Raw genomic sequence first — 57,671 nt, 5'->3', positions numbered from 1 at the left:
TGGCCATTGTGGACGGACCGGTGTGGCCACTGTGGACAGATCGCCGGAAAAGTGGGACCGTGTGTGGGTGTCTGAACTGAATGCGACAGCAGCGGCATTGCTTGGTCTGCTCCAGGACGGTCCGGCGACGGGTGGTCAACTCGTCGCCAGCGCTGAGGAACGGTTCGGGACCTTCTTCAGCGTCACGCGCAGCCAGGTTTACCGGGAATTGCCCGCCCTCGCCAAGGAAGGGCTGGTACGACTCGGCAAACAGGGACCGCGATCCAGCCAGCAGTACGCAATCACGGCGGCCGGAAAGAAGGCATTCAAGGCCTGGCTCACCAGTGACTCCGGTCCGGACCACTTGCGGAGCCCCTTGATCCTGCGGCTCGTGAACGCGGGTTCGCTCACGGCGAAACAGCGGTCGGCGCTGATCGATACCGCGCGTGCGACCTACAGCCAGGAGCTCGACGAGGCCAGGGCCGCGGTCAAGGCCGCCGACGACCCGTATGTCAAGGCCGTGGCGGAGTTCGGCCAGGCGCACGCGAGGGCTGCGCTCAAACTGGTGGACGCCATCCCCCAGTCCTGAACAGGAGCTGACGACTCGGTGCCGTAACCTTGATGGTTGTGAGTGCTGAGTTCGAAGCAGACCTGAAGGACCTCGCCGGCAAGCTGACGCAGGTCGAGGCCGTGATGGATCTGGACGGCCTGCGCGCCCAGGTCGCCGACCTGGAGCAGCAGGCCTCCCAGCCCAACCTCTGGGACGATCCGGAGGCGGCGCAGAAGGTCACCAGCCAGCTCTCGCACCGGCAGAGTGAACTGCGCCGGGTCACCGACCTGCGTCAGCGCGTCGACGACCTCGGAGTGCTCTACGAGCTCGCCGAGGCCGAGGGCGACACGGCCAGCCGGACCGAAGCCGAGTCCGAGCTGGCCCAGCTGGCGAAGGACATCGACGCGCTCGAGGTCCGTACGCTCCTTTCGGGCGAGTACGACGACCGCAACGCCGTCGTCACCATCCGGTCCGAGGCCGGCGGTGTGGACGCCGCCGACTGGGCCGAGATGCTCATGCGCATGTACCTGCGGTGGGCCGAGCGGCACGGATACCCGACCGACGTCTACGACATCTCCTACGCCGAAGAGGCCGGCATCAAGTCGGCGACGTTCAAGGTGACGGCGCCGTACGTGTACGGCACGCTGTCGGTCGAGCAGGGTACACACCGGCTGGTACGGATCTCGCCGTTCGACAACCAGAGCCGTCGTCAGACGTCGTTCGCGCACGTCGAGGTGCTGCCCGAGGTGGAGGAGGTCGACCACGTCGACATCCCGGAGAAGGACATCCGTGTCGACGTGTACCGTTCGTCGGGGCCCGGTGGACAGAGCGTGAACACGACCGACTCGGCCGTGCGCATCACGCACCTGCCGAGTGGCATCGTCGTCTCCTGTCAGAACGAGAAGTCGCAGCTGCAGAACAAGGCGGCCGCGATGAAGGTGCTGCAGGCAAAGCTGTTGCAGCGCAAGAAGGAGGAGGAGCGCGCCGAACTGGACGCGCTCAAGGACGGCGGGTCGAGCTGGGGCAACCAGATGCGCTCGTACGTGTTGCACCCGTATCAGATGGTCAAGGACCTGCGGACCGAGTTCGAGGTGGGCAACCCTTCGGCGGTTCTCGACGGCGAGATCGACGGGTTCCTCGAAGCCGGTATCCGATGGCGCAAGCAGGCGAGCGCGGCTTAGGGCGTTCGGCCTGGTAGGGGAGGAAGGTGGGTTTGCTACGGACTATCCGTAGTAAACATTCCTTCCTTCCGAACAGCGCAAGGTGCGACGGTGCCCACCTGGCTTTCACGGTCGCCATGAGTAGGATGGCCCACCGTGATCCGGCTCGATAATGTCTTCAAGGTCTACAAGACTTCGGCACGCCCCGCGCTCGAGGGCGTGTCCGTCGAAGTGGACAAGGGCGAGTTCGTGTTCCTCATCGGTCCCTCGGGGTCGGGGAAGTCCACGTTCCTCCGGTTGCTCCTGCGGGAGGAAACGCCCACCAAGGGCCGGGTGTTCGTCTCCAACTTCGACGTCGCGAAGATGGCACGGCGCAGGATCCCCCGCCTCCGCCAGACCATCGGCTGCGTCTTCCAGGACTTCCGGCTGCTCGGCAACAAGACGGTGGCCGAGAACGTCGCGTTCGCCCTGGAAGTGATCGGCAAGCCCAAGCACATCATCCGCAAAGTCGTGCCCGAGGTGCTGGAACTTGTCGGCCTCGACGGCAAGGCCAACCGGATGCCCAACGAGCTCTCGGGTGGCGAGCAGCAGCGTGTCGCCATCGCGCGCGCGTTCGTCAACCGGCCGCTGGTACTGCTGGCCGACGAACCCACCGGGAACCTCGACCCGGACACCAGCCAGGACATCATGCTGTTGCTGGAGCGGATCAACCGCACCGGCACCACCGTGCTGATGGCCACGCACGACCATTCCATCGTGGACTCCATGCGCAGGCGAGTGGTCGAGTTGCAGTACGGCAGGGTGATCCGGGACGACGCCCGAGGTGTCTACGGCGTGGGCCGCTAGCGTCCCGGCCCGCTCCCCGCCCACCCCCGACCCAAAGGTAAGTGCCCTCCGATGCGTGCAAGCTTTGTGTTCAGCGAGGTCTTCACCGGCCTGCGCCGGAACGTCACGATGACCATCGCCATGATCATCACCACCGCTGTGTCACTCGGCATGCTCGGTGGCGGCCTGCTGATCGTGCGGACGATCGACAAGATGAGCGCGGCCTATCGCGCCGATGTCGAGGTGTCGATCTTCCTGACCCAGGACGTGAGCACCAACGACAAGGACTGCTCGCAGGACCCGTGCCGCGGCCTGTTCCAGGAGCTGCGGAGCAACGCCGCCGTCCAGACGGTCGTGTTCGAAAACCGCGAACAGGCCTACGAGCGGTTCAAGAAGATCTTCCAGGACAACCCCATCCTGTTGCAGTCCGCGAGGCCCGAAGCGCTGCCCGCCTCGCTCCAGATCAAGCTGCACGACCCGTCGCGCAGCCCGATCATCAACCAGGAGTACGGCAAGCGCCCCGGGGTGGACCGCATCGAGGACCAGCAGCAGTTCCTCAACCGTTTCTTCGGCTTGCTGGGTGCGGTCCGCGACAGTACGTTCGTCATCGCGCTGATCCAGGCGCTCGCCGCGTTGCTGCTCATCTCGAACACGGTGCAGATCTCGGCCTTCACCCGTCGCACCGAGGTCGGCATCATGCGGCTGGTCGGCGCGACGCGGTGGTACACCCAGCTGCCGTTCCTGCTCGAAGCCGTGATGACCGGCATCGTCGGCTGGGTGTGCGCGGTGGGCGGCTTGGTCGCGCTCAAGTACCTGTTCATCGACAAGATCCTGTCGGTGGCGGGCGGCATCATCCCGCCGATCGAGGTGCTCGACGTGATCGTCACGTCGCCGTGGCTGCTGCTGGCGTCGATCGTGATCTCGGCGACGACGGGGTACCTCACGCTGCGGATGTACGTCCGGCACTGAGGCGCACACGGTCGGATAGCCTGGATACATGCCCAAGGAACGTGGCCACAAGGTGATCGTGTCGAACCGCAAGGCGCGGCACGACTATTCGATCATGGACACCTACGAAGCGGGTCTCGTTCTGGTGGGCACCGAGGTGAAGAGCCTGCGCGCGGGGCGCGCGTCTCTGGCCGACGCGTTCGCCACTGTCGACGACGGCGAGGTTTGGCTGCGTAACCTGCACATTCCCGAGTACGAACACGGCACGTGGACCAACCACGAGGCTCGTCGGCACCGCAAGCTGCTGCTCCACCGCGGCGAGATCGAGAAGCTGATCGGCAAGACCAAGGAGAGCGGGCTCAGCCTGGTGCCACTGTCGCTGTACTTCAAGGATGGCAAGGTCAAGGTCGAACTCGCGCTGGCGAAGGGTAAGAAGGCCTACGACAAGCGGCAGGACCTGGCCAAGCGGGACGCGCAGCGTGAAATGAGCCGCGCGATGGGCCGGGCCTTGAAGGGCCGCCGCTGACGTGGCGTCCGGGCCGGACCGCGACGAAGACATCGCTCCGTGGGTACGTGGGCTCGGCTTGGACGGGCTCGTCGACCTGCATGTGCATTTTCTTCCCGAGCGCATGCTGAACAAGGTGTGGGCCTACTTCGACGGCATGGCCGAGCGCCTCGGCTATTCGTGGCCGGTGTGGTACCGGAAGCCGGAACGTGAGCGGGTCGAGACGCTGCGTTCGTTCGGTGTCCTCGACTTCGCTCCACTGGTCTACCCGCACAAACCGGGAATGGCCGAGTGGCTCAACGGGTGGACCCGGGAGTTCGCCGACCGGGTGCCCGGTGCCGTGCCCACCGCGACGCTGTATCCGGAACCGTCCGCTGTGTCCTATGTGGACGCCGCAGTGCGGGCGGGTGTCCGGTGCTTCAAGGCGCACATCCAGGTCGGCGCCTACGATCCACGGGACCGTGAGCTGGATCCGGCGTGGGGCATCCTCGCCGAGGCGGGTGTCCCGGTCGTCGTCCATGCCGGACACGGCCCCGAGCGCGGTCCGTTCACCGGGCTCGATGTGTTCGGCGAGGTACTCGCCCGCCATCCGCAACTGGTCACGGTGCTGGCGCACGCCGGCATGCCCGAATACGAAACGGCGCTCGCGCTGGTGAAGCGGTTTCCCAGGGTGTATCTGGACACCACGATGGTCGGGGTCCCGTTCACCGAGAAGCTGATGCCGTTGCCCCCGGACTGGACGGACCAGCTGGTCACCATCGCCGACCGGGTCGCGCTGGGCACCGATTTCCCGAACATTCCCTATCCCTACGCGACTCAGTTGCGGGCGATCGCCGGCTGGGCCGACGACGACCGTCTCGGCGACGAGTTCCTGCGGGCGGTGCTGCACGACACACCGGCGAAGCTGCTCAACCTTTGAGCCTCGTAGTCACGGTGCTGCCCGCCAGCACCACGCTCCCGATGACCAGCGCGCACCACGGCAGTGGACTGGCCAGCGGTTCGGCGTTCAAGGGCCACGCGAATCCCCGTGCGGCGAGGCCCACCATGCCCGTCGCGCCGATGAGCGCGGCGACAGCCAGTACAGGCAGGGGTATGGCGACGCCCGTGGCCTGCGGTCGCCTCTCGAATCGGCCGAAAGCCCGCAACAGGACGGCAAGGACGGTTCCCGCCGCGGCCAGCCACAACGGTGCCATCGCGAGCCAGCGGAGAGTGCCCGGTTCCGGAGTGGCATAACCCAACCCGACGACGAAGACGCCGGAGACCACGACCAGTGCCGGCATGTGCCACAGGTAGACGCTCATGAACCGGGCCCCGAGCCAGCGCAACCCGGCGGCGGCGGTGGGACGGGCAGCGAGGCGGGCAAACTGGGGGCGCAACGCGAGCATGAGACCGATCTGGCCGATCGCCAGGCTCACCAGCACCGCGCTGGGCGGGCTCATGTTGGACACCGGCGCGCCCGGCATTCCGATCATGCTCGCGGGATAAGGGCCGAAGGCGACGAGCAACGCGGTGACGCCGAAGCCGGCGGCGGACATGACCAGGGCGCGGCGCGGCCTGAGTGTGCCGAGTTTTCCCTCGGTGTAGAGGAAACCGAGTTGGTGCACGGCGGCCCAGACGAACACGGCGTTGAGATAGCCCGCGAGTCCGAAGCCGTGGAACCTCAGGACATCGACGATCAGCGCGAAACCGGTCAGGACCACGGGTACCGCCACTCCCCACCGGCGGTGGGCAACCGCCATGACCGGAGTCGTCAGCACTACGAGCAGGTAGACGGCGAGGAACCACAGCAACTGCCCGGCGATCGCGCTCGCGACCGCCAACGGTTGTTCGGGCACCCCGAAGTCGCGGAGCAGATGCGGGACAACCAGCCACACGCCGATCAGGGGCAGCGTCGGGAGCAGGAGGCGGCCGATTCGGCCGGCCAGCCACTCGCGCGGTGACGGAGCGCGGCGCAAAGACATCAGGTTCGCCGCTCCGCCCGCGAAGAACACGAGGGGCATGACCTGGGAAAGCCAGGTGAAGGCCCACCAGCCCGGCGTGGTGAGGGCGTTGCCCGTGGCGAGACGACCATGCGAGTAGCTCAGCACCGGCATCAGCCAGTGCTGGCCGATCACGGCCAGGATCGAGCCTGCGCGAATGACGTCGAGGAAGGTGTCACGGTGCAGGACAGAGGGCGGCGGCGCGCTGGTTGACATGGCATAAAGCCTCGTCGCGAGCGCTGTCCCGCACAGCGGTGTGGACTACCGTCCTGGATTCCGGTTTCCGGAGGACGGAGGGTAGGGCGTGCCCTACTCCAGAAGCTCGTCGACCTCCGGCGCCTTCAACTCGCACATGCGGTACTCCCAGCCACCTTTGTCGGTGTAGCCGAGCTGGTAGTGGGTTTCGATCTTGGGTCCGTCGTGGAGGTGGACGTGGCGCATCACCGTCCCGCTGACCGGCCCTTCGAGGGTCTGGACCCGGCCGTCCAAGGGGCCGCCGAAGAAGCGGACGCTCACCTCGGTCATGCTGCCCCTTTCCGTTACGGGCTCGATGGCGACGCCCGCCATGCTATGTGAGCGTCGGTGTGCTCGCCGCCGCCGAATCGGGTGACAAAGCTCCCGTCACCGCTGTGTTTAATTCAACGGGTGTAGGGCAGGAAGGTGGCTTTACTACGGATCATCCGTAGTAAAGCCACCTTCCTGCCCAAAAACCCCGGGTCAGGAGCGGCCCAGGTAGGTGAGGACGGCGCGTACACGGCGATGTTCCTCCGTGCTGGCCTCCAGGCCGAGTTTGGCGAAGATGTTGCCGATGTGCTTCTCGACCGCTCCGTGCGAGACGACGAGTGTGTTCGCGATCGCGGTGTTCGAGAGGCCCTGCGCCATGAGGCCGAGCACCTCCGACTCACGCGGCGTCAGGGCGTCGAGCGGGTTCTTACGGCCGCGGGCCATCAGTTGCGCGATGACCTCGGGGTCGATCGCCGTGCCGCCGCGGGCGACTCGCCGTACGGCGTCGAGGAAGTCCGACACGTCGGCGACGCGCTCCTTGAGCAGATAGCCCACTCCGCCGGCGCCTCCAGAGAGCAACTCGACAGCGTAGGTCTCTTCCACGTATTGCGAGAGCACCAGCACAGGCAAGCCCGGCACCGCACGGCGCGCGTCGAGCGCCGCCCGGAGGCCCTCATCGGTGAATGTCGGAGGCATCCGGACGTCCACGATGGCCAGATCGGGCCGATGGCGGACGACCGCTTCGACCAGAGCTTCGCCGTTGTCCACGGCGGCGGTGGTCTCGATGCCCTCGTCGGCTAGGAGCCGTTCCACGCCCGCGCGTAGCAACACCGCGTCCTCCGCGATGACCACGCGCATACGTTCCTCCCCAGGCCGCGGGATCACCGTACCAGGACGGTCACCAAGTGCACGGGAGGTCGGCGCGGACCACGGTCGGGCCGCCCGGCGGGCTGACCACGGTGATCACGCCGTCGATCGTGGCGGCCCGGTCGGCGAGGCCGGCGAGGCCGCCACCAGGTCGTAGTTCCGCCCCGCCCTGTCCGTCGTCGGTGATTTCGACGACGACCTTCTCGTCGCTCCGCCACACCTTGACTCCGGCCTGGTTGGCACGGGAGTGCTTGGCGATGTTCGTCAGGGTCTCGCCGACGATGAAGTACGCCGTCGTCTCCACCGCGGCGGGCGGACGCGGCTCCACGTCCACTTGGACGTCCACCGGAACCGGGCACTTGACGGCCTGCGCCGAGAGAGCCGCGTCGAGACCGCGGTCGGCGAGTACGGCCGGATAAATGCCCCGCGCGAGGTCGCGTAGTTCGGACACGGCGAGTTTGGCGTCGTTGTGCGCTTCGTCGATCAATTCCCGGGCCGCGGCTGGATCGTCACTCAGCTTGTTCTTGGCGCGCCCAAGGCTCATCGCGACCGACACGAGTCGTTGCTGCGCGCCGTCATGCAGATCGCGCTCGATCCGTCGGCGCTCCGCTTCGGTGGCGTCCACACCGCGCGCTCGTGAGGCCTGGAGATGTTGTGCCTTGACCGCGAGACGTTCCGCGCGATTGGGGCCGAGCAGGGCCAGCGCCAGCGACCCGCTCACCCAGGCAATCCACGGCGCTACCCAGAGGGCCAGCGGCAGGAGCACCACCGAGGCGAGACCGGTGGCGAGTTCGGCGATGCTGAGAGGCACCTTGAGGAGCAGGTAACCGAGGTCTCTCCAGGTGGTCGGGTCGATGAGACGCCGTCGCCAGCGGGTGAGCACGCGGCCTTCGGCAGGAAGCCGTTCGATCTTCACCAACGGTGTGCCCAGCATGGCACGGACCCAACGTCGTTCGAGGTCGCCGAAGCCACGCACGAGTGTCGTCGTCGCGATGAGAATCGGGATGCCGACCCAGACCATGATCGTGGCGATCCCCACCGCGGCCAGGACGATGACCACGATGAATTCGAGCAGGGTCAGCAGCGATCCGAACACCAGGAAGATAATCGCCCGGACCGGTTTCGGGCGCGGATGTTCTCCGGGTACCCGACTGTCGGCCATGTCGGTCATCATGCCGCCGTGACGAACGGTTGTGTACCGGAATCGTCCGCTTCGGCGAAACGGCGCGCGAATGGCCCGGGACCGAGCAGGGCACGGGCGAAGTGCGCGTGGAGCACGCCCAGCACGCGAGTGAGGGCGATGGCCGCGCCAAGACACAGGATGCCGAGCATCGCCCAGGGCAGGGCCGCGACCGGGGAGTCCACCACGAACCAGCGGGCGCCGTCCCACTCGAAGGCGAACGCACCGTCGGGTAGATACCGCACGTAGACCGGTAGCGCCGTCAGCGCCAGTGCCAGTGACCACAAGGTGACGACCAGCACGAACTCGGCGGTGCCGAACGGGAACAACAGCACCAGGTAGGCGAAGTCACGCCAGGTCGCGCCCTCGGCGAGGCGAGCCTTCCAGCGGGCCGGCCACCCGCCCTCGGGGAGGGGGCGGTAGGGCTTCGCTATGTAGGTGCCGAGCAGGGTGTGAACCCGGGCGCGCTCGGCGCTCGCCGCGCCCCGCACAACCACCACGGTCAGCACCAGGACCGGCAGGCCGACCCAGACGAGCACGGTGGCGATACCGACGGTGGTCAGCGTGACCAGGAGCGTGAACGAGACGATGCCCAGGGGCAGGTTCGTCACCAGGTAGACCAGGGATCCGCCCGTCGACGGGCGCGGCCGCCTGCCGTCCCGCTCGGAATATGCCGACGTCATGGGGTGGTTCCTCTCTGATGCGCGACACACCCGAGCATCGCGCCTGGAGCATCCGCTGACCATGCGGTGAGCGGGCATACCGAGGTAGGGCCAGCCCTACTTCTCCGGCGGGGAACAAACCCGCTTGCCTGAGGCGTTATTGTGTAGTGGTTACAGACCACCATCAAGGGGGTGAACGGTTTCGACTCTGGACGTCGAGTCAAGGGAAGCGTGCCGGTGCAGGCGAGAGACCACCGTAAGCGTCATCGCAACAAAATAAGCGCCAAGACTGAACAGAGTCAGGCGAACTACGCCCTCGCCGCCTGAGCGAGCGCGTAGCCTGTCGGTCCGGGAACGCCTCCGTCCCGGGTACCGGCATCAGCTAGGAGGCTCACCGTCCGGACCCGGCCACGGGGTCTGGATGGGACACCCACAGTGGCTGGGCCCGTCACATCGGCTTGTTCGCGTGACCGATGGGGCCGAGTAGAGACGTAGCGAACTGCGCACGGAGAAGCCTTGGTAAGGCGCCGGAGGACCCGGGTTCAATTCCCGGCACCTCCACCCCACGGACGGCGGGTGCTCACGGAGAGCACCCGCCGCTTCTTGTCTCGGTCGCCTTGTCCGTCAAGTCGATCTTGCTGCTCGGCGTGGGCTGTCGGCCGTGGTCTGTGTTGTGGAGGAAGGGCTGTTTACTACGGAACATCCGTAGTAAACAGCCCTTCCTCCACAACCGCCGCACGCGAGCGAACAGCTGGGCGAAAGTCGGCGCTGGTCCCCCGGGGACTGGACTATCCGTCTCGCACCTGGGATGCTGTGCCCCGTCACACGACGGGTTCGCCGCCGTGGGCGCGAAGCCGGAAGAAGGTGCCAGATGGCCCGGGAAAGCCGTGCAAGTACCGCCCCTGAACGAGGTTGGCTCGCGGAGGTCCGTGCGGAGGAGAGAGTCCTCCGTGACGTTCAGGAGCGTAAGGCGATGCGGACCGTCGCCGGTCACTCGACCGACGCGACCGAGTGCGCACAGCTGCTGGAGATGCTCGGTCTGCACCCGGACCAGGCCAGAGAGGTCTGAGTCACCGCCCTCGGCACGCTGAGCTGGACCGCCGGTTCGACGGCGGCTCATACCCTCGCGCTTTTCTTTCGCCAAGTACGCAAATATAAGCGGTGGGCGCGCGGATCCCGGCGCTACTGTTCGACCGCCAATGCCCTGGCACGTGCACTCATCGGGTGACCGCGTCGTGCCGACCGCCCACCTCCGTATAGTCTCCCGAGCTACCGTGACGATGATTCCGTCAAGATCGGATGAGGCCCGCTTTCTCCTGACGCGAGCGACGGCGTTTGCCGTGGAAGTCGCACGCCAGGCTTTTCCGGCCGGATTCCGGTATCCTCGACATGCGCGATCCGGTTTTCTGGCATTTCGGCGATGTTTACCGTCGGCCTGCGGCGGGAAGCCTATGGTGTCTCCCGGCGAGTGAGTACAGACCTGAGGTAAACCTGAGGTTCCGTTGGTACTCAAGGGTGCTTCCGTTCACCGGATGTTCAACCGACGTGGCTACGTTCCGTGGTGTGAACCTTTCTCTGATCGTCATCGTGGTCATCGTGGCCGCGCTGGCCTTCGATTTCACCAATGGTTTCCACGACACGGCCAATGCGATGGCCACGTCGATAGCCACCGGCGCATTGAAACCGAAGGTCGCCGTCGCCATTTCCGCGGTGCTCAACCTGGTAGGCGCGTTTCTCTCGATAGAGGTCGCTAAAACGATATCCGGTGGAATCGTGGATGAGACCAAAATAACTCCGGCGGTGATATTCGCGGGACTGGCCGGAGCCATAATCTGGAACTTGTTGACCTGGCTGTTCGGACTGCCGTCGAGTTCGTCCCACGCGCTCTTCGGCGGGCTGATCGGCGCGACCTGGATCGCCTCCGGTGGAGGTGCCGTGCACTTCGCCCAGGTCGTGCAGAAGGTACTGATCCCGGCCGTGGCCTCTCCGGTGGTCGCCGGAGTCGTCGCGATGGCCGGCACCTTCATCGTGTACAAGATCACCGCGTCGGCACGGCAGGATGTGGTGTCCAAGTCGTTCAAGACCGCCCAGGCGCTTTCGGCGTCACTGGTCTCGCTCGCGCACGGCACGAACGACGCCCAGAAGACCATGGGCGTGATCACTTTGACGCTGGTGTCGTCGGGCGCGCTCGCGGCCGGATCGGCGCCGCCGGTGTGGGTGATCCTCGCCGCGGGCCTCGCCATCGCGGCGGGCACCTACTTCGGTGGCTGGCGGATCATTCACACGATGGGCAAGCGGATCACCGAGATCCAGACCCCGCAGGGGTTTGCCGCGGAGACCTCGGCCGCGGTCACGATCCTGGCGTCGTCGCACCTCGGGTTCGCGTTGTCGACCACGCATGTGTGCTCGGGCGGCATCATCGGTTCGGGTGTCGGCCGGAAACTGGCCGAGGTGCGGTGGGGCGTCGCCGGCCGGATGGTGATCGCCTGGCTGCTGACCCTGCCCGCTGCCGCCGTGGTCGGTGCGCTGGCGTCGAAGGTGTCCGCCGAGGGCACGTTCGGCACGGCGCTCGTCGCCGTGTTCCTGATCGCCGTCGCGGGCGGCATCTTCGGGTGGTCGCGACGGAATCCGGTCACCCCGGACAACGTGACCGAGCCGGCGCCGGTTCCGGTAGCGGCCTGAACGCGAGGGAGTTTTCGTGCATGTCAACTGGGGCGCTCTCGCCAGCGTCTTCTTCATCGCTCTCGTCGCGGTTGTGGTCGTGACCGGCATGTTCGCGATCGGTGTCCGTGGCCTGTCGGCCCGCGTCGCCGCCCGGGACACCGGCGAGTCCGGCTCGGCGGGTCTGACGACCGCCATGCTCTGCTTCGGCGTTTGCGTCGTCGTGGTCGGCTACGGCATCTACCTCATCGTCGCGGCCTAGGGCGGCGGTGTAGGGGAGGAAGGAGTGTTTACTACGGAACATCCGTAGTAAACACTCCTTCCTGCACCAAAACCCTTAGCCGGCCAGGTCGCCGGGGATGGTGTCGAGGCGGTCTTCGGGGAGCAGAGAGACGACATGAGCGATCCGGGCCTGGTCGTCGAGGAGCGGGGCGATACGGACAAGCGCGTCGTCGGTGATGAACCCGAAGCTCGCGACGATCACGGTGTCGGGCAGATGCTCCACGAAGCGGGCCACGGTAAGCCAGTCCTCGCGTCGCGCGAGTTCCTTGGCGACCGCGATCACCAGCTTTTCCGGCAGGCCGACGATGATGCCGGACGCGCGACGCGGATCCAGTTCGGCCGCGACGTCGGCGAGAAACCCGGGGGACAGGCGCCGCGCGATCTCGACCCCGCGTCCCGGGTCGACCAGCCCGGCGATCCGCGCGGACAGCAACGGCCCGAAAACGACCTCGGCCATCTTCGCCAGCAACGGTGCCGGCAACAACCGGCTGGCGGCCGCCATGCGCTGCAGCACGCCGAGATGGGCGTCGAACAACACGTCGGTGACCTGTTCGCGGAACCGCCGGAGGTCCTCCAACGGCACTTGCCGCAGATAGCCGAAGCGTTCGGCGGGAGCGCCGAGCACCCGCGCGAGCTTGAGGATCTCGCCCTCGTGGGGAGTCACAGTCCTACGACCTTGCGGATCGCGGGCCGGAGCAACGCCGGAACATAGCGCAACGATTCGTCACCGGCCCTGGCCAGTGCCGCGGACTGCCGGCGCCGGGCCTCGTGCACGGCTCTACCGAGGTCTCGCTTGTGCTCGTCGGCAAGCGCCTCGATTCCACCGGGCACGCTCCCCAGCTGATCGGCCAGCGTCCGTTCGCTCATCAGCAGCCCTCCATCAGACGATGATCGCATCTGACTACGGTCCGGTGCATGACAATTGAGACGCGGAGCCTCACCGTCGACGGCCTCAACGCCTACCTCGCCCGCCCCACCGGGGGTTCATCGGCGGGAATGCTGCTCATCCCGATGATCACCGGCATCGGCGAACAGGTGCGCGAGTTCGCCGCCGCGATCGCCGAGACCGGCGTGACCACGCTTTCCTGGGACCCGTGGCGGGGACGCGGGACCAGCGAAGACACGCCGATGGAGACGCTGTTCACCTGGATGGGCGAACTGGACGACGATGCCTGTCTGGCCGAGCAGAAGCGCCTGCTCGACTACCTGCTCGATGATCTCGGTTGCACCAGGGCCGGTGTCATCGGATGGTGCCTGGGCGGCCGCTTCGCGCTGATCCTCGGCGGCCAGGACAGCCGGGTCGCCGGCGTTGTGGCCTACCACCCGACGGTGCCCGGCACCCCGGCTCCCAACCACACCGTCGACGTCGTCGACCACACCGCCCGCATTCAGGCGCCGGTGATGATGCTGTATCCGGGTGCCGACGATCTCGTGCCGGTCGAGAGTTTCCACCGGCTGCAAACCGCGTTGAACTCGCGGAACAGCGGCCCGAGCATCGTGCACGTCTATCCCGGTGCGGAGCACGGCTTCAGCGCACGGCACCGGCACGGAAACCCGGTCAACGCGGAGGCATTCGCGATCTCGTGGCCCCAGGTGCTCGAGTTCGTGAAGGTGACCACTCACGCACCCGGTGGCCGCTCCGGCCAGGCATGACGGGGGTAGCGTCCGCGGAGCTCCGCTCGCACGGCCGCGTACCCGTTGTGCCAGAAGGACTTCAGGTCCTGGGTGACTGCCGCGGGCCGGCCGGCCGGTGACAGCAGGTGCAGCACCACTCTTACGCCCGCCACCCGCGGCGTTTCCTGCCAGCCGAAAGCGTCCTGCAGCTTTACCGCCACAACTGGGTCATCGGCGCTGTAGTCGATCTTCACGCGCGGGCCGGAGGGCAGACGAAGCCGTTCGGGAGCGAGTTCGTCGAGCTGGACGGCTTCGGGCCAGGGCAACAGACGGCGCAGCGCGTTCGCCGTGTCCACGTGGAGGAGGTCGGCGCGGCGCCGGGCGGCAGACAACTCCGGTAGCCATTCGTCGACTCTCGAGAGCAGCGATTCGGCGTCGGCCGGGGGCCACGGCGACCCGACAGTCCGGTGAAGAAAGGCAAGCCGCTGCCGTAATCGTTCTGCTTCGGAAGGCCACGGTAGGAGAGACAACCCCTCTTTTCGGAACCCGTCGAGAAACGCGTCACGAACCAGCGAAGGGTCCGGCTCGGCGAGTAGCCGCTCGCCGAGCACGATCGCGCCCAGCCTGCGCACGGAGCGGGCAACGACGTCACCGTCCCACCGCACCTCCTCCACAGTGGACATCAGGCCCGGTGCGGCGGTCAGCGCCAGTCGTTCGTCGGCCCGTGCCGCCAGCCGAATGACCCCGTGAGCGCGACCCGGATCGCGCGTCGCCTCGGCTACGGCCAGCCATTCGGATTCGCCGAGGCCGCTACCTGGCGGCAGTTCCGCGGCGGTTCCTCCGGCCATCAGGTAGACGGCCGAACCTGGTCGTCTCCGTCGTGCGAGCCGCTCGGGATGGGCAAGGGCGATCACCAGGGCGGGGTCGGGAGATCCGGTTCCAGCGACGAGCCGTTCGAGCCGTCGTACCTCGGTACGCCAATGGCGTGCCCGCTCGTCGTGACTGTCGCGAAGCCGGCGGAGTTCGGCCTCGGCGTCGGCGCCGTTCGCTCCCGCGTCGAGCAGCGCCACCACTTCGGCGGCGCACCGGGCTCCCGTTTCCTCTGCGCCGTCGAGCAAGGCACGCGCCAGCCGTGGATGCAATCCGAGCGTCGCCATCCGGCGGCCGCGATCGGTGACCGTTCCGTCCTCGCCGGTGGCACCCAGCGTGCGCAGGAGCATGCGGCCGGCGGCAAGCGGTCCCTCCCCGGGCGGGTCCCACCAGGTCAGCGCGGTTCCGTCCGGTGTGGACCAACAGGCGAGTTCGAGAGCGAGCCGTGAGAGGTCCGCGGCACGGATCTCCGGCTCGGGATAGGCCGGCAGCGGGTCGTGCCGGGCCCAGCACCGGTAGGCGCGGCCGGGCCCTTCGCGGCCTGCCCGTCCGGCGCGTTGCTCGGCGACGGCAGCCGAGACACGGACCGTGGTCAGTCCGGGCAGGCCGCGTCGGTGGTCCATGCGGGGCACCCGTGCCTGGCCCGAATCCACCACCGCGCGGACACCGGGCACCGTCAGGCTCGACTCGGCGACCGCGGTCGCCAGGACCACACGCCGACGTGGTCCTGGGCGTAGTGCCGCGTCCTGCCTCGACGTGGTGAGCCTGCCGTGTAACGGTAGAACGTCTACTTCGGACAGATTGGCGAGTAGTCCCGACACCCTGGAAATCTCGGCGACGCCAGGGAGAAATACCAGAATGTCACCGTCTACTTCAGACAGTGCCAACCGGATGGTACGCGCCACGCAAGCTTCGACCCGTTCGTTTCGGCCTGGGGGCGCGTAGGTCACGTCGACCGGGAAGGTCCGTGCCCGCGCGGTGATCACCGGCGCCGAGCCCAGCAGCCCCGCCAGCCGCTCGGCCGCGACGGTCGCCGAAGTCGCCAGCAGGCGGAGCTCGGCGCGCAGCCCGGCACGGACATCGAGCAGCAAGGCCAGAAGGAGGTCGGCGTCCAGATGCCGTTCGTGGCATTCGTCGAGCAGAACCGTTCCTACCCCGCTCAATTCCGGGTCGCTCTGCAGGCGCCGTACCAGCAATCCGGAGGTGACCACCTCGACCCGTGTGCGTGCCGAGACCTTGCGGTCGCCGCGCACCGAATAGCCGACGGTCTCGCCGACTCGCTCACCGAGCAGACTCGCCATCCGGCTCGCCGCCGCTCGTGCGGCCAGCCTGCGTGGCTCGGCCACGAGAATCCGGTCGTCACTGCGCTCCGAGAGCGCGAGCGGGACGAGAGTCGTCTTTCCGGTGCCAGGCGGCGCGACCAGTACCGCGGCACCATGGGCGTCGAGCGCGGCGTCGAGTTCGCCGAGAACCGCACGGACAGGCAGATCGGGAAGGTTCATCGTTCCGTCACGGCGGGCGGTTCGGGCAACGGATAGCCGGTAGAGGTGAGGTTCCGGCGCACCGAATCGAGCCACGCGCCGCTGCTGATCATCTGTTGAATCGCGTCGTCGATCGCCACCTGGTCGGCCCCGTCACCCTTGCGCAGGCCGATTCCGTAACGTTCCGTGGTGAATGGTTTGCCGGCCAGTTTCAGCAGTTCCGGGTTTTGCTTGACATAGCCGGCCAGGATCGCCGCGTCAGTGGTGACGGCGTCGACCTGCCCGGCCAGCAGGGCGGTGACGCAGTCGGAATACCGCGGATATTCGATGAGCTGGACGGCCTGGGCGAAATCGTCGCGTACCTTCTGCGCCGATGTCGACCCGGTGACCGAGCAGAGCTGGTGGCCGTCGAGACTGGCGGGTCCGGTGATCGTCGTGTCGAATTTGCGGACCAGCAGATCCTGACCGGTGACGAAATATGGTCCGGCGAATGCGACGAGTCGCTTGCGCTGGTCGGTAATCGAGTAGGTGGCGACGACCAGATCGACCGCGCCGGAGGTGAGGTCGGTCTCGCGGCTGCTCGACGTGGTTTCCTTCCACGTGATCCCCGCGGGTTTCACGCCGAGGCGAGCGGCGACATACTTCGCCACGTCGACGTCGAAGCCGACGAACCGGCCGTCGACCGTGCGCTCGGCGAGGCCGGGCTGGTCGAAACGGATGCCGATGGTCAGCCTGCCGCCCTGAGCGCGGCCCACGACCGTCGACGGGTCGGCCTTCGCGCAGCCGCCCGCCAGAGTGGCGGCCAGCAGGACAACTGCTGCCGCTCGCACGAGCCGCATTACAGACTCCTCCCGCCCAGCGGCAGGACCTCACGGTTCTCTCAGGTCTCGCCGATAGCCTAGGCGTGTGATCCGAGGCTCCAACGCCGTGCTCGACGTGATCGGCACCTTGGCCAGGCTAGGGCTCGCGGCCGTGTGGTTGATCTCTGGATCGATTAAGATCATGGATCCTGGCCAGACTTTCCTCGCGGTCCGGGCTTACGACGTCCTTCCGGACGGCATGGTGCACCCGGTGGCGCTCGCACTGCCGCTGCTGGAACTGGTGCTCGGCGTGTTCCTGCTGGCGGGTCTGGGCACCCGGATCGCCGCGGTGCTCTCGGGGATAGTGTTACTGCTGCTCATCGCGGCCATCACCCAATCGTGGGCACGCGGCTTGACGATCGACTGTGGTTGTTTCGGCGGCGGGGGCCAAGTGGCGGCGGGACAGACCCGCTATCCGCAGGAGATCGCACGTGACGTCGGGTTCCTCGTCCTGGCGTCGTGGCTCGTCGTCCGGCCGCGGACGAGGGTGGCGTTCGACGGTTGGTTGCGCTCCGGACGCGTTGAGCAGGTGGAAGACGAGAAAGAACTGGAAAGGACCTGATCGGAGTGGGTGGAGCGGAACGGTCCGCGCGCAAGCGTCGTCAGCAGGCCGCTGGCGCACGAGCGGTGGCGCAGGCACGCGGCACCGGCCCGAACAAGCGCGTCATCGCCGCGGTCGTGGCCGTGGTACTGCTGGCCGGCGTCGTGATCGGCGGCGTACTGTGGACCAACGCGTCCAAGAACAGCACCGCCGGGCAGACGATCACGCCGCAAACCGCCGGCGCCTCTCTCGATGCTCCCGGTGAACGTCAGGGCGCGACCGTGGTGTCCGGGAAGCCCGACGCGAAGGTCAAACTCGACATCTACGCCGACTTCCTGTGTCCGTACTGCGGCCAGTTGCAGCAAAGCTACGGTGACCAGATCGAGCAACAGATCCAAGCCGGAAAGCTGCAGGTCACCTACCACATGATTCCACTGTTGGCCAGCCGCTCCGACCCGCCCGGCTACTCGCTGGACTCGGCGAACGCCTCCCTGTGCGCCGCCGATGAGGGCAAGTTCACCGCCTACCACGACAGCCTGTTCAAGAATCAGCCGAAAGAGGGCGCCCGTGGCTACGACAAGGCGCAGCTGACCAAACTCGGCCAGGACCTCGGAATCACGTCGCCGCAGTTCGCCAGTTGCGTGAACAGCGGCACGTACGACCAGCAACTCAACGCGGCGCTCCAGCAGATCAGCCAGAACCCGAACTTCCAGGGGACGCCCGGCGTTTTCCACAACGGGGCGCCGGTCGACTGGACCCGCCCCGACTGGCTGAACACCCTGGTCAACCAGGCCTGACCACCGCGAACCCGGTGAACACCGCCCCGGTGCCAGAGCCGATCAAGGGGTCAGGTAACGTATACGTCGAAGCGATGCGGAGTCCACTCCGCACTCGGGGCTATGGCGCAGCTGGTAGCGCACCTCACTGGCAGTGAGGGGGTCAGGGGTTCGAGTCCCCTTAGCTCCACAGTTTTCAAGATCGCCCGGCACTGCGGTTTCCGCAGGTCGGGCGTTGTTTTTTGGTACGCCGAATTTTAGTCCATTGTGGACTGATGTCAAGTTACCGGCCGGTAGGTGGAGCAATTCTGGAGCAGTGCGTGACCCCGTTTCAAATGGGGTCACGCAAAACTGCTCCAGACGGGTCCGCCATCTGGGTGGTTTCGATGCGATTTTTTCGGTGCTTCGCACTGCCCATTCGAGACGGCGCTGTCTGTCCGGGGACGTTCAGGCTGCGGGGTCGCTACAGGACGATCTTGGCGTGGCGGTGTCTTGCTCGGAGCCGTCGGATACTGGTGTGATGGGGACGGCCCAAGGTTCAGAGATCGTTTCGGACCTGCTTGAACGCGCACGCGAAAAAGATCTCCGCCATAGGATGGAGCATCAGCGACCGATCTCGGCGGAGACCCTTCGTCGACGGCTGCGCATCGGCGTGGTGCGGTCGCGGCAGTTGGTTGCTCAGGTTCGGCTGGAGACGCGGTCTTTGTCAGCACCTGCCGCGTTGTCGATGTCCGGCCGGTCGTAGGCGGAGAGCACCCGATTGGGCAACCCGATGGAACTGGGCACGGAAACGCCAGTATTCCGCGCGAGCATTAGCTTGTCAGGCCGAGGTTGATCAGGCGGAATCCCAGGGCGGAAACGCTGACCTTGAAGACCTTGGCAAGCGCGGCGGCGGTGGTGTCGGGGTCCCGTCGGGTGGTGGCCGTGAGCCGGTCCAGGTGATCACGGATCATTGGTTCGGGCATGAGCAACGCTGCGGCGAAGGCGTTGGCCTCGATCTCTTCGCGGTTGGTAGCCGTGCTGGAGGTGTTGTCTCGGAAGTTGACGCGGACGGGAACGTCGAGGATGAGTTCTCGGCCGGGGTGCAGTGAGTGGTGGCCGAGTTCGTGGGCGATGGTGAAGCGTTGTCGCTGGACTGCGTGTGAGCTGTTCACTCCGATGATGTCTCGCTTGCCACCGCGGAACAGCATGCCGGATACGTCACCGTCGGTGAATGGGCGGCGCACAACAGCGATCCCGCTCTCGGCGGCCAGTGCTTCGACATCGACCGGGGGCTGGGTGATTCCGTGTTCGGCCAGCATCCGGGCTGCGGCGAGGTCGGCGCGCCTAGTCATGGGATGTTTCCCCGGCGGTGTGCAGGATGTCCTCGACGAACGGCCGGGTCTCTTGGGGCACGCCGCGCAACGGGTCGAGCTGGGTCGTGTCGCCGGGCAGCAGTGTGGCGGCCGGCACGTCGAGAGCTTCAGCGAACTCCATGATCATGTGTAGCGGCACACGCTGCCGTCCCTTCTCGACGTTGCTGATCGAGCTGCGATTGAGCCCGACTCGGTGGCCCAACTCCTCCTGGTTGATGCCGGCCTGTTGACGGACCCGACGGATGCGGGCTCCGAACTGCTCGTAGAAGTGGTCCACGCCGTGCATCGTGCCCGATGAACGCTACCGGTTCCAGTCTGACAAACATGTTTGTGGCACTGGAATGACATGAAGTTGCTGTCACTGGATCGAGTGTGTACGGTGGACGCCGGCCCGACCCGAGGCGCGCATGCCGACGGCGACCACGGCCATCACGCGCATGCGCGGGGAGGGGCACACAGTGGCGAACAGTTCTGCGCCGCAGCGCGGCGTGATCTTCTGGCAGGTCGGCACCGGCGACAGCACGACGGTGGTGATCGACGACGAACACGTCCTCCAGGTCGATCTGCACGACATGGCTCAGGCCGACGAGGACGGCGCCGTGGTGACCGCCGTGGTGGACTGCCTCGTGGATGTGCTCCCGAAGCGGAACGGCCGGCCCTACCTGGCGGGGTTCGCGCTGACCCACGCCGATCAGGACCACTGCCGCGGCTTCGCGGACCTTCTGTCCAAGGTGACGATCGGGGAGTTGTGGGCCACCCCGCGTCTGTGGCGCGAGTACGTCGACGGCGACACCGTCATCTGCGAGGACGCCCGTGCGTTCCAGAAGGAAGCCGAGCGGCGTGTCGAAGCGACCCGGAAGGCTGTCGGCCGAGATGAGCAGCCAGCATCCGGAGATCGCATTCTGGTGGTTGGCTATGACACCGACCACGACGAGCACGCCTATTCCGACCTGCCCGACGTCTACCTGACCGGACCGGGTAAGACCATCACCACGTTGGACGGGGATGCGGTCGGTGACGTGTTCGAGGCGTTCGTGCACGCCCCGTTCGCGGCTGACTGTGCCGCCGCTCGCAACGAGACCTCGCTGGCCATGCAGATCACGCTCCGGGATGCTGACGGTGCTGTCGGGCACGCATTGCTGTTTGGCGACCTGGCGTACCCCACGATCATGAAGATCTTCCAGTACAGCGAGGACCACAACCGGGAAGAACGGCTCGCGTGGGATGTGCTGCTGGCACCGCACCACTGCTCCAAGCACGTCATGTACGTGGACGATGAGTTCGAATCGGACATCATGGACGCGTTCGAGCGCCACGCCCGGGACAACGCGGTTATCGTCTCCAGCAGCATGCCGGTCCCGGCCACCAATCAGGCCGGGGAAAACCCGCCGCACGCCAAGGCCAAGGCCCGCTACCTGGAAATCGTCGACGGAGCAGACCGGTTCGTGTGCACCCAGGAGTGGCCGGACGAGGAGCACCCCTGCCCCGTCGCCTTCGGGCTGACCACGTCGGGACTAGATTTGCTTGACCCAGTCGACCTCGTTGCCCGCGCGGACGACGCCGCCGAAACCAGGGAAAGCGCCGCCAAGGCCGCCGGGATGGCTGATGGCGTGGTCGGTGTCTTGATCGCGCTGGCCGTGGTGATTGTCGCACGTGGGTTCCGAGACCGGCGTAGGCGGCGCCCGGTTGCCGCGCCGACGTCGGGGACCGGGCTGGACCGGGCGCAGCGGGCGGTCGCGCGGGCACGCGGGACCGACGCAGCGCCGCGCCAGCCGATCGGATTCGGCGCGCGGTGACCGCCCCGGGGGCCACGCCCGGAGGCAGTGAACTGACGATTGGGCAACGCCTGGCCGCCGAGCAACTTGCTGAAATCGCGGACGGCAGTGATGGTGCCGTGGAAGTGCTGGGGGTTCCCCGATGCACGCATGGTGGCCAGGTTGTCATCCTGGACATCTCCCTCGACTGTACGGGCATCACCAGCGCGGACGAGGGAATTCGCGTGCGAGCGCGGGAACGGTTCCAGCTAGAGATCGGCCCGGATTTTCCGTTCTCCGTGCCGCAGGTCCGCGTCGCGCACAACAAGTGGGCGGGCTCACCCCATGTGCAGTGGGGGCACATCGTGTGTCTGTACGCGGCGCCGTCCGTTGAATGGGTACCAGCCGACGGTATGCGGGGTTTGGTGGACCGCCTGATCATCTGGCTTCGACACGCCGCGGCCGGCGACCTCGACCCCGAGGGCCAACCCCTCCATCCCCCGGTCGCCTACACGACATCGGCGGCCGATGTTGTGGTGGTCCGGCCCGATGTCCCTCGTGACCTCGAACCGCCCACCGCAGCGATCGGCGGGCCTCAATTCCTGGTCGCAGTCTGCGAACATGGCTACGACGGGCGGGCCGATGTCACCGAATGGATCACACCTTCGCAGTGGAAACAACGCTTTCAGTTGGCCGACATCAACGGCAACCTGGACGACCGCGGTCAGCGGCCCTTCGGCGCGGCAGTGGTGCTCCTCGATGCGGACATCGGCTTTGAATACCCGGACAACGCCCGAACGCTGGTCGCCGGGCTGGGTGCGGCAGGCGTGGGCCCGGAGGCGCTCCTGGGCCTTCTCGGCAGTGTGGCGGCCATCAACGCTCGTCTGGACAATGCTCACACCATCCAAGGGCATGAGCTGCCGCCCCGTCCGCTTTACATGTTCGTGGGCACCCCGTCTCGACGCAGTGCAGAGGAAACGAGGAGGTTCACCCACTTGGTGTGTTGGCGGTTGGGTGAGTCCGACCGACGTCTGATCGCGGATGCCGTGCTCGCGGGCGTGTCCACCCTGTCCAGTCACCCTGAAATCGCCGGATGGGTGGACCAGGCCAGCGTCAGTTGGGTCCAGGTCTTCGAGACTCGTCCGCAGGTGACTCGGCGCCGCGACCAGGACAGCGCCGCAACGTGGCTGACCCGTAAAAACGTCCTGATCCTGGGATGCGGTGCTGTGGGAGCACCGGCAGCGGAGATCTGCGTGCGCGCGGACGCGGCCAGTGTGACGGTCGCCGATTCCGGCATCGTCAACCCCGGCATCCTCGTCCGGCAGCCCTACGTCAACGCCGACATCGGGGACTACAAGGCGATCGCACTCGCCAAGCGCCTCAACCAGATCCACCACGACGACGACCGAGTCCACCCACTGCCCGGCAACGTGCTCCAGACCCTTCTCAATGATCGCTTCCCGACCACACAGTACGACTTGATCATCGATGCCACGGCCGATGCAGCGGTCGAGTCGCGTCTGGAGCAGTGCCGTAGCACGATCTCCGGCGATTGGCCACCCGTGCTCACTCTGATGATCGGACATGACGCGCGCCGCGGGATCACCGCTGTATCGCGTTCCAGCGCGACGGGTTGCGGACGCGATATGCTGCGCCGGCTGGCCATCGCCGTCTGCGGGCCGCGTCACGATCAGTTCGCCGATATCGCCGACGACTTCTTCCCGGACCCACCACGTACCCAGATGTTCCAACCGGAACCCGGCTGCTCTGCACCCACGTTCGTCGGCTCGGCCGCCGAAGTCGGCGCGCTGGCGGCGCACCTGATGACGGCTGGGCTCGACGCACTCACCGGGCGGGCCAGCGCAGCCTGCCAACCGATGGCGGTCGCGGTCGTTCGCTTGAACAACAGCAGCCCCGACATCGCAGGCATGAGTTGGTTGGGCTGGGACAACGACGTCGTACTCCACGACACAGCCGCCGGTTTCGAGATCCGGATCTCCCCGATGGCGATCCGGGAAATGCGGGCCGAGTCGACCCGTAGTGCCCGGATACGCGGTCGGAAGATCGAAACCGGGGGCATGTTACTCGGCCAAATCGACGAAGCCTGCCGATGCATCTGGATCGACACCGCAACCGGTCCGCCGCCCGACAGCAAACTGTCGGCATACCACTTCGAGCATGGCACCCACGGCGTCCGGGAACTTGTCGACCACCATTACACGCGGACCCGCCAGGTCACCGCGTTCGTCGGCATGTGGCACACCCACCCCGACCAGGCCGCCCAGCCCAGCGCAACCGACCAAGCCGCGATGCGGCAACTCCTCACCCCGCCCATGCTCGACGCACCCCGCGCACTCTTGTTCATCCTCGGAGGCGAGGAAGACCTCTGGAGTACCTGGCTGCGTGATGGCCAAGTCCCGGACAGCTATGCGCGGCTCGTCCGCCAAGCCCACACGGCGGCTGTCCCTCCGCCACATGCCCTGCCAGCCGAGCACGAAGCGACGTTCTGGACCGGCGGCTACCACACCACGCACTGCGGAGTGCAATCCCGGCCGCGTCAACGTCCCTGGTGGTCCAGGTGGCGTGATCACCTTCGCCGTCTGCGCCGAACCGGGCAGGTCCAGTGAACCCACCCAGACCACGCATTGGCGTCGCCCTTTCTGGGGGAGGATTCCGCGCCGCCGCATTCGGGCTCGGCTGTTGTCGTGCCCTGCACGACACCGGCCTGTTGTCCCACGTGAAGGTCATCTCGGGCATCAGCGGCGGCGGCCTGCTCGCCGCGCTCTACGCGTATGGCCCGGCGGACTTCGACGAGTTCGATGCCATGACCGTCGACCTACTACGCCGCGGGTTGCAGGCGGCCCTTATCCGCCGCACCTTCACACCGACCGCAGTGAGCCGAAACCTCCTCGCCGCCACTCGCACCCTGCTGCCGCGCCGCACTGGCAGCGAACCGCGCCTTCGCACCGCCAACCGCACCGACGCCCTACGCGACGAACTCACGGACCGAGCATTCGGTGACCGCACCCTCGATCAGGTCAGACACCCGACCCTCGCCACAGTGCTGACCGCCACCGACCTGCGCACCAGCAACGCTGTCCGCTTCGGCAGCCTCCGCAGTTCATGCTCGGCCTACGGCACCATCGTCGAAAAAGTCACAGTCGCTGAAGCGGTCGCCGCAAGCGCAGCCTTCCCGCTGCTGCTTCCGGCCATGGAACGCACCTACACCTTCACCCGCTCACCGGGCACTCCACCGGAGCGCCGAGCAGTGTCGCTGACCGACGGCGGCATCTACGACAACCTCGGCCTATCTGTTCTCGAACCGCAACGCTCGACACACCACACCCCACATGTGTATGACGTCGACTACGTCATTTCCTGCGACGCTGGCAGAGGAAGCCTGCCACCGGTTGCAGGGCACTTCGCCGGAACGCGACTACGCCGAAGCTTCGACACGGTACATCGGCGATCACAAGACGCCTCCCGTGCCAAACTCCACGCCGCAGCCTCCTCGGGACTACTGAAAGGCGTCGTACATGCATACCTCGGCATGCCCGACGAACGCCTCCCTGTCCCGGTCCCAGACCTCGTACCCGCGTCCAGAGTCCGAACCTATCCGACGAATTTCCGCGCCATGAGTGCGGTGGATATCGAGTTGATCACGATGCGAGCGGAACAATTAACCCGAGTCTTGATCAGCCATTACTGTTCCGAACTAGCCTGAATTCGGATTTCAACCCACGGGCAAGTAAATGCTGTCTTGGACACGGCTCGTCGCATCAAACAGGTGAAGGGGATGAGGGTTGGCGGACGACGAGGTGTGTGGGCGGCCCGCCGTACGGTGGAGGCCATAGTCGGTTCTGGCCCACGCGCGTATCCAGCGTCCGAGCGCGGCGCCCGTCCTGCGCCCGCCAGAGACGGTTCCCCGGCCGCCGTATTCGACTTCATCCGACACGATGATCCTTTCCGTCGGGACAGGGTGCCTCAACTTCTCGGATCACCGTCCCACCGACAAGATCGCCGACAGTCCCTGGCGTGGTTCGACACCGCACACGCCACGGTTGCCGCTAGCGTCGCCGAAACGATCTTGGCGATGGACGTATCGCGCCGAGGATTGGAAGCCGGTTAGCTCGGTGCACGCAATTCCGGGGACAGCGGCCATGCCGGCGCCCGCGCTCGGCTCGTGCCGCCCGGCCAGCGGGACGAATGGCTGCTGCTGAGCCGCGCTTCATCCGATCAACGTGGCAACGCCTATGGAGATCACACGGCATCCCGCCAGACGGTTTGCTCGGGTGGTGTGGTGTTGTCGGCGGTGGCTTTGTCCCAGCGGGTTTGGAGTGCGTCGAGGAGGCGTTGTTCGACGGCGCGGGCGACGTGGGAGTAGGTTTCTTGGACTTTGTCGGCGAGGACGTGGCCGAGGCGGAGTGCTTGGGCGATTTCGGGGACGCCGTCGTCGATCATCCAGGTTTTGTGGCTGTGGCGTAGTCCGTGGAACTTCAGTCCGGGTTTGACCGCGCGGAGCCGGATTTGGGGGTTGGCGATGTTGGCGTTGCCGTCGGCGGCGGGTCGGAAGGCGCGGCGGGCGAAGTTGCTGCGCCGGTGGAGTTCCTTGTTCGGGGTGACGAACACGTGCGGGTGGTCGTGGGTGGTCAGGTGCGTGCGGAGCAGTCGGACGAGGAACGGGGGGAGCGTGATCGTACGGGCGGATTCTTCGGTTTTGGGTGGCCCGAGGAATGGGACGCCTGTGTTGGGTTCGTGGAGTGCGCCGATGTCGGGGTCGACGATGAGGTGGCCGGTGTTGTCGTCGTAGAGGTGCAGGTTGTGGCGTTGGAGGCCGACGAGTTCGCCCCAGCGGGCTCCGGTCCAGGCGGCGGTGACGACGAGGACGGCTCCGCCGGCACCGTATTTGAGGGCGACCTGGTCGGCGATCTGCAGTACTTCGGCTGGCTCGGCCCAGATTTTTCGCGGTGTGCGCTGGGTACGGCGTCGCCGGCCGCGTCGGCGGGCTTGGATGGGGTTGGCGGCGATGAGTTTTTCCGCGGCGGCGTCGGAGAGGGTGAGTGAGAAGCATTTGATGATGCTGTCGACGGTGGTTTTCGCGAGTCCGCTGGCGCGGAGTTGTTTTTCCCAGGTGCGGACTTTGAGGTTGGTGATGTCGGCGAGCGCGGTGGTTCCCCATCGGGGGCGGATGTGTTTGTTGAGGAAGCTGCGGTAGTTCTCTTCGGTGCGCTGGTCGATGTCGAGGGATTCGAGCCAGTCCGGTGTCCAGGCGGCTACGGTGATCTGCCCGGCGGTGGGGTCGATCCAGGTGCCTTTGCGTTGGTCGGCCGCCATGTCGGCGATGTAGATGTTGGCGGCGGTTTCGTCGGGAAACCCTGCGAGTGAGCCGATGGTGCCGTCGTCGCGGCGGTAGCGGACTCTCCAGGTGTTGTCTCCGGTTTGTTCGGCCCAGGGCATGGTGAACTCCTTCGCTGTGGTGTGGGGGTCGTGTCCCTGACGGACGTCCATGAACGCTCCGTCAGGGCCAGAGGGCCAGTCGTTCTTGGGAAGACAACCGTTTGGGTGCAACGGGGTGGTCAGTGGCGATGGCGGTCCCTGCGCGGGCGGCGAGTCCGGGGGAGCGCGCCGGCGGGGCGTCTGCCGCAGGCGATGATGGCTTGGAGGTCGGCATCGGAGAACCGCAGGCGTTTGCCGATGAAGGTGCAGGGGACGAGTCGCAGGCCGGCTTTGCGGCGGAGCCAGGATTCTGTAGTGGCGAGTTTTTCCGCCGCCTCGGCGGGTGTGTAGAGCAGCGGTGGCCCCGTCGTGACGGTGGGCGAGATCGGGCCGGGCACCGGCGTGGTGTTGTCGCCAGGATGGTCTGAATCAATGGTGGGGTTCACGCTCGTTCCTTCCGTGCAGGCGCCGGTATGCCCGGTCGCCTCTGGCTACGGCGGTGAAGTGGCGGCAGGCATGGGGGTTCCGGCCATTCCGGCACGGTGTGTCCCTCACGGCGCAGTTCGTCGTCCACGGCATGCTGCAGCGCGGTGATGTCCTCGGCGGTCAACCCGTCCGGATGGTGGTTGGCGACCATCACCGGGCTGGCCCGGTGCGCTGGTTGGCGGCGGTGAACAGTTCAGCGCTGACGATCGGCGGGTGCGCCCAGGCGGGCGACCATACCCACTGCGCGCGAGGTGTGAGCTTGCCGTGGCAGCGGCGTCCCCACACCTGGCGGCCCTGGTATTTCGGATTGCGCAATATGGATTTGATGACCTCAGGACTCCACCTGCCCGGCTGTCCGGTGTGCCGCTTCAGCGGGGCCGGGTAGCGCGCGGCGGTGAGTCGCCGGTGGATCTCGGCGATGGTCAGGCCGTCTTCTGCCCGCCAGGCAAAGAGCATCTTTACGGTCGCGGCCTCGACGGGTTCGATCACCAGCCGGGTCCGCCACCGTGGCTTTCGCCCTACCGGGGTCACCCGGACACGTTGGGCGCGGTAGCCGTAGGGAATCGCACCGGTGTTGTACCCGGCGCGCACCATCTCTTCGGACGCCTGGCGCGCCTTGGTGAGGTTGATCGCGTGGTACTCCCGTAGCACCCGCTGGCGGACCGGCCATCCCTGTCCGGGGTGTCTGGCATCCGGTTCGCCGCGGTCGTTGATTGTCCGGGGATGCGGACAGAGCATCCGGGAGGCCCAGCGCGGGGCTCGGAACCGGTGCTTACTGGTGGCCGCCCGGCGTGCAGCCTCGCCGTCGGGCTGGTCTGGCGTGTGGTTGGTGGGCATGGCGGATCTCCCGTTTGGTCGAGGCCGCGACGCGGGCGCAGATTTGAGGACCGAAGTCGGGGTTATGCGGCGAGCGGTTTGTCGACCGCGTGGCCGAAGCGGTACGACCCGGCGAACAGCCAACAGGGCCGTTGTCGCGGATCCAGCGCCAGCCGACGTTGCCGGAGCGGTGAGCTATTCGGTCATGGTCGGCGGTATGGTGCAGGATGCTCTGCGGGTGGATGCTGTCCGCACTGCCCGTGGCTTCTTGGTGATCGGTTCCCCGATGCGCTGGCTGCTGTCCTGGGGGCCGCGCACGACACGATGGCTCTGCCACCGGGCGTGGTAAGCGCGCCGAGGTCCAGTCCGCCACAGCCGAGTCACACCGAACCCGCGACCGGGCCCGAGGTTGTGGTGACCGACAACGCCTCCGGCATGACAGCCCGCACCGCCCCCGGCGTCGTGACGGCGGCGGAGTCGCGCTGACCGAGGTGTGGAGCGGTGTCGAGTGCTCATGCCGCGCCGCTCTCCGGCACACCTGAGCCGCTCGACGGGTTTCTGGTGTGCCGTGTTCGGCCGCTGAAATGGTCTCGAGAATCCTGTTGATCCTTCACGATTCCTGAACCCGCCGACTTGCCCAGCGGGGAGCGGAAGGTGAGCAGATCCTCGTGGCTGATCAGGTGCAAGGGCAGTCCGGTGTCGCGTTGCTTGCGGATGAAGTCGCGTTGGAAGAACGAGCCGCGGGGGATGAAGTCGCCGTCGCCGGCGCGTGCCAGGAGAGCGACGCAGCGTTCGACGGGGATGAGTCCGGCGTGCAGGCCGCAGGCGAGAATCTGGGAGGGAAGGTCGATCAGTTCGGCGTGCTCACGCCAGGGGCGGATGGTGATGGCGACGTACCCGCCCGGCTTCAGGTAGGGCACGAGTCCGGCGAGGATGCGGGTGAAGCCGGCGAGCAGGCGGTGGTGGCCGATGTTGGCGAGGTTGCCGCGGTCGAGGGTGTTGCCGTAGCGGTGGTGGTACTTCTGCACGCCTTCGCCGGGTGCGACCGCGACCTGGCCGTGGGTGGAGGGCCCGTAGGGCGGGCTGGTCACCACGAGTGCGGCTTGTCCGAGGTATTCCGGCGGTAGGAGGGTGGCGATCTGGCGGGCGTCGCCGTGGAACGCCCGCCCGCTATGCGGTGTCCCAGCCTCGTGGGCGAGGGCCAGGTTGGTGCGGGCGACGTCGACCCAGTGCGGTTCGTATTCGATCCCGATCGCGCGCCGCCCGGCGTGCACGGCTTCGACCAGCGTGGTGCCGATCCCGCACATCGGGTCGAGCACCAGATCGCCGGGGGCGGTGTAGTGCTCGATCGCCTGGGCCGCGACGGCGGGCAGCATCTTGGCCGGATGGGCGGTCGATGCGGGAACGTAGCGACCCTTGCGCTGCGCCGCCGGGGACGTCTGCGCTGTGGTCCACACCGACACCCGAAGCTCCCGCACCGCGTCGCCGGTCGCGTTCTTCCGCGTGGTGCCGAGGGCCTCGATGGCGGCGCGGGGGAGTGGTTGCGTGGGCTCGTCGAGCCGGGTCTCGGCAGGGGCGGAGGCCGGTGTGGTCGCGGCAGCGGGCGGGGTGTTGGTGTCGCGGTTGTCAGTCACGGGCGTGCCTTCCTGACGGTGCCATCCGGCGTGGTTGGGGTGAGGTGTCTGCGCGCCCGTCATCGGACGACTCCGTTGGTTTGTGCCCGCTCGGCGGCGCTCACGGGAAGTGGTGCGTGCTGGTGTGGCTGGGCGAACACGAGGACATCGGAGTGGATGCGCCGATGCGGCGCGGGCAGTCCGCGCACCGTCGCGCGGTGCACCGCACGCGCATCCCGTTCGGCACGTGAGCCATCGGGATCGGGGATCAGTTCGGTGACGAACTGGCCGCCGCGTAGCGGGACGTGCAGGGCGACGATGTGCTGGAGATAGAGCAGGTCGGCGTTCTGAGCGGAGGCGACGACCGCGCCGGTCGGGTCAACGAGCTCGCCGTGCGTCCAGTCGCTGTGGGTGATGACGGCGAGGATGCCGCCGACGCGCAACAACCGTGCCGCGACCAGAGCCACCAGGTCGCTGCTGTGGTCGCCGCTGTGCTCGGGACGCAGACTGGTGATGACCAGATCCGTGTCCGCGGGGACGGCGTCGGGGCCGTCCAGCACCGCGCTGTCGAGACTGGCCAGTGACGGCTCCGACGACACGGCGGCGGTCAGCGGCGCGCTCTGCGGGTCGCCGACAAGGTCGGTCCAGAACGGTCGCGACGCCGGACCGGTGAGATTGGTGGCGGCCGCCACGCGCACCACGCGAGCCGTGCGGTCGAGACCGGTGACGGCGTCCAGCGCGTCGGACACTTGGGGATCCGGGTCGGTTCCGGGGGCGTGTGCGATCACGCCGTCCGCGCCCACGACACCGAGCCGGGGACGCTCGCCGGATGTCGGCCAGGGCAGTAACACGACCCGCTGGCCGGGCTCGCTGAACGCCTCGACGATCCTGCCAACGATGGGCGTGGGCCAGGTCGCGTCGAGGTCGATCGCCGCCGTGCCGGCTGCCCAGACGGTGGCCGGGGTGGGCGTCTCGGCCGAGCGCCGGGCCTGCGTGCGAGTGGTCGCTGAGCCGGGCTTGGCGGGGCTGACCCGGGTGGTGGTCGAAGCTGTCGGATAGGGTCGGCGGTCGCCGCCCCGGCGGGTGCGCGCGGGTCGGGTGGAGTCTCCGCGCGACTGGGGGCCGTGTGACCGGGAACGGCGCGCCGGGCGGTCGGGACGGGTCATGGAGGGCCTCACAGAATCTTCGGGATGGGCGGCACTGTGGCGTGCGCGCTGACACCTATCGACTCCGGAAAACGACTCGTTTTTGGACAACCCGTACTCGACTTTTTTGGCAAAAAACGGGACCGTTCCCATTGAAGATCTGCGGACAGAGACTCGCGCACGTACACCCGCGTGCATGCGATGCGCTGACCGTGCGCCAGCCGGTGAGAGTGCTGGCGAAAATTTCTTGAGGACTTCTTGCGAGGCGAGTCAGGGACGAGCGCGCGAGGCTGCCTGCGGTGGTGGCGGGCTATTACCGGATCGCCACCAAAACGCCACCAAACCAACGTCACAGCAGCTCAGGGGCTATTGCCGACGATCATCACATGATCTTCCCTGGAGGATTCGGGGGTGGTGCGGCAACGCGCTAGTTAATCTTCGTGGCGGGTCGAAATGATCTTTGAAGGTTATCGGTGGCGTTTTGGTGGACTTTTGGTGGCAGTTTCGCGGCGTTTTGGTGGACTCGGTTTGGCGTCCTGTGCTGGTCGTTGTTTCACCGGCCGAGCAAGGAGCAGACCATGGCCGCCAAACCTGTATCCGACCGCACGCCTTTCGAGCGCGACAGTCTTCCACTGGAATCCGCGCGCGCCGCCTTCGAGTGGCTGGCCACCGGACCCCAACCGCTGTCCATCGACGGGCGGTTCTTCCCCGGCCTGCCCTCCCGGCGCGTGCCTGTGGATGAGGTGCGCGAGTTGCTGCTGAATGTCGACCTGCCGCTGGCAGCGGTCGATCTGGTGTGGGCGCACCTGGTGACCCGGTCCCGCGACAAAGGCGATGCCTGGACCGTGGCGTGTGTCGGGGTGGCGCTGCCTGCGTTGTTCGCCATCGCCTATGAGCTGGGTGCGCGGTTCGCGCAAGACCACAGCGATCTGCAAGCCGCCATCCTGACCGGGTTCCTGTCCGCCGTGGCGAACGTGGATCTGGCGCGTCCGTCGGTGATGTGGCGGCTGCGGTGCGCGGCCCTGCGCGAAGGGCACCTGTTCCTCCGCGAGGCGTTGGAACGCCCGACTCCATGGGAGGAGGCGTTTCATTCCCGGGAGCCGCGCCGGCCGTGGGGGCACGAGGACATCGTGCTCGCCCGCGCGGTGGCCGAGGGCGTGCTCACCGACGCCCAAGCCGCCCTGATCGGCGCGACCCGGCTGGAGCCGGAATACACGCTGCACCACGCCGCCGAGGACTGGGGCGTGAGCTACGACGCCATCGCGAAGTTCCGCCGCCGCGCCGAACACCGGCTGGCCGCCTGGATCCTCGAGCAGCCCCTCGACGACGACCCCAGCAACCCGAGCGCACGCGAAATAGAGATCCGTGCGGCCCACGCAATGACCATCACCGCGGCCGTCCGCCAGTCCGCGCGCTCCACGACACCCCACCGCGCACCCTTACCGGCAGCGAGCGTCGCTGATGGAGGGTCGTCGAAAAAAGTGCGGCGGCGTGTGTCCAAAAAGGCCGCGAAAACCGGAGTCGATAGGTGCGGGAGGAAACCAGCCGCTCCCGCGCACACCACCCCGCCCACCAGGCCAGCCGGCACCACCCGGCGGCCCTCGGGCACGACTCCGGGAGCGCCGCGATGCGCCTGATCCTTTCACTTCTCCACCCCCGATCAGACCACTCCGGCGATGCCCGTCAGCCTCGCCGCGGTCGTCACACTTCACCGCTCGCCGCGGCCCTGCCAGCGTCCCGGGTGGACTCCCTCGCGTCCCAGTGGAGGGTCGACGCGGGCACCGCACGTGCAGCCTTTGCCGGGTCGACGGGTCGGCGCACTGTCCGTCATTGGCGGCTCGTCGTGGTCGCTGGAACCGTCGCGTTCGCCTTCGTGCTATCCGCGTCGGTGTCGATGCCAGCGGCGTGCGCCCAGACACTTCATGCGACCACGCGGGTGCTGGCCTTGGCCGGGTCCGTCGATGAGGTTTTGACCAATATCCGGAACTGGGTGATGGGCATCCTGGCCGGTTTGGCGACGGTGTTCCTGTCCATCGGCGGGGTCCGCTACGTGATGGGCGGCGGTGACCCCGGCGAGATCGAGAAGGCCAAGACCGCCTTCAAAGCCGCCGGCATCGGCTACGCGTTGGCGGCGCTCGCGCCCCTGGTCGTGACCGTCCTCAAAGGCATTGTCGGGGCCTGAACCATGGCGTCCCGAACAGAGCCGACCACGTCCGGTCGCCGTCGCGCACCGGCCGTTTCGACCGGCCATCGTCCGCGTTCCGGCGAGTTCGCCCAGGTTCTTCGGGCGGACACCTGCCGGGAGTTGCTCGCGCCACCACCGGCGGGCAGCACCCGGCACGCCGGTGACCGCCCGCGCTGGCGATTGTTGCCGCGCATGACGCGAGGAAGCGCGCTGGCTTTGCTGGCGGTGAGTCTGGTCGTCGTACTCGGCGGCGCGGTGACCGTCAACGCCGCCGGGGCGCCCCGCAATGGCCTGGTCCCCGCGCAGCCTGCGGCCTCCCCGCCGCCGACAGCGAGTCCCACACCGTCGGCGCCGAGCGGGTTGTCCCTCCCGTCTCCAGCGTCGCCGGCCGTGCCGTGCACCGGTGAGGGATGTGTCCCAAAGCCCACGACTTCGGCTCCCGTGCCGTCGAGTCCCGGCGCAGGTCAGTCCGGCGATAACGGCAGCAGCAGTGGTGATGCCGACTGCGGGATCACCAACATCGGCGGCTGCGTCACCGGCGCGATCACCGCGTTCTTCCGGGGCATCGTGACGGCGGCGTTGAACCCGTTGCTGGACTTGTTGTCCAGGACGCTGCTGACCACGCCGACACCGGAGTCACTACCCCGCGTCGGCGAGTTGTGGAACAACTCGTGGCAGATCCTGCTCGCCTGCTACGGCCTGCTGGTCCTGATCGCCGGGATCCTGGTCATGTCCTACGAGACCGTGCAGACCCGGCACTCGATCAAGGAGATCGCACCCCGCATCGTGGTCGGGTTCCTCGCCGGGGCCCTCTCGCTATGGGTGGCCACCAAAGGCATCGAGATCGCCAACGCGCTGGCCCAAGCCGTCATGGGCGGTGGCGTGGACGCCGGCTCGGCCGGTGCGACGCTGCGCGACCTCATCCTGGGCTCGCTCAATGGCGGGATCTTCGTCATCTTCATCGGCCTGTTCCTGGCCGGGATGCTGATCGCCCTGCTGGTCACCTACATCGTCCGCGTCGCCCTCACGATCATCCTCATCGCCGGGGCGCCGCTGGCGCTGATGGCCCACGCGCTGCCGCAGACCGAGGGCATCGCCCGCTGGTGGTGGAAAGCGTTCGGCGGTTGCCTGGCCATCCAGGTCGGCCAGTCCCTCACCCTGATCACCGCCATGCGGGTATTCCTCGCACCGGGCGGGTTCACGCTGTTCGGCCCGACCATGAACGGGCTGGTCAACCTGCTCGTCGCGATCGCGATCATGTACGTGCTCTTCAAAATCCCCTTCTGGTTCCTGGGCTCGCTCCGCGGCGGCGGCAGGCGCTCCCTGCTCGGGTCGATGGTGCGCGGCTTCATCGCCTACAAGACCTTCGGCCTGCTCCGCGGCCGAAGCGGTAGTGGCCAGCACCCGAGCGCGTCGGGCGGCAGTCGCGGTGGCGGTGGTCGTGGACCGGTCGACCCCTACGCCCGCGCCCGCGCCACCAGCGGCGGGCAGTACATGTTGCCGTTGACCGGCGTGCGCCGCACGCGTCCCGCGCCGAAACCCGAGCCCGCACCGGCACCGAAACCGCGCCCGACCGGTGGGCGGCAGCTCGCGTTGCCGCTGGGCGATGACTGGCCGGAGTGGAAACAGCACGGACGGGACGGCCAGTACCGCCTACCGCTGGACATCGAACGCGTCAGGCCCACTCCACCATCGCCCGGGCAGCGCGGTACGGGTGGTCGCCCGCGCGGCGGGACGCAGTTGGAATTGCCCTTCGACCCGTACAAAGGCAATCGCCCGAACCGGGCAGGTCAGTACCCGCTCCCGCTGAACGGGCTCCGCCGCACCCCGCGCCCAGCCAGCCCACCGTCCTCGGCCGCACCACCGACGCCACGGAGGCGCGCGGCGCAGCCGGAACTGCCCTTCGATCCGTACAAGGGCACGCGTGCGAACCGCTCAGGGCAATACCCCCTGCCGCTGGACGGCATCCGTCGTGCCGCCCCAGCGGCACCCGCACCGCCGAAGCCCGCACCGCCGAAGCCCGCGCCCGCGACGCCGCCTCCCGTGGCACGGCCCGCGCCGCGTCCGGGCAAGCAACTTCCGCTGCCCTTGGACCTGCCCAAGCCCGTTCGCCGCACCCCACCTACTCCCGGAGGAGGTAAGTCATGACGTCACCCGTGCGCATTCCCGCCGACGTCGACATGCACGACCGCGTTCTCGGCCCGCTGACCGCTCGGCAACTTGCGATCCTGGGCGTGACCGGCTTGGTGCTCTACGCCGTCTGGAGCCTCACCCGCGCGTTCTTGCCGATCCCGGTGTTCTTCGCGCTGGCCATTCCGGTCGGGGCGGTTGCGGCGATCCTCGCGCTCGGCCGGCGCGACGGTGTCAGCCTGGACCTGTTGATGTTCGCCGCGATCCGGCAACACCTGGGCCCACGCCACCAAGTTGCCGCCCCCGAGGGTGTGCGGCCCGCGCCGGAATGGCTGACCACGGCCGTCAACGCGAGTACCACCCGGCCGGGACGCAACAACGGGCCCGCACCTGTCGAGCGCACCAGTGGCCGAACCAGTGCGGTACCTGGGCGGGAGGTCTCGCCGTCGGCGCTGCGGCTACCGGCCGCGGCAGTCACCGACACCGGTGTCGTGGACCTGGGTGCCGATGGTTTAGCCGTTGTCGCGGTCGCGTCCACGGTGAACTTCGCGCTGCGCACACCAGCCGAACAGGAGGCCCTGGTCGCCAGTTTCGCCCGGTATTTGCACTCGCTCGCCGCCGGAGTGCAACTGCTGGTCCGCACGCAGCGGCTCGACCTGTCCGGACAGATCACCGAGCTGCGGGAGCGCGCGGGAGGCCTGCCCCACCCGGCTCTGGAAGCCGCCGCGGTCGAGCACGCCGACTACCTCGCCCACCTCGGCGAGCAGACCGATCTGCTGCGCCGGCAGGTGTTGCTCGTGCTGCGCGAGCCCATCGGCGCCACGGCCGCACCGACCGACGGGCTCGGCGGACCAGGGCCCCTCGCCGTTCTCTCCTCCCTGGCCCGCCGCCGACACCGCGCCGCCGCAACGAATCGCACGAGTGCCGGGGCGCGACGCGCGGCGGAATCACGGCTGGTACGTCGCCTCGGCGAAGCCATCGAACTGCTCGCCCCGGCCGGAATCGTGGTTACCCCGCTGGATGCAGGGCAGGCCACCGCCGTACTGGCCTCTGCCTGTAACCCCGACACCCTCCTGCCGCCCTCCGCAGCCCTGGCCGGAGCGGACGACGTCATCACCACCAGCGGCCCGGACCTCGTGGCGGACGACCTCGTCGACGGTGCCGTCTGGCGAGCCGACCGTGCCCACGCTGACACCGGCGATCACGACCCCCACAACGACACCGACATCGATGACTGGGACTACGACGACGACTTCGGAGACGATGTCGCGGAGAGGGGACGGTTGTGATGACCACCCGAGCACACACCCGGCGCGGTCCACACCGCCCGGCCACACCCGGCATTGTCCACAGTGGAGCGACCGGTGGTGCCGCGTTCACGCCGGACGCGCTGTCGGTCGGGGCCCGGCATCTGGAGGTCGGCAACGAATGGGTGGCCAGCTTCGCCGTCACCGGCTTCCCCCGCGAAGTACACCCAGGCTGGCTCACCCCACTACTCACCTTTCCGGGCCGCCTCGATGTCGCGCTGCATGTGGAGCCGATCGACCCGGCCACCGCCGCCGCGCGGCTGAAGAAACAGCTCGCCAAACTCGAGTCCGGGCGCCGGCACACCGTCGAACACGGCCGCCTGTTCGATCCCCAGGTCGAAGCCGCTACCGAAGACGCCTACGACTTGTCCTCGCGCGTCGCTCGAGGCGAGGGCAAGCTGTTCCGCGTCGGCCTCTACCTCACCGTGCATGCACCGTCGGAGCGGGCGCTGGCCGATGAGGTGGGTGCGCTGCGGTCGCTGTGTGCGAGTTTGTTGCTGGACGCCAAGCACACCACCTACCGGTCGTTGCAGGGCTGGGTGTCCACGCTGCCGATGGGGCTCGACCTGATCGGGATGCGCCGCACCTTCGACACCTCCGCACTGTCGGCGGCGTTTCCCTTCACCAGCCCGGATCTTCCCGCCGCGGACCCCACCAGCGTGGCCGCGCCCTCGGGGGTTCTCTACGGCTACAACGTCGGCTCTCAGGGTTTGGTGCACTGGGACCGCTTCGGCGAGGGCATGCACAACCACAACGCGGTCATCCTCGGCCGCTCCGGCGCGGGCAAGTCTTATCTGGTCAAACTGGAATTGCTCCGGTCGCTGTATCGGGGGATCGAGGTCGCCGTCGTCGACCCGGAGGACGAATACGCCCGCCTCGCCACTGCCGTGGGTGGCACCTATGTGCACCTCGGAGCCCAGGGTGTGCGGTTCAACCCGTTCGACCTGCCCATCCACACTCGCGCCGATGGCCGCCGGACCGCGCCGAAGGACGCGCTGCTGCGGCGCAGCTTGTTCCTGCATACCGTGATCGCCGTGCTTCTCGGCGGCGAACTCGGGGCCGCCGAGCGGGCGGCGTTGGATCGGGCCATCGCCGGCACGTATCAGTCGGTCGGGATCACCGCCGATGCCCGCACCTGGACCCGCCCCGCGCCGACACTGCGGATCTTGCGCGGCCACCTCGCCGCCGCGAGTCAGGCCGGTGACGACTCGGCCGGCGACCTCGCCGCACGGCTGCATCCCTTTGTTGAGGGCGCATTCAAGCAACTCTTCGACGGCCCGACCACCACCAATCCCGAGGGACATGTCGTGGTGTTCTCTTTGCGGGACTTGCCCGACGAGCTGAAACCGATCGGCACCCTGCTCGTGCTGGACGCGGTGTGGCGGCGGGTATCCAACCCGGCGATCCGCCGCCCCCGCCTGGTCGTCGTCGACGAGGCATGGCTCCTGATGCAAGAAAAATCCGGCGCGGAATTCCTGTTCAGGATGGCGAAAGCGTCCCGGAAACACTGGGCGGGCTTGACCGTCTGCACCCAGGACATCGCCGACGTGCTGGGCAGCGATCTCGGCAAAGCGGTCGTGGCCAACGCCGCCGCACAGATCCTGCTGCGCCAGGCGTCCCAAGCGATCGACGAGATCACGCGAACCTTCGACTTGTCGGCGGGGGAGCGGAAATTCCTGCTCTCCGCCGACCGGGGACAGGGTCTGCTGTCGGCGGGAACGCAACGGGTCGCGTTCCACAGTATCGCCTCGCCCACCGAACACTATCTCGTCACCACATGCCCAGAGTTCCTGGCAACTTTGCCGGAAACTGAACGGAACTCTGGGTGGGTGGACCTGTAATGAGGGTATATCAGTCACGGAGTTCGGGAACTGTGGATCTGTCACTCCTTTGTGGATTGTTCGTATTCGGCGATTGCGGGGTGGTCGACGCTGCTGGTGTAGCGGTAGGCGCCGGCGATGGACAGGCCGAACAGTTCGCAGAGTTGGCGGATGTCGCCGCCGGTGGCGTGGGCTTCGTCGAGGATGCGGTCCTGGCGGATGGCTTGCGCGATCATGCCGAGGCGTTTGCGGATCCACCACGGGGTGGCGGGTGTGGTGGTGTTGGCGTTGCGGTAGTGGATGAACAGGTGTGGGTTGGCGGTGTTGGGCCAATTCTGCTGCCGGTAGTCGAGGTAGGCCGAGACGCGTGCCCGGACGGGCTCGGCGAGGGGCACGATCCGGTCGGGCAGGTGGAGTCGGCCGTCGCGCACGTCGGTGACCTGCAGTGCGAGCAGTTGCCAGACCTGGATGGCGTGGAAGGCCAGCAGGGCAGCCAGCACGGCGCGGGTGGGGTCGTCGGAGTTGAGTGCTTCCTTCAGCGCCGAGAGATCGATGGGTGCGGGTACGGGTTGGTCGGGCTTGGGCACGCTGATGCGTGCGGTCGGGTTGATGAAAATGAGCTTGCGTCCCTTGAGAATCCGGAAGATCGACCGCAGCCCTTGCAGGGCGGTGGCGCGGGGGCCTCCGCTGGGTGGCAGAGCGGCGAGCACGTCGTCGCGGCCAACCTCACGCAGGGAGGAGTGGCTGCGGGCCCAGGAACGCATGATGGGCAGCGCATAACTCAGGTGCGAACGCACGGTGCTGTCCGAGCGGGGCCGAGACCGCGGCGGGGTGCTGCTGCCGTTGCGGGCGATGTCGAACCACACTTCGAGTTCGTGGCGCATGTCGGCGGGCAGCCCGGCGATCTGCAGGTGGAACCAGCGGACGGCGGGTGGTACCCGGTCGTCGGCGAGCATGCCCGCTGCGGCGAGCACGTCGAGCACCGGGCGCACGGGGTGGCGGATGCCCGACATGGGCAGGACCTCGCTGGCCCGGATCGCCGCGCCCGGCGTGTCTTGCATGCCCAGCAGCATCCTGATCACGCGCTGGGCGCGTTCGGTGACGTTGATGCCCCAGCCGTGCGCGGCGGCGTGGTCCCGCACGAACCGGTGCCATGCAGCCTCCCGCGCCGGATCCGGCGGTGGCGGGAAACCTTTACGGAGCCCGGTTTTCAGGTCGCGGGGCAGCTCGAGCAGCACCAACTGTTCGTGGGAGACCGGGTGCAGCAGCGACAGGTCTGGCGGGATCGTTTTCTTGACGTAAGGGTGGCGGCCCTGCCCGGTGGGATGCCACATGCCGGCGAAGAACAGTTGCTGCCCCAACCGATTGGCCTCGGCCGGGCTGATGCTGCTGGGCCGCTTGCCGAGTTGCTGGGCGAGCAGACTCCGCGTCTTGCGGCACAACCGGCACGACCCGTCCTCGCCGAGGGCGACGTTCTGCCTGCAGGTGCGGCATTCGGCGACCTGGTGGTGGGTTTCCCTCCAGGATTTGCAACCCGAGCACAGCCACCCGTAGGTGCGGGTCACGCCCCAGGCGTGGCAGTCGGGGCAGGAATCCACCACCACCGTGCCCCGCGCGAGCACGCCCGGCGACTGCCACAGAGGCGATTTCTCGCCGGGGGCGTGGCTGTGGCATCGAGCACACAGTCCCGAGGTGTAATAGTCATTGGTCGAGCCGCATTTCCGGCAAGGCGGCGAGGTCACCGGACCGCCGGGCCAGCAGTCGAAGCAGTACGCAACCTCCCGCATCGCCGGCGGGCGCACCCCGCACACCTGGCAGCGACGCGGACGCCCGGTCATGCCGGTGGCACCGATCGATGCCGCCCCAGCCGGGGGACGATCGGCCCGACCGTGCCGGTGTCGGCTTTGCGTGGCCGGCGGGCGGCGACCTTGTCCGGCTCACAGATCAGCAAGTCGGTCGGCGCGCAGTCCAGCACCACGCAAATCACGTCGAGATCGTCCAGCCGGATCGTGGTCGGATTACCGATCCACAGATTCGACATCTTGCCCGCGCTGATCTCCAGCCCGGCCTCGGCCAGACGGTGGCGCATCTCCGTGGACTTCCAGATCCCCGCCTCGGCGGCCTTCATCCTCAGGTTCCAGCGCATCGGATCACCCTTCCAAGCCGATCAGCCGGGCAGCGATGCGGTCATTGGCCACCGCCCAGGCATGCTCGACGTGTTCGGACTGGACATGGATGTACGCGGTCGTGGTCGACAGCCACGAATGGCCCAAAACCTCTTGTATAGCCTTAAGATCCATGCCACGGGCATACAGCGACGAAGCGCAATAGTGCCGCAAGGTATGCGGTGTCAGCCGGCTTACCCAGCCGGGCAGCCACCGCTGGGTCGCCTCCGCCAGCCCGTCCCGCAACGTCTGGTCACCCGCCCGCCCGCAAAACCCGGTATGCGGGTCCTGCCGTTCGCTGGGCAGCAGCGGCGCGTCCGGGTTTTCCCAGTCGTCGCCGAACTGGTGGCGCACCTCCACCAGCCACCAATCCAGCAATTCGGCCACCGAGTTGATCGCCGGCACCAGCCGTGTCTTGGGCCCCCGGCCCCGGCTTCCTTTGCCGAACCGGACGTGCAACTTGCCGTACTCACCCAGATCGCGGCGCCAGTCCCGCATGTCGAGCATGTAGGTCTCCTGAATCCGCAACCCGGCCCGGCGCCACAGCGAGGCCGCCAAATAATCCCGTGCGGCGGTCCGGAACTTCCGGGCTCGCTCCAGCGAGTCCCGCCACTGGCCGAACAAGTGCCCGACCTCCTCATCAGACGGCGGAACCCGCGGTGTCCCGTAGTCGGCCTTGGCCGGCCGGTTGTGCTCATCGATCGGCTGCGTGACCACACATCCCGTCAGCGCATGAATATCACCTTGATAGCGACCGATCAGGAAGTCGAAGAAATGCCCAATAGCCCACGCCTTGCGCTGCACCGTCAACCGAGCCCGCCCCAGATCCTTGCGCTGATACACCAGAAACCGGTCCGCATCAGCCGGTTGCGCTGTCCACACAGGACGCCCAAGGAACTGGATGAACTCGAAGACCACCGACCGATCGCCGTTCAGCGTGCCATCGCAGACACCCGCACCCATCGAAGCGAGCAAGTACTGATCCACAAGCTCCTGCTCGAACTCCTCCAACTCCTGCGTCGTGCTCAGCTTCCGCGGCGCGTCCAGCGACCGCACCACCGCCAACGCCACCCCTACCTCCCGAACATGTCCCGAGTTGATCGGAAACGACAATGCCTCACAAACAGCGGCAACACGTCGGAAATCCTGACGGAGTGTCGGACAGTCCACGCGATCGAGTGAACACAACCTGGCCAGGGGCAAAGAATCCAAAACGAACGATCAGACCAAACGAACGTCGGGAAGTTCCGGTAAGTAATCCGGCGGAACTCGCCGAATACGCGGTACACGGAGAAACCGACAGCTCCGTCAATTTTGAGCCATCCTATGTCGATCTGGGCTGGGATAGCGATCCCGCCGAGGGACACGATGACGTGGCTGATACGGGGGAGTCCGGTCTTTTCGGTTCCGACGACCAGATCGACCTCGACGCCGGTTAACGCCCGCGCGACCCATTTCTGCCTGAGTTTTCCCTGTTTTCGTGGAAGGGATCCGTCATGCGTACCTGGATGCCGGCTGCTCTCGTTCCCGCCGGCTCGTCCGCTCCGCTCGTCGCTGGTGCCGCGTCGGCCGGGGTGACGGACGGGTGGCTCGGTGAATATCTTCGCGATCCGGGTGGCGCGTTGCTCGCGCTGCTGGGCGCTCTGCGGGACGTGGCGGTCGTGTGGGGGCCGATCGCGGCACCCCTGCTCGTGGTCGGTGTCACGGGGTTCGTGTTCGGTCGGCGCTGGTGGGTGCGCCGCTGTCACGCCCGGCTGGTCGACGACGCCCGCCAGGTCACTGTGCTTGCGCCGCCGGTCGTGGATCCGGCGGGTGGGGCGGCGTTGTGGTCCAACCTTGTTGGGCTGTTGCGGCCGGCGTGGCGGCGGTGGCTGACCGGGCAGCCGCACGTGGCGTGCGAGTACGTGTTCTCCGAGGCTGGGGTCGCGATCCGGCTGTGGGTGCCCGGCGTGATCCCGCCGGGCTTGGTGGAACGGGCGATCGAGGCCGCCTGGCCCGGCGCCCATACCCGCGTGTCCAGTCCCGCTGAGCCGCCGCTGCCCCGGCCGGGCGAGGGGCAGCGGCGGTTGGTGATCGGCGGGGAACTCCGCCTCGCCCGCCACGAAGCCTTACCGATCCGCAGCGACTTCGACGCCGATCCGCTCCGCGCCCTGATCGGCGCCCCGGTCGGGCTCGGCCGGGACGAGTACGCCTGCGTGCAGATCCTGGCCCGCCCGGTCACCGGCCGCCGCGTCGCCCGCGCACGCCACGCCGCCCGACGGGTCCACACCGGCGGCTCCACCCGCATCGCCGGACGACTACTCGACCTCGTCACCCCCGGCATGAAGACTGGACGCTCGGTTAGGGGTCGCACGACATCGGGGGCGGTGCACAGCGATCCCCAGATCTCGCTGGCCTACGCCGCGCAGAACCGGGCGATCGTGGCCAAGCAGCGTGGCTCGCAGTACGAGACGGTGATCCGGTACGCCGTCGCCACCCTGCTCCCCACCAGCGCTGACGAGACCCAGGTACGCGTGGCACGGCAGGTCGCCCGCGGCCGGGCCCACGCCGTCGCCGCCAGCTTCGCCTCCTACACCGAGCACAACCACTACACCCGCCACCGGCTGCGCCACCCCGGCGCCGTCCTTACCGAGCGACGCCTTGGGAAAGGTGACCTGCTCTCGGTGGCCGAGCTGGCCGCGATCGCGCACCTGCCCACCGACGACGCGATCCCCGGCGTCCAGCGCGCCGGAGCCCGCGCGATCGCCCCACCACCCGGCATCACCACCCCCGGCCCTGCCCCGAAGCCGATCGGGGTTACCGACACCGGCCACGAGCGCCCGGTCGCACTGCGCGTGCCCGATGCGCGTCACCACCTGCACGTCATCGGCGCGACCGGCTCGGGCAAATCCACTCTGCTGGGCCGCATGATCCTGGCCGACGCCGAAGCCGGGCGGGGGATCGTGCTGATCGACCCCAAAGGCGACCTCGTCACCGACGTCCTCTCCCGCCTCCCACGCTCGGCCGGGGACCGGGTCGTGCTCTTCGACGCCGACAGCAAGACCCGGCCCCCGTGCCTCAACCCGTTGGATGGTGGGGAAACCGACCTGACCGTGGACAACCTCGTGTCCGTCTTCCGTCGGGTCTACTCGGCGTTTTGGGGGCCGCGGACTGATGATGTGATGCGGGCCGCCTGCCTTACCCTGCGCACCCAGGAAAAGGTCGCCACCCTCGCCGACCTGCCCAAATTGCTCGCCGACCCGGCGTTCCGGTCACGGGTCACCGCTGGGATCTCCGACCCGGTCCTGCGCGGATTCTGGTCCTGGTACGAGGAATTGACCGACTCCGCCCGCAGCCAGGTCATCTCGCCCCTGATGAACAAACTCCGTGCCTTCCTGCTCCGGCCGTTCGTGCGGGACGCCATCGCCGCCGGACACTCCACAGTGGACATGACCGGTGTGCTTGACGGCGGGATCTGCCTCGTGCGGATCCCGAAAGGCAGCCTCGGTGAGGAAATCACCCGCCTGGTCGGATCCCTCGTCGTCGCCCGTACCTGGCAGGCCACCACCAGCCGCGCCCGCACCCCGCAACGCCAACGCCGGGACGCCTCCCTGGTGATCGACGAGTGTCACAACTTCCTCAACCTGCCCTACCCCATCGAGGACATGTTGGCCGAGGCGCGGGGTTTCCGGGTCGCGATGACCCTGGCCCACCAGCACCTCGGCCAACTCCCGCGCGAGTTACGGGAAGGGATCTCCACTAACGCCCGCAACAAGATCTTCTTCAACGCCTCCCCGGAAGACGCCCGCGAGCTATCGCGTCACACCACGCCGCGGCTGTCCGATCACGACCTCGCCCACCTCGGCGTCTACCACGCCGCCGCCCGCCTGGTCCTCCACGGCGAACAGGCCCAGCCCTTCACCCTGCGCACCCAGCCGCTGCCCCGCGCCACTCCCGGCCGGGCACGGGAAATCCGGGCCCTCGCCCGCCGCACCCTCCAGACCACACGGCGGACCAGCGCGGCTGGCGCCGAGCCCGCACCGCGATCCACCACCCAGCCTGGCCAACGACCCGCCGCGGCCACATCGCCCACCGCTCGCAGCAGCACGGTCGGCGCCCGTCCACGCACCGCCGACCCACGCCGCCGGTCCTGACACCGCGGACCACCTGCACGCACAACGAAAAACCGTTACCGCACACAACCCACTGGCGAAAGGTTCCTGGCCATGATTACCAACCCGACCAAGCAGCGCGAGTTGCGAGGGCACAAAGCTCTCCGCCCGACTCCGCGCATGGCCAACACCGCCGAGCATCAAGCAACGCTTGCGCAACGGCTGACCGCACGGGACCGGTGGATCATCCGGATGCTGCACGAACACCGCGTGCTCACCGCCCACCAGATCACCGCCCTCGCGTTCCCGTCCTTCCGCAGCGGACGCCAACGCCTCCGCGAGCTCTACCTATGGGGAGTGGTCGACCGATTCCAGCCGTTCGTCTCGGTCGGCACCGCACCCATGCACTACGTGCTCGCCCCCGCCGGCGCCACCATCCTGGCAGCCGAGGAGGGGGTGGAGGTCAAAGATCTCGGCTACCGTCACCACCGCGCCTTCGGCATCGCGCACTCCCTGCGCCTCGCGCACACCGTCGGAGTCGCCGACTGGTTCACCGCCCTCGCCACCACCGACCCCACCCGAAACAGGGCCCTGTGTGCGTGGTGGTCGGAAACCCGCTGCGCCCGCCACTTCGGCGACCTGATCAAACCCGACGCCTATGGCCGCTGGACCGCCGAGGGCAGCGAGATCGAGTTCTTCCTCGAATACGATTTCGGCACCGAACCCCTCACCACCCTCGCCGCGAAACTCACCGGCTATAGCGCCCTGGCCGAAGCAACCGGTATCAGCACCCCGGTTCTGGTCTGGTTGCAGACCTCACGCCGCGAGGCCACCGCCCGCCGGCTCCTGCACCAAGCCTGGCACCAGCTCGACAACCCCCAGTCGGTGCCGGTCGCCACCGCCACTGCCGAACTGCTCAATCCCCAGGCGCCGCATCCGAGTCCTGCCGGCGCCGTCTGGTTGCCTCTGGACCACCACTCGGGCCAGGTCAATCCCCGGCGGGAACTCCATCGGTTACCTGAACTCTGGCCGCACCTTCCTGCACCGAGCACGGACAGCGCGTCGGGCGGAGGCCCCGTGCTCGCGCTGGACTCTCCGCGACCCCTGTTGGGTCCGGCGCCGGCGCCGCTGCCACCGGCCGCCTTGCGTGGTCCGGACGCAGGACGGCGGTGAGTCCGCAGTGATGACCAAGGTCGGCTTCATGGTGGCGGGGGCGCTCCTGTTGATTCCCGTACTGATCGCTGCCGGGGTTTCCGGAATGATCTCCGCGGTCTTTGGCAGCAGCGGCCCCGGCTGCACCGTTGAGGGAAACACCTCTCTTGCTGCGGTGACGGGCTTCGATCGGGTCCAGGTGGCCAATGCGGCCGTCATCGTCGCGGTCGGACACCAGATGCACGTCCCCCGCCACGGCCAGATCGTGGCGCTGGTCGCGGCGATCCAAGAGTCCGGCCTGATCAACCTTGATCACGGGGACCGTGACAGCCTGGGCTTGTTCCAGCAACGACCGTCCCAAGGCTGGGGAACCCCGGCCCAGATCATGAATCCCGCCTATGCCGCCACTCAGTTCTACCGCCACCTGCTCGCCATCCCCGGCTGGCAGCAACTGACCGTCAATGACGCGGCCCAAGCCGTCCAAGCCTCCGCCACCCCCGACGCTTACGGCCCGCACCAACAGGCCGCGCTCGACCTCCTCGCCGCCGTCGAGGGCGCCCGCTGCACCACGAGCGAGGCCGGTGACGGTGACTGCACTGCGATCCAGGCGCCCAACCCGGCCGCGCTCGTGGCCATCAATTATGCGTGTGGGCAGCGGGGACTTCCCTACTTGTGGGGTGGCAACGGGCCCCAAGACGGCGGGTTCGACTGCTCCGGACTCACCGCAGCCGCCTACCGGGCCGCCGGAATCACCTTGCCCCGCACCGCCGACGCCCAATTCCATGCAGGACCCCGCGTACCCGACGGTCAACCGCTGCTACCCGGGGACCTCGTCTTCTACGGAACGCCAGCACATGTCCACCACGTCGGCCTCTACCTCGGCGCAGGCATGATGATCGACGCGCCAGACGAAGGACAAGCTGTGAAGACTGAACCCTACCGATACCGGGGAGACGACTTCGCCGGCGCTACCCGGCCCAGTACCGTTGCGGCATAACGGTAACCACGTGCGGCCAGCGGTCGTCCACGTCACCGGCCGATAGGCCGCAGGGGAACGGGTAGCCGTTATGAGTATGTGGCGTCACGGCGCCAGAGGGTGTTCTCGCGGCGGCGGATAAGTCGACGCCGGATTCGTCCTGCGGCCGTGCCGTTGTGAGCGCGGCCATAACCGCGCTTGAATCCGTAGGCACGGTAATACCCGTCGTCGAAGTGGTCGCCGTCCACGTTGAACGCGCCACGGTTGCGGCGGCAGGCGCTCATGCCCGGCATGGAATCCTCCCCTTGATGTGTGTCTGCGGGGTTCCATCAACGCTCGATCAATGGGCTGATGTCAAGAACGCCTTCTCGGCGTTTCGCCGATCCTGCCGGGTTTCGCCACCTATCCCGCGTTGCGGCGACTGTCCACACGAGACGGACGTCTTCTTTGCTGATTCAGCTTGACTTCGTGGGCGAAGGAAGCGTCCATAGTGATGTGGCCCGACGGACCGGCAGCGCACCGGTGGCCACACGTTGCCCCGGCCGGGGCATGACCACCCGCAGAGACGAGACCGCGAATGGAGGAGTCATGCCCAGCAAGACCCGCACACCCCGCACACGCAAACCCACCCGCACGCTCCGGCCGGTTGACCACCAGGCCGGCGAGCAGGCCAATGTCGTCGCGTTCCGCACGACGGCCGAAGACAAGCTGTGGGAGACACTGCATGCCCACCCCAACGCCACTACCGCGGAACTGTCCGCCGCGGCGAAGATCGGCAAGTCCACCGCCCAGAAGATTCTCGTCCGGTGGGCGGCCGACGGCAGTGTCGCCCGCACATCCGGAATCGCGGCAGGAGGCCGCCGCGCCCCTGACCTGTGGTCAATCGCCGACATCGACCCCGCGACCGACAGTGCCGACACCGCAACCGATACCGAGACTGAGGTACCGCCGGAGCCGAGTCCGGTCGAGACCGTCCCAATGGATCCAGCGCAGGAGGCAACTCCGGCCCCGGGTGAGGCCACCGTGACCAGCACCGAGGACGCCATACCGACGACCGAGGACACGACCTTGCCAGCAGAACCGGAGGGCGGCGACGGTGAAGAAGACACCGTCGGCAGCGAAGCCGTGGATCCGGCTGAGGCCACAGTCCCCGGCGCGGCCGACCTGTTCGCCGACCCCGAGGCCGGTAGCGCCGGAGCGAGTAGCGCGAGCACGGCCGATGTGGGAACGCACGGGCGCGATGGTGGACGCGTTCAGCGGCTTTTGCCGGGTGCGTTGCGGGGAATGGTCGAGGACTATCTGCGTGATCATCCCGGCGAGGAATTCGGCCCGGTCACCATCGCCCGGTCGCTGGGAGGGAAATCCTCGGGAGCGGTCAGCAACGCACTGGACAAGCTCGTGGCGGCGGGCACCGCCGTGAAAACCCAGGACGCGCCACGGCGCTACGCACTCGCTCCCACCGAACCCGCGCACTGACCTAACCCGACGGCCCGAAATTGGTTGTTCCCCAACGGTGAACCCGTTGGGGAACAACCATTTCACGTCTCACCCGGCGAGAAGTCCCGGCCCCTGGGCACCCGGCAGGCGGTGGGCGCGGTGTCGACCGCCATCTGCTGTGGCGGGCCGGTCCTTGCGCGGTGGTGCCGTTTGCACTGGATGGCGCGCGGCGGCGTTGTGGTGCGGCTGAGCGCGCCTTGCCGGGTGGTTCATTGCCAGGCACGGCTACGGTCCGGGCGTGACTATTTCTGGTGAACCGCCCGCTGGCGCCGAGCCGGGGCGGTATCGGGTATTGCTTGTGGAGGACGGGATTTTCCATGAGCGGCTGATCGAGGCACCGGACGCGGTAGCTGCCGCACTACGCGCCGAGGAACCCGACGACACGAACGTGACACATTTGCTGGTCATGCCGGAACGGTCCTCGCCACGCTATCCCCAGTGGCGGCGAGCCACCCGCGATAGCGCGTGAAAGGGACAACTCGATCGGTCTCAGGATGCCGAGCCCCGCGGCGGCGCGCCGGAACCGCGGCCGGCCATCCCGTCACAGTAGGGCGGCCGTCCATCGTCGGCTGGCTCTGGCGCAGGTTCGCCACGGTGCCGATGGCGTGTCGATCCCGGGTCCAGCGTCGGCTGGACCCGGGATCGGGGTGGGGTAAGCCGGACGGCATCGCGCCAGTGTCCGAGGCGGACCTCGCCGGTTCGCGGCGTTTACCCGAGTTTCGCGTTGGCGGGGTGGACGAAGTCGCACTCGGCGTCGCATTCCTGGGCGCCGGTGCTGGTGATGAACGGGCAAGCGTCGCGGTGTTGTTTGGTGAAAGTGACGCTGCCGTCGTGGTGCTCGAGAATGTGCAGCGCGCCGCCGTGCGTCTGTGCCCAGGCGATGTCGTCGGGGTCGATGCGGCGTTCCCCGTCGTAGCTGTAGGTGACGGCCAGCAGGGCGCTGACGGCGTCGCGGACTCGAGGCGACAGGCCCGGTGTGGACGTTGTGAGTGTGGCTGGTGGGGCGGTGAGGATGTCGGCGGCGCGGTGCAGGAGCCGGTCGGCGATCGGGCTGAGGACCGCGACGGGGTCGGTGGTGGCGTGCGGGGCGTGGGTGGAGTACCACCAGTTGCTGGCGGCGTCGGCGATCAGGGGGGTCCAGGTGAGGTGGTCGTTGAGCACGTCGACCACGGCGATGCTGTGGTCGAAACGGCCGCGCTCGACGTGAGCCCGCAGGGTGTGTCCGGCGATCTCCACGATGCGGGTGTAGTGGTAGGCGGTCGCGGTCAGGCTGGCGGTCTCGTCTCGAGTAGTGATCACAGCAGTCACAGCGGGTCTCCTCGAATCGCTGGTGGTGTCGGTGGCGCGGTCGGGTGAGGTGGGTTCGGTCACCGCGCCCACCCCAGGGCTTCGGCGGCGGGGGCGGGGAGGTAGCCGGTTTGTTCGCCGATGCCCAGCCACACCACCGGCGAGGCGTCGCCCTCGTGATGCGGTGCGGCTACGACATCGGCGAGGGCGTACACCATGGGGTGGCCGGGCTGGGTGGCGCAGCGGAGGGGAAGGTCGGGTTCGTACCGCTGAAGGGCTGTGAGCAGTTCGCCCACGGTGGTGATGTCGTTGTGGTGCATGGTGTCCTCCCTGTTCGGGCGTTCGGGCGTTCGGGTGTTCGGGATGGGGTGGTGCGGGAACGGCCTGGGGTGCCGTTCCCGCACCGGGTTAGTGGGTGGTGCGCAGGGCGGTGGTGGCGGCGCGGCCGATGGTGCGGGCGGTGGCGGCGGGGTCGGTGAGGTGGTGGACGGTGGCGCCGTCGAGCGGCGCGTCGGCGGGGTGGGTGATGAGCCACAGCACGCCGCAGCCGGTGGCGCGCAACCGGTTGAGGCGGTGTTGCCCTTCGCGGCGGGGCCGGTCGCGGTATTCGCCGTCGGACACGATGACCAGCAACCGCGCGGCCCCCGGGGTGGACAAGCCGAGGGCGCCGTCGAGGGCGTCGAGGGCGGTGGGGATGTCTTCGTAGTTGTCGTTGCACGCGAACTCGGTCACCTGCCCCGGGGTGGCGCCGGGGTGGGTCAGGGGGCGGACGTGGTTGCCGAAGATCACGCTTGCCGTCTGGGCGGGCACCCGCGTGTGGTGGGCGGCGTGGGCCAGGATCCACGCGGTCGAGGCGACGTGGTCGCGGGCCCATTTCATGCTGCCGGACACATCGCAGGCGACCCCCAACCGCAACGGCGGACACGGCACCGGCCTACGAGTCGTACGGGTGAACGGCTCGGCGGTCGGAATAGCTCCGGCGGCGCGTTGCGCGTCGGCAGCGAGCGCACCCCGCATCCGCAACCGTCCCGGCGGCACCACCGAGGTGGATTTCACCGCCACCCGGTCACGGATCCCGGCGGTGTCCAGCGCGCGCCCCAAAACCCGGGCCGCGGTGCGTTCCTGGGGCGTGGGCGGGCGGGTGCCTGCGAGCGCTGTTTTGCCGGTCCGGCTACCGGCTGAGGTGAACACGCGGCGGGAGGCGCGCCGCGCGGTTTCGCGTGCGGTGGTGTCGTCGGCGTGTGCGGCGGCGGCGCGGGTGGCGGGGTCTTCGGGTGCTGTTTCGTGGGCGACGTTGGCGGCCACGTCGGTCAGCACCGCCTCGATCGCACCCGCCAACGGCGACGGTGCACCGGGCTCGCCCGGGTCCCCGGCTGTCCCGTCGGGCGAGGTGCCCGGGGCGGCGGGCGGGTTGTGAGGGTCGGTGCCGACGATCTCGCACCATTGCCGCCCAAGCTCCAGCATCGCGTCACCGTCATGGTCGGCCGTGCCCAACGCCGCACGCCACACCGCGCGAAGCTGGTTCAGGGTGTCGGTGCCGAGCACGTCCTCGACCACCCGCGCCACGGGGGCGACCTCGGTGTGGGTGAGGATCCCGGCGTCGGCGCGTCCCAGCAGGAGGGCGGCGGTGTGGGCGGCGTCGGGGCGGGTCAACCGGGGTGCGTGGGTGGGGTCGGTGAACAGGTGCAGGTCGGCGGCGACGATGTCGCGGGCGCAGGCGCGGAGCCAGTGCCGGTCATCCGGGCGGCGCGCGACCTGGGCCGCTTCCATGCGGGGTTCTTCCAGCAGCAGGGCGGCGGCCACGATGCCGGGCGGGGCGTCGGGTGGGGGTTGCCAGGTGGTGTGTTTGGCGTGGCCGCATTCGTGGGTGAGCGCGCCCCAGGTCGCGGCGTAGCGGGCCCGGTCGCTGATCACTTCCGGCGCCACGGTCGCGGGGTCGACTTTGAGGTGGTTGCCGTCGACCTCGATCAGCGCGCGGGCGGGGTAGAAACACGCCGGGGCACCACCCCCGGCGCCCGGGGCGATGGTGACGACCAGGTCGTCGCGGTCGGCGATCACCGGCACCTCCTCCCCCAGGGCGGCCGACAGGGCCAGCCATTCCGGGCGGGAGGGCAGCACAGCGGTACCGGTGGCGGTCGGGTCGGTGGTCAGATGCGTTCCCATGGTTCGTGTGTCCTTTCTGGACAGTTCGGGTGGTGGATTCGTTGCGGGTGATGGGTGTTAGATGCGGGTGCCCAGGGCCAGGGGTGCGAGTTCTTTGCCGAACACCTGACGCACCACAGCGGCGACGGTGGGCCGGTCGTCTTCGGGGGCGGTGCCGATCAGGTTTCCGGCGGCCGCGTCTGCGCCGAGGACCTCGGCGATTTTCTGGAACGCCAGCAGTTCCCGCAGTTGCGGCGCCCACCCGACCTCGCCCTTTTCGTGGCGGGTGGCCAGATTCCGGGCGATCTTCACCGCCCGCTTGTCGATGTCCAACTGGGTGGCGAGGTCGTAGTCGGTGGACACGTGGATTTGTGCGGCGAAACGGGACGACAGGGCATCGGTGAGGACCGCGCCATGCACCCCGGGGTTGTGCCCCGCCACCACATAAAACCCGGGCGCGGCGTCCACGATCTCGCCACCGTTGGCCTTCACCACGATTTGGCGCCGCCCGTCCATCGCCGGATACACCACGGCGAGCACGGTCGGCGGAATCAGCGTCGCGTCATCGATGAACAACGTGCGGCCCTCACGCATGGCGCGCACCAACGGCCCGTGGATGAACACATACCGCCCATCGCCGGTCTGGGTGTACTCACCCACCAGATCCGCGACCGTCGTGTCCCCATCACCCTGCACGGTCAGCAAATCCGGGAACGCCGCCTCCACCACGCTCGTCTTTCCCGTGCCAGGCGGCCCGTACATGAGCGCGGCCACCCCCGCCTCACGCAACTTCCGCAACGCGGTCACATCTGGGATGCCGGACAACAGGCGCGGGTGATAGTCCGTGCCGTTCGGGCGCGGTACCGGCCCGGTCACTACCACCGACGCCGCCGGGGTCGACAGACCGACCACCGTTGGCGTGCTGGTGGTCGTGCGGGGTCGGCGGGTTCGGGGTGCCGAGGGGGCTCGCCCGGGCGTGATGGTGGCTGCGGCCGCCGATGACGTGGTCGGGGTGGCCCGGTATTTCAACGGCATCGTGGAGAAGACTTCCGCCTCACCCCGCTCGGCCAGCACCTTCAACGCATTCGCGACCGCGCCGGAGGACCGGCCCAAAAACTGCGCGATCGCGCGCGGCGTGAAATCCCACCCCGCGTGATCAGCCAGAGCCCGCGCGACCATCGCGCGCAACTCACCATTACGCAACCGGCCCACCGACAACGCGGGCGAGGCAGCGGAATCGTGGGCGGTGGTCGGGGCGGGTGGCGTGGTCATCGCGGGCGGTCCTTTCAGGTGGCACGGAACGGGTTACCGGATTGCTGTCACCGGACATGGATCGCGCCAGGTGCGGTATTCGATGTGATTTCCGGTTTCCCCGGTGACAATTCAATTATGACTCCGCCACCAGCGACTCGCAACGGAAAATGGCCAGTTTTCCGTACCCTTTCGGGGGACATTGCAGACTATGGAACCACTACCCCGACGTCCATCCGGATAACCATTTCTGCAAAACAATGGACCATCGGTGAATCTGCCGGTTTTTATATCGCACTATGAGAATGAAGTGAGATGGAGTGAATTGCCTTTCATGATGAATTAATTAATGGTGGAGGTGATAAGTGGGATCAAGGTCGAGAGGTGAGCAGCACCCAGGGTCAGGGCAAGGGGTCGCCCGCAGCGCCAGCCCGCCCCGATGTGTTCACCCGCTTGCGGGCAGGCGAGTCTGGGACACCAACGGATCCCCTTGCAGAACCCGTGACCAGCCGGAACGCTGGGCGTAGAGGGTGGTCGTCTAACGTGATCCCCCACCTGAACTACATCCTGATCCCCAACCTGAACCCCCGGTGGCAGCGGCCCTCGGTCGTTGGCGATCTTGGTGTCAATCAACCGCCTGAGGGATGTTGCGGGGTGATCTTGAGTAGAAATACTCTGTGGACGTTGAGCCGTTCGGAGTAGCGTGGAACTCGCGATCATTGCGACGCAGGGAGGCAGAGCGTGGTTGTGCGGTCGTGTCGGGCACGCGCGACCGGTGGACGGAAAGCCGGGGGGACTCGGCCGAGCTATGGAGCAAGCGGCACGGCGAGAACGTCGAGTCGTGTGCAGGGAGGGCACATGACCATGGACACGGGGTTGCTGCGGCAACTTTACGACCTGAAGCAGTTATTCAACGACAAGTGGGCGCCCGCGATTGTGGTGACCCTTGCCCGGGGTGAGATGCGGCGAGCTGACATTCTTTCCACGATCAACTCTTTTTCCTATGGTGAGGAATGGTCGGATAAACAGAAACCACTACACGATAGCATGTTGGCGCGAACCCTCAAAAGAATGACCGGAGAGGGTCTTTTGCTGCGAACTCGATCCGACTCGCGAACTTTCCCGGTTGAAGTCTATTACTCACTGACACCACCGATGCAAGAGTTCTTGGGCTTGCTCGGACCGGTTGCGGAGTGGGCACGGCGCCATGAGGGCCTCATCGCCCGAGCCCAGGCTTATCGGCGCCACGTCGCTCATGACGAAGACAGTTCGACCAGGACTGACGATCCGGAAGAATGAATTCCAGGTGATCCGTAGCAACGGGCATCCTGACCGGGCAGGCTATGCCGGCTGACACGCGCCGTCGGTCGTGGCTGTCACGGTCGGCTTGTGGCGTGTCCTCGCGGAGCGTTATCCGCGGCCTGCTGCCGTGCGCCCAGAACCGTGTGGTGGCGTTGCCTCAGCCGGGTGGCGAGCGCGATGGCGTGCTCGCTGGGCGTCTCGTCGATCTCGGCGAGTCGAGTGGTCAGTAGAGTCAGCGTTCGCGTGATGGCGTCGGACTGCCCGAGCCGTTCCTGCAGTCGCATGATGTCGCGGTAGACCGCTTCGTTGTGCGGATCGAAGGCTCGCGCTATTTCAAGCAGGTCGAGCGTTTGCTGTGGATCGTCCTCGACCAAAGCTCGCGCTAACGCGGCAACCGCGTCGACGGCGTCGCGGCGGGTAGCTTCGCGTGCGGGGTCAATCCAGTGGGCTGACATGCCCTCGGCAAGGGTGCCGCCATAGTTGTCGATCACCGCGCGATAGGCGTTGGTACGCGCAGTTTCGGTTGTCGCGGCACGGCGCGCGGCCACCGCGCTTGCGAAGCGCCAGTAATCCACGCGCACGATCGCCGGATCAAACCGATAGCGGCCGCTTCCCGTCAAAACGATTTTGCGTACCGCACCATCGGTAGCAACGGCAACTGCATGGTGCATCCGGGAGAGAGTGGTGTGCAATGCGTTGGTCGGGCGGGCCGGCATGTCGTTCTTCCACAACGCCGACACGACGGCATCGCGGGTGATGCCGTCAGGGTGTAGCCCCAGAAGCACCAGCAGTTCCATGGTCTTGGGCTGCAAGACATCGGTGATGTCGCGCTCCGGCAGTCCGGCGTTGGTGGGGGCGTTGGGTTCTGGGTGCCACAGTACGCGCGGCGCGCCCATGATCGAGATCGTGATCGGTACGGCAGCCGGCACCACGGTGGCTTCTTGACCTTCTGCCGGTTCGGCCATGGATGTGCTGTCTTCGTCGGATTTCGTGGGTCGTTCGTCTGCCGTAACGGTGCTGGGGCCGCCCGGTGTGGCCGTCGGATGGTGAAGGGCTTCGCGTTCCGGTCCGGGCGGAGGTTCGTGACTGGACGACAGGATTTCCAGGTCGGTATCCGGGGAAACCGGGGGCGGGAGCGCGGCCGTAATTTCGAGTTCGGTGTCCGAGGCGACCTCCGCGTGGACGTGGTCGGTGGTTAGGCCAGCGTCGTCGGATGCTGCGGTGGGTAGCTCCTGCACGATCTGCGACCAGCACGCAGTCGACTTCTGGGGTACAGGGGTTTCGGCTTGCCGCAGCAGAGTCAACAACTCGGAGGTGTGGTCGTTACCAAGGCGGAACATCCGGGTCCCGCGTAGTGCCTCGCCGATTCCAGGGCCGGTCGCCGAGACGGTGCCGTCCTCCCGGACGTAGGCGGTCACGCCGGGCTGCCACTGACCGAGCAGGAGCCCGGTGATGCCGAACGGCGCTCCGTTGTCCAGGATCGCCTGCAACCGCTGACGATGCTCCGGCGGACGTGTCACCAGCACCAGCGGAGGCCACGCATCCGGACTCGTGTCCTGGTCGCCGTCAGCCGCGGCCCGTACCAAAATCTCTGCCTCCAGCGCATCAAGCGCTACACCGACGTCAGCGACGACGCGCAATGCTGCAGGAAGTTGCGCTTGGGCGGCTCTACGGCCTAGCACATCAGCCAGGTCAGCGGCTGAGATGAACACCATGGTCCCGTCCGGCGGGAATGTTCCTGCCGGACGGCAGGTGGTACCGGTCAAGGTGGATACCAGCAACGCGCGGATCGCCGCCGGTGCACCCGCTCCGAGGAGTCCGAGACCGCGAGCGGTCGCAAGGTCCAGGGCGATCTCACGTCCGTCTCGGACGCCCAGCCCTGGAGTCAGACCGGTGCCGGACGTGTTCCCAGGCTCACCGATCACGAGAGGGGGAGGCAGCGGGACCTGTTCATGGCACCCGGTGCCGTCCTCGTCTGGGTCAATGTCATCGTCGTGTTCGGTACGTAGGTGCGCCAGGCGCAGTTGGTAGACCGTCGGTGCCACGGGTAATTGGCTGCGGTCGCCACTGCCGGGCCGGTATCGGCTGTTGTAGCGGCGACGGGCGACCACCAATGCTGCGCTGATCGCCGCCACAAGGCCGAGGCCGACGAACAGTTCCGGACCCCAACTGAAGCTCGGTTCCTGCGTCGGCGACGGTGGCGTGTTCGTGCGCGCTGCGTGCGCTGGTGGTGTAGGGGGCTGAGCGTGACTTGGGGTTGGTGCGGTGGTGGGTGCAGGACCGGTCGGTGCTGTGGCGGCGGGATACGCCGGAGCCTGCGCCGGGGATATCGACACGGCCGCGTCGGAGGGTAGGAAGAGTTCCTGGCCGGGGAAGATCAAGCTCGGCCGGGTGAGCGTACGGCCGCCTGGTTGAGGCTTGTCCTTGTTGAGGTTGAAGATCTCCGGCCAGCGGGCGCCGTCGCCGAGGGTGCGTGCAGCGATCCGCCACAACGAGTCGTGCACGCCGTTTTGAGGTGCCAACACGACAACCGATTCCGGATGCGGAGGTGTGCTGACGGTGTCGGAGTCCCCGCTGACGGTCGGAGTAGCGAAGGCCAAGGTGCGGACGGTCTCTTCGACGGGCGCAGTGTTCTGCCAGGTTGGGGCGGTCGCCACAACCTGAGTGCCGTTACCGAATAGGGTGACGGGTGAGGCCACCAGTGGCGCCGCTGGACGATTCCCCAAAACCGACATCACGATCGCGCCGATCAGGACACCCGCCAACGCGTGCGGGCCTGCAGAGGACAAGTCCAATGACCGGACAGCGTCGACGCCATTGAGTGCGACATCCGCCGCGCAACGCAGCACGTCGAGGGTGAAGGCGGCCCACGTGATCCAGCACAGGCACGCGAGGACGTCTATCAGGAACGTGGTGGTCATCGGGCCGAGCAACACTCCCTGGACCTCCGCCCAGGTCGGGATGTGGTCAGGCAAGGGCCAGCCGATGTAGTGCCATGATGCCCATGGCAATCCCGCGACGAGCGCGAGCAGCACGGCTGCGGCGATTAGACCTCGCAGAAGTCGGCCGACGAACCGCAAAGTGCCGGCCAGCGTCCGCCAAACGCGACGACTGGGACTCGGTCGCCGTATCGGCTGCTGACGTGATAAGTGCGTCATGCCGTGCCCGATTCGTCGGCCGTGCATGATGCGACCGCGGCGCCCGCTTGACCTACCACGAGTTTTGGCGATGGGGCTCCACGGCCGGCTGTCGGTGTCGTCGCCGGGGATCGCCGTTTCCTCGTACCGGACACGTCGGAGGCCGGCCGTTTCGGCTTGGCGCGAGTTGTCTTCCGGTTGGTGGTTGCCGTGAGCCAGTGCGTGAGGTCAGCGACGGGGATGTCGGTGAACTGGGCCAGTTCGTCGACGTCGATCACGTCTTGGGCGGTGGCCAGTAGGTCGCCCAGCTCTCGTTCGACGTCGCCTAGTACTGCAACGGCACTCGCTTGCTCCGTAGTGGATCATGGCGTCGTGGTGGT

At 67.5% G+C, this 57,671-nt stretch carries 49 protein-coding genes, 1 tRNA gene and 1 other RNA gene; 27 read left to right on the top strand and 24 right to left on the bottom strand.

What is annotated here, in order from left to right; translation table 11 throughout:
- Positions 1–67: 67 nt before the first annotated feature.
- From ACFSXZ_RS29205 to ACFSXZ_RS29180, 6 genes are all read left to right on the top strand, one after another.
- On the top strand, positions 68–568 hold the full coding sequence (locus ACFSXZ_RS29205; protein WP_378268456.1) for a PadR family transcriptional regulator: 501 nt from the start codon (positions 68–70) through the stop codon (positions 566–568).
- A 38-nt stretch (positions 569–606) separates the two neighbouring features.
- The gene (gene prfB / locus ACFSXZ_RS29200; protein WP_378268455.1) at positions 607–1,710 is read left to right on the top strand and encodes a peptide chain release factor 2; all 1,104 of its coding nucleotides are present in this window, start codon (positions 607–609) and stop codon (positions 1,708–1,710) included.
- A 135-nt stretch (positions 1,711–1,845) separates the two neighbouring features.
- Positions 1,846–2,535 carry a cell division ATP-binding protein FtsE gene (gene ftsE / locus ACFSXZ_RS29195; protein ID WP_378268453.1) on the top strand — a complete coding sequence of 230 codons (690 nt, stop codon included), beginning with the start codon at positions 1,846–1,848 and terminating at the stop codon, positions 2,533–2,535.
- 51 nt (positions 2,536–2,586) lie between these two features.
- Positions 2,587–3,483 (top strand): permease-like cell division protein FtsX, encoded by an 897-nt coding sequence (ftsX, locus tag ACFSXZ_RS29190; RefSeq protein WP_378268451.1) that lies wholly within the window; start codon positions 2,587–2,589, stop codon positions 3,481–3,483.
- A 28-nt stretch (positions 3,484–3,511) separates the two neighbouring features.
- The gene (gene smpB / locus ACFSXZ_RS29185) at positions 3,512–3,988 is read left to right on the top strand and encodes an SsrA-binding protein SmpB (protein WP_378268449.1); all 477 of its coding nucleotides are present in this window, start codon (positions 3,512–3,514) and stop codon (positions 3,986–3,988) included.
- A 1-nt stretch (position 3,989) separates the two neighbouring features.
- Positions 3,990–4,886 carry an amidohydrolase family protein gene (locus ACFSXZ_RS29180; protein WP_378268447.1) on the top strand — a complete coding sequence of 299 codons (897 nt, stop codon included), beginning with the start codon at positions 3,990–3,992 and terminating at the stop codon, positions 4,884–4,886.
- Here the strand turns inward: ACFSXZ_RS29180 and ACFSXZ_RS29175 are convergent.
- From ACFSXZ_RS29175 to ACFSXZ_RS29155, 5 genes are all read right to left on the bottom strand, one after another.
- The gene (locus ACFSXZ_RS29175) at positions 4,876–6,162 is read right to left on the bottom strand and encodes an acyltransferase family protein (RefSeq protein ID WP_378268446.1); all 1,287 of its coding nucleotides are present in this window, start codon (positions 6,160–6,162) and stop codon (positions 4,876–4,878) included. The two genes, ACFSXZ_RS29180 and ACFSXZ_RS29175, sit on opposite strands and share 11 nt — an antisense overlap.
- Before the next feature lie 93 nt (positions 6,163–6,255).
- Complete coding sequence (locus ACFSXZ_RS29170; RefSeq protein WP_378268444.1) at positions 6,256–6,471, bottom strand: hypothetical protein; 216 nt, start codon at positions 6,469–6,471, stop codon at positions 6,256–6,258.
- A gap of 192 nt (positions 6,472–6,663) precedes the next feature.
- Positions 6,664–7,308, bottom strand: coding sequence for a response regulator transcription factor (locus ACFSXZ_RS29165; protein WP_378268442.1), 645 nt, complete (start codon positions 7,306–7,308; stop codon positions 6,664–6,666).
- A gap of 40 nt (positions 7,309–7,348) precedes the next feature.
- Positions 7,349–8,479, bottom strand: coding sequence for a sensor histidine kinase (locus tag ACFSXZ_RS29160; protein WP_378268440.1), 1,131 nt, complete (start codon positions 8,477–8,479; stop codon positions 7,349–7,351).
- Between the two features lie 8 nt (positions 8,480–8,487).
- Positions 8,488–9,180 (bottom strand): sensor domain-containing protein, encoded by a 693-nt coding sequence (locus ACFSXZ_RS29155; protein ID WP_378268439.1) that lies wholly within the window; start codon positions 9,178–9,180, stop codon positions 8,488–8,490.
- A gap of 167 nt (positions 9,181–9,347) precedes the next feature.
- Here ACFSXZ_RS29155 and ssrA point away from each other — a divergent pair.
- The 3 genes from ssrA to ACFSXZ_RS29140 all read left to right on the top strand — a co-directional run bounded on the left by ssrA (position 9,348) and on the right by ACFSXZ_RS29140 (position 12,082).
- Positions 9,348–9,723, top strand: a transfer-messenger RNA (tmRNA) gene (gene ssrA / locus ACFSXZ_RS29150).
- A gap of 999 nt (positions 9,724–10,722) precedes the next feature.
- Positions 10,723–11,841, top strand: coding sequence for an inorganic phosphate transporter (locus ACFSXZ_RS29145; protein ID WP_378268437.1), 1,119 nt, complete (start codon positions 10,723–10,725; stop codon positions 11,839–11,841).
- 16 nt (positions 11,842–11,857) lie between these two features.
- Positions 11,858–12,082: a hypothetical protein gene (locus tag ACFSXZ_RS29140; protein WP_378268435.1), complete on the top strand. Its 225-nt coding sequence runs from the start codon at positions 11,858–11,860 to the stop codon at positions 12,080–12,082.
- A gap of 75 nt (positions 12,083–12,157) precedes the next feature.
- On the opposite strand, the gene ACFSXZ_RS29135 is transcribed toward ACFSXZ_RS29140, so the two are convergent.
- Together ACFSXZ_RS29135 and ACFSXZ_RS29130 are read right to left on the bottom strand one after the other, a co-directional pair.
- Positions 12,158–12,766, bottom strand: a complete 609-nt coding sequence (locus ACFSXZ_RS29135) for a hypothetical protein (protein WP_378268434.1) — start codon at positions 12,764–12,766, stop codon at positions 12,158–12,160.
- Positions 12,763–12,969, bottom strand: a complete 207-nt coding sequence (locus tag ACFSXZ_RS29130; protein WP_378268433.1) for a hypothetical protein — start codon at positions 12,967–12,969, stop codon at positions 12,763–12,765. Before ACFSXZ_RS29130 ends, ACFSXZ_RS29135 begins: the two co-directional genes overlap by 4 nt.
- Before the next feature lie 48 nt (positions 12,970–13,017).
- Here ACFSXZ_RS29130 and ACFSXZ_RS29125 point away from each other — a divergent pair, with 48 nt between their 5' ends.
- Positions 13,018–13,755, top strand: a complete 738-nt coding sequence (locus tag ACFSXZ_RS29125; RefSeq protein ID WP_378268432.1) for a dienelactone hydrolase family protein — start codon at positions 13,018–13,020, stop codon at positions 13,753–13,755.
- On the opposite strand, the gene hrpB is transcribed toward ACFSXZ_RS29125, so the two are convergent.
- Both hrpB and ACFSXZ_RS29115 read right to left on the bottom strand, forming a co-directional pair.
- Positions 13,722–16,088, bottom strand: a complete 2,367-nt coding sequence (hrpB, locus tag ACFSXZ_RS29120; protein ID WP_378268430.1) for an ATP-dependent helicase HrpB — start codon at positions 16,086–16,088, stop codon at positions 13,722–13,724. The genes ACFSXZ_RS29125 and hrpB overlap by 34 nt on opposite strands.
- Positions 16,085–16,906: a glutamate ABC transporter substrate-binding protein gene (locus ACFSXZ_RS29115; protein WP_378268429.1), complete on the bottom strand. Its 822-nt coding sequence runs from the start codon at positions 16,904–16,906 to the stop codon at positions 16,085–16,087. Before ACFSXZ_RS29115 ends, hrpB begins: the two co-directional genes overlap by 4 nt.
- A gap of 67 nt (positions 16,907–16,973) precedes the next feature.
- On the opposite strand from ACFSXZ_RS29115, the gene ACFSXZ_RS29110 reads away from it, so the two are divergent.
- The 3 genes from ACFSXZ_RS29110 (at position 16,974) to ACFSXZ_RS29100 (ending at position 18,434) form a co-directional block, all read left to right on the top strand.
- The gene (locus ACFSXZ_RS29110; protein ID WP_378268428.1) at positions 16,974–17,489 is read left to right on the top strand and encodes a MauE/DoxX family redox-associated membrane protein; all 516 of its coding nucleotides are present in this window, start codon (positions 16,974–16,976) and stop codon (positions 17,487–17,489) included.
- Positions 17,490–17,494: 5 nt separating this feature from the next.
- Positions 17,495–18,265, top strand: coding sequence for a DsbA family protein (locus ACFSXZ_RS29105; protein ID WP_378268427.1), 771 nt, complete (start codon positions 17,495–17,497; stop codon positions 18,263–18,265).
- Between the two features lie 96 nt (positions 18,266–18,361).
- Positions 18,362–18,434 (top strand) — tRNA-Ala (locus ACFSXZ_RS29100).
- Between the two features lie 622 nt (positions 18,435–19,056).
- On the opposite strand, the gene ACFSXZ_RS29095 is transcribed toward ACFSXZ_RS29100, so the two are convergent.
- Entirely contained in the window at positions 19,057–19,578 is a 522-nt protein-coding gene (locus ACFSXZ_RS29095) for an ImmA/IrrE family metallo-endopeptidase (RefSeq protein ID WP_378268426.1), read from the bottom strand.
- On the bottom strand, positions 19,571–19,876 hold the full coding sequence (locus ACFSXZ_RS29090) for a helix-turn-helix domain-containing protein (protein ID WP_378268425.1): 306 nt from the start codon (positions 19,874–19,876) through the stop codon (positions 19,571–19,573). Before ACFSXZ_RS29090 ends, ACFSXZ_RS29095 begins: the two co-directional genes overlap by 8 nt.
- Before the next feature lie 181 nt (positions 19,877–20,057).
- Here ACFSXZ_RS29090 and ACFSXZ_RS29085 point away from each other — a divergent pair, with 181 nt between their 5' ends.
- From ACFSXZ_RS29085 to ACFSXZ_RS29075, 3 genes are read left to right on the top strand one after another with little or no spacing between them, the layout of a single operon-like run.
- Positions 20,058–21,395, top strand: coding sequence for a hypothetical protein (locus ACFSXZ_RS29085; protein WP_378268424.1), 1,338 nt, complete (start codon positions 20,058–20,060; stop codon positions 21,393–21,395).
- Entirely contained in the window at positions 21,392–23,980 is a 2,589-nt protein-coding gene (locus ACFSXZ_RS29080) for a ThiF family adenylyltransferase (protein ID WP_378268423.1), read from the top strand. Before ACFSXZ_RS29085 ends, ACFSXZ_RS29080 begins: the two co-directional genes overlap by 4 nt.
- Complete coding sequence (locus ACFSXZ_RS29075; protein WP_378268422.1) at positions 23,977–25,077, top strand: patatin-like phospholipase family protein; 1,101 nt, start codon at positions 23,977–23,979, stop codon at positions 25,075–25,077. The genes ACFSXZ_RS29080 and ACFSXZ_RS29075 overlap by 4 nt, the downstream gene beginning before the upstream one ends.
- Positions 25,078–25,613: 536 nt before the next feature.
- Here ACFSXZ_RS29075 and ACFSXZ_RS29070 read toward each other — a convergent pair.
- The 5 genes from ACFSXZ_RS29070 to ACFSXZ_RS29050 all read right to left on the bottom strand — a co-directional run bounded on the left by ACFSXZ_RS29070 (position 25,614) and on the right by ACFSXZ_RS29050 (position 30,870).
- A complete protein-coding gene (locus ACFSXZ_RS29070; RefSeq protein WP_378268421.1) occupies positions 25,614–26,861 on the bottom strand; it encodes a tyrosine-type recombinase/integrase in 1,248 nt (415 codons plus the stop codon).
- A gap of 68 nt (positions 26,862–26,929) precedes the next feature.
- Complete coding sequence (locus ACFSXZ_RS29065) at positions 26,930–27,235, bottom strand: DNA-binding protein (RefSeq protein ID WP_378268420.1); 306 nt, start codon at positions 27,233–27,235, stop codon at positions 26,930–26,932.
- 190 nt (positions 27,236–27,425) lie between these two features.
- Complete coding sequence (locus tag ACFSXZ_RS29060; protein WP_378268419.1) at positions 27,426–28,112, bottom strand: recombinase family protein; 687 nt, start codon at positions 28,110–28,112, stop codon at positions 27,426–27,428.
- A 491-nt stretch (positions 28,113–28,603) separates the two neighbouring features.
- Positions 28,604–29,788: a TRM11 family SAM-dependent methyltransferase gene (locus ACFSXZ_RS29055; RefSeq protein ID WP_378268418.1), complete on the bottom strand. Its 1,185-nt coding sequence runs from the start codon at positions 29,786–29,788 to the stop codon at positions 28,604–28,606.
- Complete coding sequence (locus tag ACFSXZ_RS29050; RefSeq protein WP_378268417.1) at positions 29,785–30,870, bottom strand: hypothetical protein; 1,086 nt, start codon at positions 30,868–30,870, stop codon at positions 29,785–29,787. Before ACFSXZ_RS29050 ends, ACFSXZ_RS29055 begins: the two co-directional genes overlap by 4 nt.
- A gap of 557 nt (positions 30,871–31,427) precedes the next feature.
- Here ACFSXZ_RS29050 and ACFSXZ_RS29045 point away from each other — a divergent pair.
- From ACFSXZ_RS29045 to ACFSXZ_RS29025, 5 genes are all read left to right on the top strand, one after another.
- Positions 31,428–32,486: a hypothetical protein gene (locus tag ACFSXZ_RS29045; protein WP_378268416.1), complete on the top strand. Its 1,059-nt coding sequence runs from the start codon at positions 31,428–31,430 to the stop codon at positions 32,484–32,486.
- Between the two features lie 257 nt (positions 32,487–32,743).
- Positions 32,744–33,031, top strand: a complete 288-nt coding sequence (locus ACFSXZ_RS29040; protein WP_378268489.1) for a pilin — start codon at positions 32,744–32,746, stop codon at positions 33,029–33,031.
- A 3-nt stretch (positions 33,032–33,034) separates the two neighbouring features.
- Positions 33,035–35,182: a hypothetical protein gene (locus ACFSXZ_RS29035; RefSeq protein ID WP_378268415.1), complete on the top strand. Its 2,148-nt coding sequence runs from the start codon at positions 33,035–33,037 to the stop codon at positions 35,180–35,182.
- Positions 35,179–36,453, top strand: coding sequence for a PrgI family protein (locus ACFSXZ_RS29030; protein WP_378268414.1), 1,275 nt, complete (start codon positions 35,179–35,181; stop codon positions 36,451–36,453). The genes ACFSXZ_RS29035 and ACFSXZ_RS29030 overlap by 4 nt, the downstream gene beginning before the upstream one ends.
- The gene (locus ACFSXZ_RS29025; protein ID WP_378268413.1) at positions 36,453–38,312 is read left to right on the top strand and encodes a VirB4 family type IV secretion system protein; all 1,860 of its coding nucleotides are present in this window, start codon (positions 36,453–36,455) and stop codon (positions 38,310–38,312) included. The genes ACFSXZ_RS29030 and ACFSXZ_RS29025 overlap by 1 nt, the downstream gene beginning before the upstream one ends.
- A gap of 41 nt (positions 38,313–38,353) precedes the next feature.
- Here ACFSXZ_RS29025 and ACFSXZ_RS29020 read toward each other — a convergent pair whose 3' ends face one another.
- Genes ACFSXZ_RS29020 through ACFSXZ_RS29010 form a run of 3 tightly spaced genes read right to left on the bottom strand, consistent with a single transcriptional unit; the run spans position 38,354 to position 41,527 of the window.
- On the bottom strand, positions 38,354–40,078 hold the full coding sequence (locus ACFSXZ_RS29020; protein WP_378268412.1) for a hypothetical protein: 1,725 nt from the start codon (positions 40,076–40,078) through the stop codon (positions 38,354–38,356).
- A gap of 47 nt (positions 40,079–40,125) precedes the next feature.
- Positions 40,126–40,437 carry a helix-turn-helix domain-containing protein gene (locus tag ACFSXZ_RS29015; protein ID WP_378268411.1) on the bottom strand — a complete coding sequence of 104 codons (312 nt, stop codon included), beginning with the start codon at positions 40,435–40,437 and terminating at the stop codon, positions 40,126–40,128.
- Positions 40,438–40,441: 4 nt separating this feature from the next.
- Positions 40,442–41,527 carry a tyrosine-type recombinase/integrase gene (locus ACFSXZ_RS29010; protein ID WP_378268410.1) on the bottom strand — a complete coding sequence of 362 codons (1,086 nt, stop codon included), beginning with the start codon at positions 41,525–41,527 and terminating at the stop codon, positions 40,442–40,444.
- A 425-nt stretch (positions 41,528–41,952) separates the two neighbouring features.
- Between ACFSXZ_RS29010 and ACFSXZ_RS29005 the strand changes: the two genes are divergently transcribed.
- The 5 genes from ACFSXZ_RS29005 (at position 41,953) to ACFSXZ_RS28985 (ending at position 48,641) form a co-directional block, all read left to right on the top strand.
- A complete protein-coding gene (locus ACFSXZ_RS29005) occupies positions 41,953–44,589 on the top strand; it encodes a type IV secretory system conjugative DNA transfer family protein (protein ID WP_378268409.1) in 2,637 nt (878 codons plus the stop codon).
- A gap of 72 nt (positions 44,590–44,661) precedes the next feature.
- On the top strand, positions 44,662–45,720 hold the full coding sequence (locus ACFSXZ_RS29000; protein WP_378268408.1) for a replication-relaxation family protein: 1,059 nt from the start codon (positions 44,662–44,664) through the stop codon (positions 45,718–45,720).
- 10 nt (positions 45,721–45,730) lie between these two features.
- Positions 45,731–46,696, top strand: a complete 966-nt coding sequence (locus ACFSXZ_RS28995) for a C40 family peptidase (RefSeq protein ID WP_378268407.1) — start codon at positions 45,731–45,733, stop codon at positions 46,694–46,696.
- Between the two features lie 567 nt (positions 46,697–47,263).
- Positions 47,264–48,151 carry a MarR family transcriptional regulator gene (locus ACFSXZ_RS28990; RefSeq protein ID WP_378268406.1) on the top strand — a complete coding sequence of 296 codons (888 nt, stop codon included), beginning with the start codon at positions 47,264–47,266 and terminating at the stop codon, positions 48,149–48,151.
- Between the two features lie 259 nt (positions 48,152–48,410).
- Entirely contained in the window at positions 48,411–48,641 is a 231-nt protein-coding gene (locus tag ACFSXZ_RS28985; RefSeq protein ID WP_378268405.1) for a hypothetical protein, read from the top strand.
- 239 nt (positions 48,642–48,880) lie between these two features.
- On the opposite strand, the gene ACFSXZ_RS28980 is transcribed toward ACFSXZ_RS28985, so the two are convergent.
- The 4 genes from ACFSXZ_RS28980 to ACFSXZ_RS28965 form a co-directional block, all read right to left on the bottom strand.
- Positions 48,881–49,480, bottom strand: coding sequence for a hypothetical protein (locus ACFSXZ_RS28980; protein ID WP_378268404.1), 600 nt, complete (start codon positions 49,478–49,480; stop codon positions 48,881–48,883).
- Positions 49,481–49,539: 59 nt separating this feature from the next.
- Positions 49,540–49,779, bottom strand: a complete 240-nt coding sequence (locus tag ACFSXZ_RS28975) for a hypothetical protein (protein ID WP_378268403.1) — start codon at positions 49,777–49,779, stop codon at positions 49,540–49,542.
- Positions 49,780–49,867: 88 nt separating this feature from the next.
- Positions 49,868–51,622, bottom strand: a complete 1,755-nt coding sequence (locus tag ACFSXZ_RS28970; RefSeq protein ID WP_378268402.1) for a hypothetical protein — start codon at positions 51,620–51,622, stop codon at positions 49,868–49,870.
- Positions 51,623–51,679: 57 nt separating this feature from the next.
- Positions 51,680–52,873, bottom strand: coding sequence for an AAA family ATPase (locus ACFSXZ_RS28965; protein WP_378268401.1), 1,194 nt, complete (start codon positions 52,871–52,873; stop codon positions 51,680–51,682).
- 837 nt (positions 52,874–53,710) lie between these two features.
- Here ACFSXZ_RS28965 and ACFSXZ_RS28960 point away from each other — a divergent pair.
- Entirely contained in the window at positions 53,711–54,151 is a 441-nt protein-coding gene (locus ACFSXZ_RS28960; RefSeq protein ID WP_378268400.1) for a winged helix-turn-helix transcriptional regulator, read from the top strand.
- 77 nt (positions 54,152–54,228) lie between these two features.
- Here the strand turns inward: ACFSXZ_RS28960 and ACFSXZ_RS28955 are convergent, their stop codons facing one another.
- On the bottom strand, positions 54,229–57,189 hold the full coding sequence (locus ACFSXZ_RS28955; protein WP_378268399.1) for a BTAD domain-containing putative transcriptional regulator: 2,961 nt from the start codon (positions 57,187–57,189) through the stop codon (positions 54,229–54,231).
- Positions 57,190–57,671: the final 482 nt, after the last annotated feature.

It is taken from the genome of Amycolatopsis pigmentata (assembly GCF_042684065.1).
Taxonomy (GTDB): Bacteria; Actinomycetota; Actinomycetes; order Mycobacteriales; family Pseudonocardiaceae; genus Amycolatopsis_E; species Amycolatopsis_E pigmentata.
The sequence above is the reverse complement of the archived record's forward strand: the minus strand, read 5'-3'. Positions and strand labels throughout refer to the sequence as shown.

Excerpts from the sequence above, each read along its gene's own strand:
- ftsX (WP_378268451.1), top strand. The coding sequence starts at position 2,587 with ATGCGTGCAAGCTTTGTGTTCAGCGAGGTCTTCACCGGCCTGCGCCGG.
- ACFSXZ_RS29130 (WP_378268433.1), bottom strand. The coding sequence starts at position 12,969 with ATGAGCGAACGGACGCTGGCCGATCAGCTGGGGAGCGTGCCCGGTGGA.
- ACFSXZ_RS28960 (WP_378268400.1), top strand. The coding sequence starts at position 53,711 with ATGACCATGGACACGGGGTTGCTGCGGCAACTTTACGACCTGAAGCAG.
- ACFSXZ_RS29035 (WP_378268415.1), top strand. The coding sequence starts at position 33,035 with ATGGCGTCCCGAACAGAGCCGACCACGTCCGGTCGCCGTCGCGCACCG.
- ACFSXZ_RS28995 (WP_378268407.1), top strand. The coding sequence starts at position 45,731 with ATGACCAAGGTCGGCTTCATGGTGGCGGGGGCGCTCCTGTTGATTCCC.
- ACFSXZ_RS29125 (WP_378268432.1), top strand. The coding sequence starts at position 13,018 with ATGACAATTGAGACGCGGAGCCTCACCGTCGACGGCCTCAACGCCTAC.
- ACFSXZ_RS29055 (WP_378268418.1), bottom strand. The coding sequence starts at position 29,788 with ATGACGGGCGCGCAGACACCTCACCCCAACCACGCCGGATGGCACCGT.
- ACFSXZ_RS29160 (WP_378268440.1), bottom strand. The coding sequence starts at position 8,479 with ATGGCCGACAGTCGGGTACCCGGAGAACATCCGCGCCCGAAACCGGTC.
- ACFSXZ_RS29060 (WP_378268419.1), bottom strand. The coding sequence starts at position 28,112 with ATGCCCACCAACCACACGCCAGACCAGCCCGACGGCGAGGCTGCACGC.
- ACFSXZ_RS29170 (WP_378268444.1), bottom strand. The coding sequence starts at position 6,471 with ATGACCGAGGTGAGCGTCCGCTTCTTCGGCGGCCCCTTGGACGGCCGG.
- ACFSXZ_RS29030 (WP_378268414.1), top strand. The coding sequence starts at position 35,179 with ATGACGTCACCCGTGCGCATTCCCGCCGACGTCGACATGCACGACCGC.
- ACFSXZ_RS29020 (WP_378268412.1), bottom strand. The coding sequence starts at position 40,078 with ATGCGGGAGGTTGCGTACTGCTTCGACTGCTGGCCCGGCGGTCCGGTG.
- ACFSXZ_RS29155 (WP_378268439.1), bottom strand. The coding sequence starts at position 9,180 with ATGACGTCGGCATATTCCGAGCGGGACGGCAGGCGGCCGCGCCCGTCG.
- ACFSXZ_RS29175 (WP_378268446.1), bottom strand. The coding sequence starts at position 6,162 with ATGTCAACCAGCGCGCCGCCGCCCTCTGTCCTGCACCGTGACACCTTC.
- ACFSXZ_RS29045 (WP_378268416.1), top strand. The coding sequence starts at position 31,428 with ATGGCCGCCAAACCTGTATCCGACCGCACGCCTTTCGAGCGCGACAGT.
- ACFSXZ_RS29000 (WP_378268408.1), top strand. The coding sequence starts at position 44,662 with ATGATTACCAACCCGACCAAGCAGCGCGAGTTGCGAGGGCACAAAGCT.
- ACFSXZ_RS29115 (WP_378268429.1), bottom strand. The coding sequence starts at position 16,906 with ATGCGGCTCGTGCGAGCGGCAGCAGTTGTCCTGCTGGCCGCCACTCTG.
- ACFSXZ_RS29070 (WP_378268421.1), bottom strand. The coding sequence starts at position 26,861 with ATGGACGTCCGTCAGGGACACGACCCCCACACCACAGCGAAGGAGTTC.
- hrpB (WP_378268430.1), bottom strand. The coding sequence starts at position 16,088 with ATGAACCTTCCCGATCTGCCTGTCCGTGCGGTTCTCGGCGAACTCGAC.
- ACFSXZ_RS29165 (WP_378268442.1), bottom strand. The coding sequence starts at position 7,308 with ATGCGCGTGGTCATCGCGGAGGACGCGGTGTTGCTACGCGCGGGCGTG.
- ACFSXZ_RS28970 (WP_378268402.1), bottom strand. The coding sequence starts at position 51,622 with ATGGGAACGCATCTGACCACCGACCCGACCGCCACCGGTACCGCTGTG.
- ACFSXZ_RS29025 (WP_378268413.1), top strand. The coding sequence starts at position 36,453 with ATGACCACCCGAGCACACACCCGGCGCGGTCCACACCGCCCGGCCACA.
- ACFSXZ_RS28990 (WP_378268406.1), top strand. The coding sequence starts at position 47,264 with ATGCCCAGCAAGACCCGCACACCCCGCACACGCAAACCCACCCGCACG.
- ACFSXZ_RS28965 (WP_378268401.1), bottom strand. The coding sequence starts at position 52,873 with ATGACCACGCCACCCGCCCCGACCACCGCCCACGATTCCGCTGCCTCG.
- ACFSXZ_RS29095 (WP_378268426.1), bottom strand. The coding sequence starts at position 19,578 with ATGACTAGGCGCGCCGACCTCGCCGCAGCCCGGATGCTGGCCGAACAC.
- ACFSXZ_RS29005 (WP_378268409.1), top strand. The coding sequence starts at position 41,953 with ATGCGTACCTGGATGCCGGCTGCTCTCGTTCCCGCCGGCTCGTCCGCT.
- smpB (WP_378268449.1), top strand. The coding sequence starts at position 3,512 with ATGCCCAAGGAACGTGGCCACAAGGTGATCGTGTCGAACCGCAAGGCG.
- ACFSXZ_RS29015 (WP_378268411.1), bottom strand. The coding sequence starts at position 40,437 with ATGCGCTGGAACCTGAGGATGAAGGCCGCCGAGGCGGGGATCTGGAAG.
- ACFSXZ_RS29040 (WP_378268489.1), top strand. The coding sequence starts at position 32,744 with ATGCCAGCGGCGTGCGCCCAGACACTTCATGCGACCACGCGGGTGCTG.
- ACFSXZ_RS28975 (WP_378268403.1), bottom strand. The coding sequence starts at position 49,779 with ATGCACCACAACGACATCACCACCGTGGGCGAACTGCTCACAGCCCTT.
- ACFSXZ_RS29050 (WP_378268417.1), bottom strand. The coding sequence starts at position 30,870 with ATGACCCGTCCCGACCGCCCGGCGCGCCGTTCCCGGTCACACGGCCCC.